Origin of the sequence: Acutalibacter sp. 1XD8-36, from assembly GCF_009917525.1 — a bacterium.
In the GTDB taxonomy this organism is placed as follows: domain Bacteria; phylum Bacillota; class Clostridia; order Oscillospirales; family Acutalibacteraceae; genus Acutalibacter.
Map to the genome: position 1 here is coordinate 224,474 of NZ_QZDU01000003.1, position 56,961 is coordinate 281,434.

The 56,961-nt window shown below is 57.9% G+C and carries 54 protein-coding genes (1 of these 54 running past the window's edge); 41 read left to right on the forward strand and 13 right to left on the reverse strand.

Annotated elements, in window-relative coordinates; all coding sequences use genetic code 11:
• Positions 1-714 precede the first annotated feature (714 nt).
• A complete protein-coding gene (locus D5270_RS07665; RefSeq protein ID WP_166543540.1) occupies positions 715-1,149 on the reverse strand; it encodes a hypothetical protein in 435 nt (144 codons plus the stop codon).
• Positions 1,150-1,337: 188 nt separating this feature from the next.
• Between D5270_RS07665 and D5270_RS07670 the strand changes: the two genes are divergently transcribed.
• The 10 genes from D5270_RS07670 to D5270_RS07715 all read left to right on the forward strand — a co-directional run bounded on the left by D5270_RS07670 (position 1,338) and on the right by D5270_RS07715 (position 9,867).
• Positions 1,338-2,321: a MerR family transcriptional regulator gene (locus D5270_RS07670; RefSeq protein WP_166543541.1), complete on the forward strand. Its 984-nt coding sequence runs from the start codon at positions 1,338-1,340 to the stop codon at positions 2,319-2,321.
• A gap of 239 nt (positions 2,322-2,560) precedes the next feature.
• Positions 2,561-2,710 carry a hypothetical protein gene (locus D5270_RS07675; RefSeq protein WP_166543542.1) on the forward strand — a complete coding sequence of 50 codons (150 nt, stop codon included), beginning with the start codon at positions 2,561-2,563 and terminating at the stop codon, positions 2,708-2,710.
• Positions 2,707-3,765, forward strand: coding sequence for a Gfo/Idh/MocA family protein (locus tag D5270_RS07680; protein WP_166543543.1), 1,059 nt, complete (start codon positions 2,707-2,709; stop codon positions 3,763-3,765). The genes D5270_RS07675 and D5270_RS07680 overlap by 4 nt, the downstream gene beginning before the upstream one ends.
• A gap of 8 nt (positions 3,766-3,773) precedes the next feature.
• The gene (locus D5270_RS07685; protein WP_166543544.1) at positions 3,774-4,310 is read left to right on the forward strand and encodes a DUF6144 family protein; all 537 of its coding nucleotides are present in this window, start codon (positions 3,774-3,776) and stop codon (positions 4,308-4,310) included.
• An 18-nt stretch (positions 4,311-4,328) separates the two neighbouring features.
• Entirely contained in the window at positions 4,329-5,168 is an 840-nt protein-coding gene (locus tag D5270_RS07690) for a sugar phosphate isomerase/epimerase family protein (RefSeq protein ID WP_166543545.1), read from the forward strand.
• 635 nt (positions 5,169-5,803) lie between these two features.
• On the forward strand, positions 5,804-6,703 hold the full coding sequence (locus D5270_RS07695) for a YitT family protein (protein ID WP_166543546.1): 900 nt from the start codon (positions 5,804-5,806) through the stop codon (positions 6,701-6,703).
• Positions 6,704-6,715: 12 nt separating this feature from the next.
• Complete coding sequence (locus D5270_RS07700; protein WP_166543547.1) at positions 6,716-7,300, forward strand: HD domain-containing protein; 585 nt, start codon at positions 6,716-6,718, stop codon at positions 7,298-7,300.
• A gap of 66 nt (positions 7,301-7,366) precedes the next feature.
• Entirely contained in the window at positions 7,367-8,374 is a 1,008-nt protein-coding gene (locus D5270_RS07705) for an ABC transporter ATP-binding protein (protein ID WP_166543548.1), read from the forward strand.
• A complete protein-coding gene (locus D5270_RS07710; protein ID WP_166543549.1) occupies positions 8,295-9,209 on the forward strand; it encodes a hypothetical protein in 915 nt (304 codons plus the stop codon). The genes D5270_RS07705 and D5270_RS07710 overlap by 80 nt, the downstream gene beginning before the upstream one ends.
• 406 nt (positions 9,210-9,615) lie before the next feature.
• On the forward strand, positions 9,616-9,867 hold the full coding sequence (locus D5270_RS07715) for a TIGR03905 family TSCPD domain-containing protein (RefSeq protein ID WP_166543550.1): 252 nt from the start codon (positions 9,616-9,618) through the stop codon (positions 9,865-9,867).
• A 100-nt stretch (positions 9,868-9,967) separates the two neighbouring features.
• Here the strand turns inward: D5270_RS07715 and D5270_RS07720 are convergent, their stop codons facing one another.
• Positions 9,968-10,120, reverse strand: a complete 153-nt coding sequence (locus D5270_RS07720) for a hypothetical protein (RefSeq protein WP_166543551.1) — start codon at positions 10,118-10,120, stop codon at positions 9,968-9,970.
• A 283-nt stretch (positions 10,121-10,403) separates the two neighbouring features.
• Here D5270_RS07720 and D5270_RS07725 point away from each other — a divergent pair, with 283 nt between their 5' ends.
• Genes D5270_RS07725 through D5270_RS07745 form a run of 5 tightly spaced genes read left to right on the forward strand, consistent with a single transcriptional unit; the run spans position 10,404 to position 15,595 of the window.
• Positions 10,404-10,856, forward strand: coding sequence for a CtsR family transcriptional regulator (locus tag D5270_RS07725; protein WP_166543552.1), 453 nt, complete (start codon positions 10,404-10,406; stop codon positions 10,854-10,856).
• Positions 10,857-10,897: 41 nt separating this feature from the next.
• Complete coding sequence (locus tag D5270_RS07730) at positions 10,898-11,545, forward strand: hypothetical protein (protein ID WP_166543553.1); 648 nt, start codon at positions 10,898-10,900, stop codon at positions 11,543-11,545.
• Positions 11,546-11,565: 20 nt separating this feature from the next.
• Positions 11,566-12,087, forward strand: coding sequence for a UvrB/UvrC motif-containing protein (locus D5270_RS07735; RefSeq protein WP_166543554.1), 522 nt, complete (start codon positions 11,566-11,568; stop codon positions 12,085-12,087).
• The gene (locus D5270_RS07740; protein WP_166543555.1) at positions 12,080-13,120 is read left to right on the forward strand and encodes a protein arginine kinase; all 1,041 of its coding nucleotides are present in this window, start codon (positions 12,080-12,082) and stop codon (positions 13,118-13,120) included. The genes D5270_RS07735 and D5270_RS07740 overlap by 8 nt, the downstream gene beginning before the upstream one ends.
• A gap of 45 nt (positions 13,121-13,165) precedes the next feature.
• On the forward strand, positions 13,166-15,595 hold the full coding sequence (locus D5270_RS07745; protein ID WP_166543556.1) for an ATP-dependent Clp protease ATP-binding subunit: 2,430 nt from the start codon (positions 13,166-13,168) through the stop codon (positions 15,593-15,595).
• A gap of 66 nt (positions 15,596-15,661) precedes the next feature.
• Here the strand turns inward: D5270_RS07745 and D5270_RS07750 are convergent, their stop codons facing one another.
• Positions 15,662-16,006: a GIY-YIG nuclease family protein gene (locus D5270_RS07750; protein WP_166543557.1), complete on the reverse strand. Its 345-nt coding sequence runs from the start codon at positions 16,004-16,006 to the stop codon at positions 15,662-15,664.
• A 629-nt stretch (positions 16,007-16,635) separates the two neighbouring features.
• Here D5270_RS07750 and D5270_RS07755 point away from each other — a divergent pair.
• Positions 16,636-17,565 carry a S1 RNA-binding domain-containing protein gene (locus D5270_RS07755; protein WP_166543558.1) on the forward strand — a complete coding sequence of 310 codons (930 nt, stop codon included), beginning with the start codon at positions 16,636-16,638 and terminating at the stop codon, positions 17,563-17,565.
• A 221-nt stretch (positions 17,566-17,786) separates the two neighbouring features.
• A complete protein-coding gene (locus D5270_RS07760; RefSeq protein ID WP_166543559.1) occupies positions 17,787-18,359 on the forward strand; it encodes an AAA family ATPase in 573 nt (190 codons plus the stop codon).
• A gap of 69 nt (positions 18,360-18,428) precedes the next feature.
• Here the strand turns inward: D5270_RS07760 and D5270_RS07765 are convergent, their stop codons facing one another.
• Positions 18,429-19,739, reverse strand: a complete 1,311-nt coding sequence (locus D5270_RS07765; RefSeq protein ID WP_166543560.1) for an extracellular solute-binding protein — start codon at positions 19,737-19,739, stop codon at positions 18,429-18,431.
• A gap of 164 nt (positions 19,740-19,903) precedes the next feature.
• Positions 19,904-20,173: a helix-turn-helix domain-containing protein gene (locus D5270_RS07770; RefSeq protein ID WP_166543561.1), complete on the reverse strand. Its 270-nt coding sequence runs from the start codon at positions 20,171-20,173 to the stop codon at positions 19,904-19,906.
• A 162-nt stretch (positions 20,174-20,335) separates the two neighbouring features.
• Between D5270_RS07770 and D5270_RS07775 the strand changes: the two genes are divergently transcribed.
• The 13 genes from D5270_RS07775 to D5270_RS07835 all read left to right on the forward strand — a co-directional run bounded on the left by D5270_RS07775 (position 20,336) and on the right by D5270_RS07835 (position 35,393).
• Entirely contained in the window at positions 20,336-20,587 is a 252-nt protein-coding gene (locus D5270_RS07775) for an Arc family DNA-binding protein (RefSeq protein ID WP_166543562.1), read from the forward strand.
• A gap of 82 nt (positions 20,588-20,669) precedes the next feature.
• Positions 20,670-24,074, forward strand: coding sequence for a hybrid sensor histidine kinase/response regulator (locus D5270_RS07780; protein ID WP_166543563.1), 3,405 nt, complete (start codon positions 20,670-20,672; stop codon positions 24,072-24,074).
• 125 nt (positions 24,075-24,199) lie between these two features.
• Positions 24,200-24,364, forward strand: a complete 165-nt coding sequence (locus tag D5270_RS07785; protein ID WP_166543564.1) for a hypothetical protein — start codon at positions 24,200-24,202, stop codon at positions 24,362-24,364.
• Between the two features lie 73 nt (positions 24,365-24,437).
• The gene (locus tag D5270_RS07790; protein WP_166543565.1) at positions 24,438-26,096 is read left to right on the forward strand and encodes a DUF6034 family protein; all 1,659 of its coding nucleotides are present in this window, start codon (positions 24,438-24,440) and stop codon (positions 26,094-26,096) included.
• A gap of 64 nt (positions 26,097-26,160) precedes the next feature.
• Positions 26,161-26,826, forward strand: coding sequence for a response regulator transcription factor (locus D5270_RS07795; RefSeq protein ID WP_166543566.1), 666 nt, complete (start codon positions 26,161-26,163; stop codon positions 26,824-26,826).
• Entirely contained in the window at positions 26,823-28,172 is a 1,350-nt protein-coding gene (locus D5270_RS07800; RefSeq protein WP_166543567.1) for a sensor histidine kinase, read from the forward strand. The genes D5270_RS07795 and D5270_RS07800 overlap by 4 nt, the downstream gene beginning before the upstream one ends.
• A gap of 106 nt (positions 28,173-28,278) precedes the next feature.
• Positions 28,279-28,896, forward strand: a complete 618-nt coding sequence (locus tag D5270_RS07805; protein WP_166543568.1) for a hypothetical protein — start codon at positions 28,279-28,281, stop codon at positions 28,894-28,896.
• Positions 28,889-29,782, forward strand: a complete 894-nt coding sequence (locus tag D5270_RS07810; protein WP_166543569.1) for a hypothetical protein — start codon at positions 28,889-28,891, stop codon at positions 29,780-29,782. The genes D5270_RS07805 and D5270_RS07810 overlap by 8 nt, the downstream gene beginning before the upstream one ends.
• 2 nt (positions 29,783-29,784) lie before the next feature.
• The gene (locus tag D5270_RS07815; protein ID WP_166543570.1) at positions 29,785-30,426 is read left to right on the forward strand and encodes an ABC transporter ATP-binding protein; all 642 of its coding nucleotides are present in this window, start codon (positions 29,785-29,787) and stop codon (positions 30,424-30,426) included.
• Complete coding sequence (locus D5270_RS07820; protein WP_166543571.1) at positions 30,423-31,901, forward strand: COG1361 S-layer family protein; 1,479 nt, start codon at positions 30,423-30,425, stop codon at positions 31,899-31,901. The genes D5270_RS07815 and D5270_RS07820 overlap by 4 nt, the downstream gene beginning before the upstream one ends.
• Positions 31,898-32,644: a hypothetical protein gene (locus D5270_RS07825; RefSeq protein ID WP_166543572.1), complete on the forward strand. Its 747-nt coding sequence runs from the start codon at positions 31,898-31,900 to the stop codon at positions 32,642-32,644. The genes D5270_RS07820 and D5270_RS07825 overlap by 4 nt, the downstream gene beginning before the upstream one ends.
• A 101-nt stretch (positions 32,645-32,745) precedes the next feature.
• On the forward strand, positions 32,746-34,488 hold the full coding sequence (locus D5270_RS07830) for an S-layer homology domain-containing protein (protein WP_166543573.1): 1,743 nt from the start codon (positions 32,746-32,748) through the stop codon (positions 34,486-34,488).
• 50 nt (positions 34,489-34,538) lie between these two features.
• Positions 34,539-35,393, forward strand: a complete 855-nt coding sequence (locus D5270_RS07835) for a sugar phosphate isomerase/epimerase family protein (protein WP_166543574.1) — start codon at positions 34,539-34,541, stop codon at positions 35,391-35,393.
• Between the two features lie 52 nt (positions 35,394-35,445).
• On the opposite strand, the gene D5270_RS07840 is transcribed toward D5270_RS07835, so the two are convergent.
• Entirely contained in the window at positions 35,446-35,721 is a 276-nt protein-coding gene (locus D5270_RS07840) for a hypothetical protein (RefSeq protein WP_166543575.1), read from the reverse strand.
• The gene (locus D5270_RS07845) at positions 35,721-35,987 is read right to left on the reverse strand and encodes a helix-turn-helix domain-containing protein (RefSeq protein WP_166543576.1); all 267 of its coding nucleotides are present in this window, start codon (positions 35,985-35,987) and stop codon (positions 35,721-35,723) included. Before D5270_RS07845 ends, D5270_RS07840 begins: the two co-directional genes overlap by 1 nt.
• A gap of 252 nt (positions 35,988-36,239) precedes the next feature.
• Between D5270_RS07845 and D5270_RS07850 the strand changes: the two genes are divergently transcribed.
• The 9 genes from D5270_RS07850 to D5270_RS07890 all read left to right on the forward strand — a co-directional run bounded on the left by D5270_RS07850 (position 36,240) and on the right by D5270_RS07890 (position 50,495).
• Positions 36,240-37,985, forward strand: coding sequence for a Na/Pi cotransporter family protein (locus tag D5270_RS07850; RefSeq protein ID WP_166543577.1), 1,746 nt, complete (start codon positions 36,240-36,242; stop codon positions 37,983-37,985).
• 26 nt (positions 37,986-38,011) lie between these two features.
• Positions 38,012-38,701: a winged helix-turn-helix domain-containing protein gene (locus D5270_RS07855; protein ID WP_166543578.1), complete on the forward strand. Its 690-nt coding sequence runs from the start codon at positions 38,012-38,014 to the stop codon at positions 38,699-38,701.
• Positions 38,698-40,041 (forward strand): sensor histidine kinase, encoded by a 1,344-nt coding sequence (locus D5270_RS07860; protein WP_166543579.1) that lies wholly within the window; start codon positions 38,698-38,700, stop codon positions 40,039-40,041. Before D5270_RS07855 ends, D5270_RS07860 begins: the two co-directional genes overlap by 4 nt.
• Positions 40,042-40,131: 90 nt before the next feature.
• A complete protein-coding gene (locus D5270_RS07865; protein ID WP_166543580.1) occupies positions 40,132-42,243 on the forward strand; it encodes a hypothetical protein in 2,112 nt (703 codons plus the stop codon).
• A gap of 268 nt (positions 42,244-42,511) precedes the next feature.
• Entirely contained in the window at positions 42,512-43,435 is a 924-nt protein-coding gene (locus D5270_RS07870) for an ABC transporter permease (RefSeq protein WP_243150257.1), read from the forward strand.
• Positions 43,436-43,454: 19 nt separating this feature from the next.
• Positions 43,455-44,396: a carbohydrate ABC transporter permease gene (locus D5270_RS07875; RefSeq protein WP_243150259.1), complete on the forward strand. Its 942-nt coding sequence runs from the start codon at positions 43,455-43,457 to the stop codon at positions 44,394-44,396.
• A gap of 97 nt (positions 44,397-44,493) precedes the next feature.
• Positions 44,494-46,233 carry an extracellular solute-binding protein gene (locus D5270_RS07880; RefSeq protein ID WP_166543582.1) on the forward strand — a complete coding sequence of 580 codons (1,740 nt, stop codon included), beginning with the start codon at positions 44,494-44,496 and terminating at the stop codon, positions 46,231-46,233.
• A 107-nt stretch (positions 46,234-46,340) separates the two neighbouring features.
• Positions 46,341-48,410, forward strand: a complete 2,070-nt coding sequence (locus tag D5270_RS07885; protein WP_166543583.1) for a helix-turn-helix domain-containing protein — start codon at positions 46,341-46,343, stop codon at positions 48,408-48,410.
• 135 nt (positions 48,411-48,545) lie between these two features.
• Positions 48,546-50,495, forward strand: coding sequence for a glutaminase domain-containing protein (locus D5270_RS07890; RefSeq protein ID WP_166543584.1), 1,950 nt, complete (start codon positions 48,546-48,548; stop codon positions 50,493-50,495).
• Here the strand turns inward: D5270_RS07890 and D5270_RS07895 are convergent.
• Positions 50,452-50,862 carry a BlaI/MecI/CopY family transcriptional regulator gene (locus D5270_RS07895; RefSeq protein WP_166543585.1) on the reverse strand — a complete coding sequence of 137 codons (411 nt, stop codon included), beginning with the start codon at positions 50,860-50,862 and terminating at the stop codon, positions 50,452-50,454. The genes D5270_RS07890 and D5270_RS07895 overlap by 44 nt on opposite strands.
• Before the next feature lie 224 nt (positions 50,863-51,086).
• Between D5270_RS07895 and D5270_RS07900 the strand changes: the two genes are divergently transcribed.
• Positions 51,087-52,133: a Gfo/Idh/MocA family protein gene (locus tag D5270_RS07900; protein WP_166543586.1), complete on the forward strand. Its 1,047-nt coding sequence runs from the start codon at positions 51,087-51,089 to the stop codon at positions 52,131-52,133.
• A gap of 67 nt (positions 52,134-52,200) precedes the next feature.
• On the opposite strand, the gene D5270_RS07905 is transcribed toward D5270_RS07900, so the two are convergent.
• The 5 genes from D5270_RS07905 to D5270_RS07925 form a co-directional block, all read right to left on the reverse strand.
• On the reverse strand, positions 52,201-53,133 hold the full coding sequence (locus tag D5270_RS07905; RefSeq protein ID WP_166543587.1) for an aminoglycoside phosphotransferase family protein: 933 nt from the start codon (positions 53,131-53,133) through the stop codon (positions 52,201-52,203).
• A 401-nt stretch (positions 53,134-53,534) separates the two neighbouring features.
• Positions 53,535-54,146, reverse strand: coding sequence for an MATE family efflux transporter (locus tag D5270_RS07910; protein WP_166543588.1), 612 nt, complete (start codon positions 54,144-54,146; stop codon positions 53,535-53,537).
• Entirely contained in the window at positions 54,062-54,910 is an 849-nt protein-coding gene (locus tag D5270_RS07915) for an MATE family efflux transporter (protein ID WP_166543589.1), read from the reverse strand. The genes D5270_RS07910 and D5270_RS07915 overlap by 85 nt, the downstream gene beginning before the upstream one ends.
• 66 nt (positions 54,911-54,976) lie before the next feature.
• Positions 54,977-55,141 carry a hypothetical protein gene (locus tag D5270_RS07920; protein ID WP_166543590.1) on the reverse strand — a complete coding sequence of 55 codons (165 nt, stop codon included), beginning with the start codon at positions 55,139-55,141 and terminating at the stop codon, positions 54,977-54,979.
• A gap of 170 nt (positions 55,142-55,311) precedes the next feature.
• On the reverse strand, positions 55,312-56,490 hold the full coding sequence (locus tag D5270_RS07925) for an MFS transporter (RefSeq protein ID WP_166543591.1): 1,179 nt from the start codon (positions 56,488-56,490) through the stop codon (positions 55,312-55,314).
• A gap of 311 nt (positions 56,491-56,801) precedes the next feature.
• Here D5270_RS07925 and D5270_RS07930 point away from each other — a divergent pair, with 311 nt between their 5' ends.
• A protein-coding gene (locus D5270_RS07930; RefSeq protein ID WP_166543592.1) for a DUF362 domain-containing protein crosses the window boundary here: on the forward strand, positions 56,802-56,961 show its 5' portion. The gene runs 836 nt beyond the window's last position; 160 of the gene's 996 nt are visible here — the first part of the coding sequence; it begins with the start codon at positions 56,802-56,804; its stop codon lies off the right edge, out of view.

Below are 56,961 nucleotides of genomic sequence, written 5' to 3' on the forward strand. Positions count from 1 at the left end.
TTTTGTCTGTGTTAGAATAACAGCAGACGTTGTCGCATAATAAGAGTTGGAGACCCAACTCGGGCGGTTAGCCCCCGGAAGGGGGTGGTCACATTTCCCTAAGTTTAACGAGGGGAGGTGACGCTTATGGGAAAAGAACGCTGGATAAAGCTCCTGCGTTTCGTGCTGGTGTTGGCGGCTGCAGCAATGCTGCTGGCCTACATAGCGCCCATAAAAGCGTGTTAGCCGCCCGGTGTGCACCCGAGCAGCTAACATAAGATAGTCAGTTGTTAGTATCTTGGGCCGACCGCCGTGCGGCAGCGTCCCTTTATGCTTACATTATACCCCGGGCCATGGCGCTTGTCAAGCCCGGTTTTGTTTGACAAAGAATTTTGTCTGTGTTAGAATAACAGCAGACGTTGTCGCATAATGGCGGTTTAGCAACTCCCCTGAAAGGGGGTGAGGTTGATGGGAAAGGTATGGAAGTACATAATAGCCATTTTATTCTGGCTTATAGTACTGATATACATAGCACCAAAAGCATGCTAGCCGCCCGGTCAGCCCCGGACGGCTAGTGTGATGAAATAAATAAGTCACACCAAAGTTCCAAAAGGGTTAAACCGCTAATGCGGCAGCGTCCCTTTATACTTATATTATATCCCGGGCCATGGCGCTTGTCAAGCCCGGATTCTGGGCAGACAGTACAAAAAGTACAGCCTGCTCATAGCCTGGAGCTCAGAGGTGCTCAGGCAGGCGTAAGCCTGCAAGCGCCTCGATGTCTTTTAGGTCATAAGTTTTAATAGGGCTGGCATTTATAGTCTTGGTCTTATTATTGTTCTTATTCTTTATATGTGTCGCGTTTGGAGCCGCATTTGTGGTCGCATATACTGTCGTTTTTTCAGACAGAAAATAGCTCGAGGGGTTGCCTTTGCCGCCCCTGTGGAAGCTGATAAACCCCGATTCCACCAGCCTGTCCCTGGCCCTGTAGGCCGCGTCCTTGCAGCAGCAGGTCAGCTGCATTAGCCGCGGCGTGTCCACCTGCACCGACCGGGGCCATCCGGCGCGGTTGAATACGCCCAGGAGCTTAAAGTACATCAGCTGGGAATTCGCCGGCAGGGCGTTGCTCTCAAGCCAGCGGTTGAAGTTGTTCAAACGGTCAATGTATGTCATGAACCTGCACCTCCTGTAAAATATTCCCTTCAACCTAAGGCCAAAAACAGTGCAAAGTTCGCCTTTTTCAGCGAACTTTTAAAAATTTCCCCAAACTTTCTCGGATTATTTACAGAATGTTCATATTTCCATCTTGACTTGTACACCGTGTCGCACCTTATACTTTCAAGCAGAGAGGAGTGAGCGCCATGAGCGGGCTTTTAACCGTAACCGATGTATCCAGGGAGCTGGGGCTCTCCACCAGGATGCTGCGCTACTATGAGGAGCAGGGGCTTGTCAGGAGCAGCCGGGCAGAGGGGTACGCCTACCGCATGTACGACGGGGAGGCCGTAAGGCGGCTGCGGCAGGTCATTGTGCTCCGGCGCCTGCGCATACCCCTTAGGGAGGTGAAGCTTATCCTGGACGACCCCGGTGCCCAGTGGGCCATATTCGTGTTCCAGCAGAAGCTCGCCGAGTTTGACGCGGAGCTTGCGAATATCGGGGCGGTGCGCGCGGTGACAGAGGAGCTGCTGAACACCCTGAAGAGCCGGTACTGGCTTCCCGCTGCCGACGTGCTGCTGGACGAGGATATAAGCGCGGTGCTCCCGACTCTGACAAACTCATATGAATTAGAAAAGGAGCGTGCAAAGAAGATGGAGAATCTAAACAGGGCCGAGGACAATATGAAGCTTACGGACGTGCGTATCGTCCACTTGCCGCCTGCCACAGTTGCCGCCGCCCGCTACTTCGGCCCAGACCCCGAGGACCATGCCGGGCGGATGATAGCGGACTTCGCCCGGGAAAAGAAGCTCTGGGAGACCGGCAGCAGCCTGAGGCTCTACGGCTTCAACTCCCCCAACCCTCCCCCCGAGGGCGGGGAATACGGCTACGAGTTCTGGGTGACGATACCTGACGATATGGACGTGCCGGAGCCCCTCACAAAGAAGCACTTTAGGGGGGGCACCTACGCCGCCCACGCCATCAAGATGGGGGATTTCCACGAGTGGGCCTGGCTCGCCCAGTGGGTGGACGAGAGCGAGGAGTACGATGTGAACGGCTCCGGGAGCCCTGCGGACATGTTCGGGAGCCTCGAGGAGCACCTGAACTACTACGACCACATCCAGGAGACCCCAGAGGGTGAGCCGGAGACTGCCCAGCTTGACCTGCTGATACCGGTGAGGAAAAAGGCTTGACACAGGGCCGGGAGACGGGTATAACATAGACAGAAGGTCAACTAAAATGAAAAAGCAGCCGTTCCTCAGAACCGGAGCGGTTGCTTTTTTTGTGTTATCGTTGTCTTTTATCAGTGCAATGGCAAGCTGAATAACTAAATCAGCACGAAATTATTCGTTTATCCCCTTGCATTTTTGGCGATAGTAGGTTATAATCACTCTTAATATGGGGAGACCCAAAACCTAAAGGAGGACGTGGAATGCCGACAGAGAAAGAACAGCTCATCATAACAAAGGCCGCGATATATGACCTGATGGAGATACTGGATTCAAATAAGGAAAAGGAAAGCTATACGACAGAGGAAATAAAAACAATTTTTAGGGCATATCTTAAGGAGGTTTCAAAATGAAAGTAGCAGTAATCGGCTGCGGCACCATCGCGAACACAGCCCATATCCCGTCCTATATGAACAATCCCGAGGCAGAGATTGTCTATTTCTGTGACATTATCCCGGAGCGTGCCGCCGGGGCCGTGGCTAAGTATGGCTGCGGCAAGGCGGTTGAGGACTACCATGTGGTTTTAAATGACCCGGAGGTACAGGCCGTTTCCGTGTGCACGCCCAACAATGTCCATGCGCAGATAGCCATTGACGCCCTGCGGGCTGGGAAGGACGTGCTCTGTGAGAAGCCTGCCGCCCGCACATATGCCGAGGCCCTGGAAATGCAGAAGGTCCAGCATGAGACCGGGCGGGTGCTGAATATCGGCGTTGTGAACCGCTTTAACGACAGCGTCAACCGCATAAAGGAGTACATCGACCAGGGGAAGCTGGGCAATGTGCACCATGTCTACGCCAGCTTCAGGGCACACCGCTCAATCCCGGGCCTTGGCGGGGCATTCACCACCAAGGCCATAGCAGGGGGCGGCGCCCTTATCGACTGGGGCGTGCACTACCTGGATATTGTGATGTACTGCTGCGGCGACCCCAAGGTAAAGACCGTCACCGGGGAGACCTTCTGCAAGCTGGGCCGCGACATGAAGAACTACGCCTATGTGAACATGTGGGCCGAGCAGAGCAGCGATAAGGAGAACGGCACATATGACGTGGACGACTCCGTTACCGGCATGATACGCACCGAGGGGCCGGTCATCACCCTCAACGGCGCCTGGGCCCAAAACATCGGCGAGAGCGAGACCTACATCGACTTCATGGGTGACAAGGGGGGAATCCGGCTCCATTACGGCTCGGACTTCACTGTGTACACCGTGGAAAACGGGGCGCCGGTGGAGTTCACCCCCAAGTTTAACATGCGCGACCACTTCCAGAACGAGATTGACGCTTTTATAGGCTGCATAAAGTCCGGGGAGAAGCTGCCGTCACATATTGACACGGTTATTATCACCGCTGAGATGATGCAGGCGATTTACGACTCTGCCGAGCAGCACCATGAGATTAGCCTGGGCTGAGATTAAAGATGGCAAAGAATGACAATACCCACGCCCTGAAATTCTTCCACAGCCTGTCAGAGCTGGACGGAGGCGCGGCGGAGGAATTTGCCCGGGAGCACCCCCTCTCGAAGTCCGCGGACTACAAAAAGAAATTCGCCTGGGCCAAGGCACAGTGTGAGTTTCTGGAGGAGCGCTTCTCCCCGGAGGAGATAGGGGAGGTCCGTGCCCGCTGCCACTGTGAGGCTGGCGCGGCTATGGCGAAGCGTATGCGGGGATATCTGGAGAAGTCGGAGGACTTGTCGGAGTTTGCCCGGATATTTAACGAGCGGGAGAAATATGTGACCCTGGAGGCGGCAGACGGCGGACTGCTGTTTGTGTACCCCGAGTGCTACTGCGCCTGCGTCAAGCGCACCCCGGAGCCAATCTCAAGGACCTGGTGCCTGTGCACCCTCGGGCACATCCGGGGGCTGATGTCCCAGGTGCTGGGCCGGGAGCCACAGGTGGAGCTGCTGGAAACTATCAAGTCCGGCGGCGAGAGATGTATAGTTAAAGTCTATATATAATAATTAAGGAGAGTAAATATGTATAAATTTCCTATAGGCGTACTGCTGGAGAGCTTTAAGCTCCCCATTATCGAGTCCCTGGACAAGGCCAAGGAGCTGGGCATGGACGGCGTGCAGATACGCGTCACCGACGGCGAGCTGACCCCTGAAAACCTCACCCCCGAGAAGCGCCGGGAGCTCTTAAAGGCCGTGAAGGACAGGGGGCTGACGGTCTCAGCCCTCTGCGGGGATATCGGGCGGTTTGACGACCCGGAGATAAACCCCGGCAGGATTGAGCGCTCAAAGCGGATACTGGACCTTGCCATGGATTTGGAGACTGATGTGGTGACTACCCACATAGGTGTTGTGCCTAAGCAGAGCTCACACCCCAGGTATGGTATAATGCAGGAGGCCTGCGGGGAGCTGGCCCGGTATGCGGACAGCCTTCGTGCCCACTTCGCCATCGAGACCGGCCCCGAGGAGGCCGTCACCCTGAAGGCCTTCCTGGACGGCCTGCACTCCACCGGCGTGGCTGTGAACCTGGACCCCGCCAACTTCGTTATGGTGACAGGGGACGACCCGGTGCAGGCGGTCTACACCCTTAAGGACTACATCGTGCACACCCACGCCAAGGACGGCAAGCGCCTGCGCTATGTTGAGCCGGAGATTGTCTACCGGGTGGCTGAGGCCGAAATGCTGGGCAGCAGCTCCTTCATCGAGCTGCCCCTGGGCGAGGGCGTGGTGGACTTCCCGGCCTACCTCAAGGCCCTGGAGGACATCGGCTTCAAAGGCTTCCTCACCATCGAGCGCGAGGTTGGGGACGACCCGGGGAAGGATATCGCCGCGGCGGTCGGGTTCCTGAAGGGGATTATTGGATAAGCTAAAGGAATAAAAAAGCGGCCCGACCCTTGACAAGCAGGGGGAGGGCCGCTATAATATCAATAGAGGGTGCCGCCGGCGGCTTCTGTGAAGCCCAGCGGTTTGGCTCCGATAGTTTATTGTTTTCTTATATTAAAGCAAGAAAACCGTCACTTGGCAGAGTGGCGGTTTTGCTTTTCGGACTCTTTCTTCTGTGCCGCAGTCTGATACAGCTCAATCTTTACTGTAAAACCGAACACTGCAAAAGAAATCGTAATAGGCATTTAGCTATCACCCCCTTTCTTGGCAAAAGCAGGGAAAGTGAAGCACCTCCTTTCGGAAGCGAAGCCGAAACCGCCTGCCGGTTGGCAGCACCCATCCCCTGGATGAAGCGGTATGTAGGGCAGAGGGGATTGTTGACATTATACTACCTGTACCGGGGTTTGTCAACACAATTCGGCGCGGTGCACACACGCAAGAAGCCGCCATTTTTTGTGCGGCGGCTTTTTTATACGCCGCCAAATACTTCCCGCTCCATCCTTGGGCGGGTGCCCTTTTTTGCGCAGAATCCCCCAAATTTCAAAAAATAAACCTTGTAATATCCCGGCGGATTTGGTAAAATCTATGAGTAATATAAATTTTTGGAGGGATTAGAGATGGACGGCGAGTCACCAAAGCAAGGGGCTGGGCCCAAGCTCCCCACAAGAGAAAACCTAAAGCAGTTCCTGATAGTCAACGGGGGAATATTCCTATTGTCCCTGGGGGTATACTTCTTCAAGTTCCCCAACAACTTCACCACCGGCGGGGTCAGCGGCCTTTCTATTATATTGGGGCGGCTGATACCAACCCCCTGGCTCTCCCCGGCGACTATGATGTGGATAATAAACATGGCCCTTTTGGTGGTGGGCTTCATATTCCTGGGCCGGGGCTTCGGCTTCTGGACGGCCTACAGCAGCCTGATGTTCTCCGCGGAGACCTGGCTGATGGAGAAGTTTTTCCCCATGGAGACCCCCTTTACCGACCAGCCCCTTCTGGAGCTCTGCTTTGCAATAATGCTTCCGGCGGTGGGCTCGGCGCTGCTTTTCAACAATAACGCCTCCAGCGGTGGCACGGATATAGTGGCGATGATACTTAAAAAGTACACAAGCCTTGACGATATCGGCAAGGCCCTCTTTGTAAGCGACGGACTTATCGCCGTCTCTGCCTGCTGGATTTTCGGCATGAAGACCGGGCTTTTCTCCCTGCTGGGCCTGTTTATGAAGGCCTTCGTGGTGGACTCGGTGATTGAGAGCATTAACCTGTGCAAGTTCTTCGCCATTGTCACCTCTAAGCCCAAGGAGATATGCGACTATATTATAGAGGACCTGAACCGCAGCTCCACGGTGATAGACGCCATGGGGGCCTACTCCCACGAGGGCCGCAAGGTGGTGCTTATCGCCTGCCGCCGGGGGGAGGCCGTGCACCTTCGCCAGCGCTGCAAGCAGGTGGACCCCCAGTGCTTCATGTTCATCACAAACACAAGCGAGATAATCGGCAAGGGCTTCCGCTCAGTATAAAAGGAGACAAATATGGACAGTATAAACCCTTCGGAATATAAAGATGAATTTATTAAAATATATAACGCCCAAATAAAGCGGGAGGGCGCCGAGAAGCTTTTAAAGTGGCTCTCGGGCACGGACTTTTTCACCGCCCCGGCGAGCACCCGCTTCCACCTGGCCTGTGAGGGCGGGCTTGTGTGCCACAGCGTGAACGTGTACAGGGCCCTGCGGGAGCGCTACTTTGAGGAGGGGGACAGCGAGGAGAGCTTTGCCCTGTGCGGCCTGCTCCACGACATCTGCAAGGCCCAGTTCTACAAGGTGTCCTACCGCAACGCAAAAAACCCCCGGACCGGGGAGTGGGAGCAGGTGCCCTACTACTCCGTGGAGGACGCCTTCCCCTATGGCCACGGGGAGAAATCCGTCTATCTGATTGAGCGCTTTCTAAGGCTGAAGCCCGCCGAGGCCGTGGCGGTGCGCTGGCATATGGGCGGCTTCGACGACTCCGCAAGGGGCGGGAGCTTCGCTGTGAGCGGGGCCTATGAGAAGTACCCCCTGGCGGTAAAGCTGCACCTTGCGGACATGGAGGCTACATACCTTCGGGAGAACCGGGGCTGATGGCCCATTTATATCACCTGATATATATTATTTAAGATATATTATTTAACGGAAGGGGGCAGGGCCATGGACGCTATCGGGGCCTATGACCTGACAAAAGTATACGGCCCGGGAGGGGGCAGGCCCGCCCTCCACGGTGTAAACCTGCTGGTGCCCGAGGGCCGCTCCATGGCCTGCGTGGGGCCGGAGTCCTCGGGGAAGACCACGCTTATCCGGCTCCTCTCCGGGCTCCTGCGGCCCAGCTCCGGGGAGTGCAGCGTGCTGGGGCTGTCCCCGGGCTATGAGGCCGCAAGGCTCCACAGCATGGTGGGCACGGTGCTGTACTCCTCAAAACTCTACGCCGATTTGAGCCTGTGGGACAACCTGCTGTTCTTTGCGGGCATACAGAAGCTGACAAAATCCGACGCTATAGAGCGGGCCTCCTTCCTGCTGCGCAGGCTGAACCTGTGGGAGGAGCGGGAGCACAGCCCCCGGCAGCTTTCCACCGGGATGTTCAAGCGGGCAAGCCTGGCCCGGGCCCTTATCCACCGCCCCAGGGTGCTGCTGCTGGACAGCCAGGGGGCCGGGATGGACTTGGAGACGGCGGGGCTTGTGAGGGAGCTTTTGGAGTATGCCGGGAGCCAGGAGGGGGTCACCCTGCTCATGTGCACACAGGATATGGGCTTCGTCCAGGACTTCTGCCAGAGCTTCGGGCTGCTCCACGAGGGCACGCTTATGGCAAGGGGGGACCTGGAGTCCCTGAGGCTGGCAGGCGGCGCAAAGCTTAGGGCCTCTTTAAGGCTGAAGGACGGTGACGAGGCCCCCGAGGGCTTCCGGCGGCAGCAGGACGGGCTGTGGCAGAAGTCACTGGAATCCGAGGAGGAGATGCCCAGGCTTATAATGCAGGTGGTCTCGGGAGGCGGCAGCTTATATGAGGCGCGGGTCATCAGGCCCACCCTATGGGAGATATACCAGGCCCACCTTGACAGCGGGCGCAGAAGGGAGGCGGAGATACATGGGGAGACAAGAGACGAAGCACAGCTCCTCCCGGCAGAGGAGCCAGGCACAGAGAGTGCCGTCCCAGAGGGAAGCTGAGCCGGGGCAGGGCACAAAGCTTCTGAGCTCCGCGGAGCTGCAGCTGGTGAAGAAGGACATGAAGTCCATCTGGACCAGGAGCAGCCGCCGGGCGCTCTTGGTGCTGCTGCCGGTAATGCTGGTGGTAGTGATACCGGCGGTGTATTTTGTACTGATACTGCTAATGCCAGAGGCTCCCGGGGCAAGGCCCCCTGAGGCTCTTACGGCGCTGCTGCCGGAGTATGTGTCTGGGCTGGGGTACAAGCAGGGGTGGCTGGTGATTTTCACGGATTTGCTCTGCCCTATGCTTTTCCTCTGCGTGCCCATACTCACCGGCGCGGCCTCAGCCAGCTACGCCTTTGTAATGGAGCGGGAGAGCGGCACCCTGGAGACGCTGCTGCTTACCTCCATGGGCCCGAAGTCTGTGTTCAACGCCAAAACTACCAGCTGCACGGTGCTGTCGGTGCTGATTTCAGGGGCGGGCTTCCTGGCCTTCGCCCTCACGGTCACCGTAGCGGACGTGTTCGCAGAGGTGCGCCTGTTCTTCACCCTGGACTGGCTCATCCTGCTGGTGCTGGAAATGCCCACCCTGTCCCTTTTCTCAGTGGTCTTCGTGGCGCTCACCGTCACAAGGGTACACAGCACCGTGGAGTCCCTCCAGACCATGGGCTACCTGATACTGCCTGTGGCGGCAATCTACCTTATGCAGCTTACCGGAATCTTCCGGCTGAACATCATAGCCCTCATCCTAATCTCAGCAGCTTTAGCGGTGCTGGACGTGGTATTCTTCAACGCGGCCTCCAGAGGGTTTACCCCCGAAAAGCTCCTGGAGCGGGACGGAGTGGGGGAGGAATAGATTTTTGGGGGTTGCAATTTCGTGGAGGCTGTGTTATAATATACCTGAAAACGTAACGTCCATAGCGCTTTCACCAAAGTCGAACCCCCGGAGATACGGCTCCGGGGGTTCATTCTATGGAGGGCCTTACTTGCCCTTTTTGCCCTGCCGCAGACGGCGGAACAGGCTAGGAAGGATGGAGCCTATGTAGTTGGCAGCCAGCCCACCGAGGACGGAGACAAAAAAGTCCCATAATACGTCCATAGCGCTTGTCACCTCCTTCTTGTTGCTCTGAAGGTTCGGGCAAGTGTATATATTATACCAACCATGTTGAATCCTGTCAATAAATACAGGGCATAATTGTATGCTTGACAGCCGGGGGAAAATCTGATACAGTATATATGTAAATAATTAAGGAGGTACCGCTATGGAATTTCACTATAACCCCACTGGGGTGTGCAGCAAGGGCATAGACATTGAGCTGGACGGGGATATCATCAAGTCCGTCAAGTTTACCGGCGGGTGCAACGGCAATACCCAGGGTGTTGCGGCACTGGCAAAGGGGATGACCGTGCAGGAGTATATCAGCCGCTGCAAGGATATTAAGTGCGGCCTGAAGAAGACCTCGTGCCCGGCCCAGCTTGCGCTGGCGCTGGAGGAGGCTGTGCTGGCAAAATAAGAACCCCCCTATAAAGTGAGAGGACGCCGTCCCAAAGGACGACGCCCTCTCTGTTTTTGACCCGGGCAGGGCCCGAGGTCAGGTTTGGGCAGAGCCCAGGTTAGCAGCAACCATTGTTGCAGCCGCCGCAGCCACAGTCACCGCCGTTGCAGCCACCGCAACCGCCGGACATGAAGTTGCTGCCGCAACCGCCGCCACAGCAGCAGAGCAGGAGAAGGATTATGATAATCCAAGAGCAACTGTTGTTACACATTTGTGCACGCCTCCTTTCGGACCCGGGCGCCGCCCGGTGTTTCAGACTCGGGTCTCGCCCGACGTCTTACACCACTATACTATTCCCGGGGGCAGAAAGGGTGACAGGGAGGAGAAGGTTTTTTTGAAAAAAGAGTATAGCGGAGCAAATAGGAGAATAGACGAGCTATAGGGAGCCTGACATATATTACACAGGCTAGTTTGACTTTAACTGACCTTGACATTGGGCGGGATAAGATGTAAACTAAGGTCAAAGAAAGTCAAAGGCAAACGGAGGCAATGGGATGAGGATAAGCGACAGCGTTGCAAACTATATATTAGAACTCCTGAACCAGGCAGGGGGGATTGCGGAGATACAGCGCAACGAGCTGGCGGGATTTCTGGGCTGTGTGCCCAGCCAGATAAACTACGTGCTCACCTCCCGGTTTACCCCGGAGCAGGGCTATCTGGTGGAGAGCCGCCGGGGAGGCGGCGGGTATATACGCATAACGCGGCTAAAGCTCAGCAAAGCGGACATGATAATGCACATAATAAACGGCGTGGGCGACTCCCTGGACGGGGCCTCGGCCCGGGTCATGCTGGAAAACATGGTGCAGAGCACGGTGCTGGACAGACAGTCGGCGGAGCTGATTGCCGCGGCCCTGTCGGAGAAGGCGCTGGCGGCGGTGCCCCGGGAGCTGAGGGACACGGTGCGGGCCATGATATGCAAGAACATGCTGCTGGTAACCAGGACATGAAAGGAAGGCTGGAGCTGGCTCGAACAGTTTTCGGAGTAATTTTGCTCATAACTTTACTGTCCGGCTGCCGGGGTGGAGTGCTGGTCTTCAATGGGACCCATGAGAGCCAGGACGCGGCAATGCTCTCAAAGCTCCGGGAGAGATACCCCAAAATGGGCTTTGAGTGCACCGGCAGGACCGGGGGAGGGGTACACTCAGTAGAGGCCTCCGACGGCACGGAGTTCCCGGCGTGGACTGCGGCAAAGTCAAAGGGCGAATTTCAGGTGCTGGAATATTACCTGGAGGAGTGGCTGGCGGCGAGGGGATATTATGACAAAATCGAGGGCCTCCTTGAGGAGCAGGGCTGCGGCTACGAGTACGGCAGCTACAACCACTATGAGCGGCATTTCCAGCTGGAGCTGGGGCCGCTGGACAGCGAGGAGCAGCTTGAAAAGGCGGCAAAGGCTGTCAGCCAAGTGAAGGCCGAGTTTGACAGCTTACGTCAGGAGTTTGAGGAGAGCACCGGCTGCCGGGACCTGCTGCTGTACTTCCACGGCAGCTACACCCTGGGCGGGGAGGAGCACCACGGGACCTTCCACCTCTCCATGAGGGAGGGGGACAGCTGGGGGAGAAACTACCCCTTTTACGACTACCGCTCCTATTTAGAGGAGTGCATAGAAAAGACAGGGGATATTCCAAATATAGACTAATTTTTTAGGAGGTATACTGTATGATGTGTCAGAGCTGCGGTCAGCGGACCGCCACCACCCATATTAAGACTGTCATAAACGGACAGCTGACGGAGGCCCACCTGTGCTCACAGTGCGCGAAGAAACAGGGCTACGGCAATATGCTGGGCGACTGGAGCGGCTTCGGGAGCCTCCTGGGAGGGCTGCTCACCGGAACGGAAACCGCCGCCCAGGAGAAGCGCTGCCCGGGCTGTGGGGCCAGCTTCAGACAGATAAAGGGGAGCGGCAAAATTGGCTGCGGGGAGTGCTACAACACCTTCCGCACCCAGCTCATACCGGTTATCGAGCGAATCCACGGCACTGTCCAGCACAAGGGGAAAATCCCCGGGGGCTCGGCCCTTATGGTGCAGGAGAAGAACGTGCAGCTTGCAAATACCGGGCAGAAAACTGTTTCTGAAGCCGACAGGAAGCGCCAGGAGCTGAAGGCCGCCATAGAAAGACAGGATTTCGAGCAGGCAGCCATACTGAGAGACCAGATAAAGGAGTTGGAGAGCCATGAGTGAAGCTAAGTGGTACGGCAGAGGGGGAGAGTCCGGGGAGGTGGTATCCAGCACCCGGGTGCGCCTTGCCAGGAACTTAAAGCGCCTGCCCTTCCCGGACAGGGCCGGCCATGAGGAGCGGGAGCAGGTGGTGGAGAGGGTGCGGGACGCCTTGGAAAACGGCAACAGCGTGCTCTCAAAGGACGTCAGGTTTTTGGATTTGGAGGAGCTCTCCCGGGAGGAGGCGGTGTCCCTGGTGGAGCGGCACCTGGTGAGCCCGGAGTTTATCTCGGGGCGCCAGGGCCGGGCCCTGCTGCTCAGCGCCGACGAGAGCATTTCCATTATGATAAACGAGGAGGACCATGTGCGGATACAGGTGCTCAGGGAGGGGCAGGCCCTCTCCGAGGCCATGGAGACCGCCGACAGGATAGACACCCTTTTAAGCGAGAGGCTGGAATATGCCTACGACAGGGACTTTGGATACCTGACCCAGTGCCCCACCAATCTGGGCACCGGCATGAGGGCCTCCCTGACCCTGCACCTGCCGGGGCTGACCGAGTCCGGGAGCATGGGGCGCATAGGGGAAAACCTGTCAAAGCTGGGAATGGTGCTGAGGGGGGCCTTCGGCGAGGGCACTAAGGCCGTGGGTGAGATGTACCAGCTCTCAAACCAGATAACCCTGGGGCTAAGCGAACGGCAGGCCATAGAGAACCTAGCCTCTATCGCCGGGCAGCTTATAGAGCAGGAGCGCCGCCTGAGAAAGGAAATGCTGGGCACGGTCCAGTGGCAGGACCAGCTTTCAAGGGCTGCGGGGATACTGGGCACGGCCCGGCTGATGTCCGGGGAGGAGGCCACCCGCCTGCTGTCCCTGGTGCGGCTGGGGCTCTCGGAGGGCAGGCTCTCCGGGGTGGAGCTGGGGACTGTAAACGGCCTGGCGGTGGAGGTACAGCCCGCAACCCTCATGGCTGCGGGGGGCAGGCAGCTCTCCCCCGAGGACAGGGACCGGCTGCGGGCGGATATACTGAGGGATACATTCAAAGATATAAAAATATTATAAATTATTATAGTTAATATTGTAATTATTAAATGGAGGAGTGATTTTATGTTCCAGTTCAAAGGCTTCACCGAGAAGGCCAACAGGGCCCTGAACCTGGCGGTGGAGGCCGCCGAGAGCCTGGGCCACGACTATATAGGCAGCGAGCACCTTATGCTAGGGCTCATACAGGAGGGCAGCGGCGTGGCCTATACGGTGCTCTCAAAGCTGGGGGTGACCGCCGAGGGCTACGAGAAGGAGCTGAAGGACCGTATCGGCTGGGGCGAACCCACCAGCCTTACCCCCGAGAACTTCACCCCGCGCACAAAGCAGATACTACAGGTAGCGGCTATGGCAGGCGCAAGGCTCAACAACATGTATGTGGGCACGGAGCATATACTCATAGCAATAATGCAGGACGAGAGCTGCTACGCCATGCGCTTTTTGAAAATACTGGGGGTGGAGCCGGACAGGGTGACCCGGGAGCTGATGGGGAGCGGCGCGGTCCTTGCCGGGGAGAGCGAGGCCGGGAAGCCCGGGGTGAAAAAGGGCTCGGCCCTGGAGCAGTTCGGGCGGGACCTGACGGAGATGGCCAGGGAGGGGAAGATTGACCCGGTCATAGGCCGCTCGGAGGAGATACAGCGGGTCATCCAGATACTGTCCCGGCGCACGAAGAACAACCCGGTGCTCATCGGCGAGCCCGGCGTGGGCAAGACCGCCGTAGCCGAGGGCCTGGCCCTGAGGATAAGCACAGGGGATGTGCCGGAGACCCTGAAAAAGCAGCGGCTCATATCCCTGGACCTTACAAGCATGATTGCCGGTACAAAGTATAGGGGGGACTTTGAGGAGCGCATTAAGTCCGCTATAGAGCAGGTGAAAAATGACGGCAGCATAATCCTGTTTATTGACGAGCTGCACACCATAATCGGCGCGGGCTCCGCAGAGGGCTCCACAGACGCGGCGAACATCCTCAAGCCAGCCCTGGCCCGTGGGGACTTCCAGGTGATTGGCGCGACCACCATAAACGAGTACCGAAAGCATATAGAGAAGGACGCGGCCCTGGAGCGCCGGTTCCAGCCGGTGACCGTGGGGGAGCCCTCAGAGGAGGAGGCCGTTGAGATACTAAAGGGGCTCAAAGATAGGTACGAGGCCCACCATAAGGTGAAGATAACGGACGGGGCTATAGAGGCGGCGGTGAAGCTCTCGGCAAGGTATATCTCCGACCGCTTCCTGCCCGACAAGGCCATAGACCTGGTGGACGAGGCGGCGTCCAGGGTACGCCTCAGGACCTTCACCGCCCCGGGAAATCTCCAGGAGCTTGAAGCAAGGATAAAGGAGCTGGAGGGTGACAAGGCTGCGGCTGTAAACAGCCAGGACTTTGAGCGGGCGGCCTCCCTTCGGGACCAGCAGAAGGAGCTTAGGGAGCAGCTTGAGCAGGCCAGGGACAAGTGGGCCGCTGAGAACGAGCGCAGCAATAGCGTGGTGGGAGAGGAGGCCATAGCGGATATTGTGTCCATGTGGACCGGCGTGCCGGTCTCCCAGCTCACCGAGGAGGAGAGCCAGAGGCTCCTGCGCCTGGAGGATACCCTCCACCGGCGGGTGGTGGGCCAGGAGGAGGCTGTCACGGCTATAGCCCGGGCCATACGTCGGGGCAGGGTGGGCCTGAAGGACAAAAACCGCCCAATCGGCTCCTTCATCTTCCTGGGGCCCACAGGTGTTGGCAAGACGGAGCTCTGCAAGGCCCTGGCAGAGGCCATGTTCGGGGACGAAAAGGCCATTGTCCGCTTCGACATGAGCGAGTATATGGAGAAGCACACGGTGTCAAGGCTGGTGGGCTCACCTCCCGGCTATGTAGGCTTTGACGAGGGGGGCCAGCTCACAGAGGCGGTGCGCCGCAGGCCATACTCGGTGGTGCTTTTCGACGAGATAGAGAAGGCCCATCCGGAGGTGTTCAACATCCTTTTACAGCTCCTGGAGGATGGGCGGGTCACCGACTCCCAGGGCAGGACCGTGGACTTCAAGAACACGGTGGTCATCATGACCTCAAACGTGGGGGCAAGGCTCATCACCGAGAGGCAGGGCTCCTTGGGCTTCGCCCGGGAGGAGAGCGCAGCCGGGGACTTTGAGAAGATAAAATCCACGGTGATGGGGGAGCTGAAAAACCTCTTCAAGCCGGAGTTCTTAAACCGCGTGGACGATATAATCGTCTTCCACAAGCTGACAAAAGAAGATACGGTAAAAATAGCCGGGAAGCTCCTTGGCACCCTCTCCGGCAAGCTCACGGAGCTTGGGGTGGAGGTGGAGTTCACCCCCGAGGCGGTGGAGCTCATAGCCGAAAAGGGGTACGACCCGGGCTATGGAGCGCGGCCTTTGAGAAGGGCTGTTCAAAGGGAGCTGGAGGACGTGATTTCCGAGAGGCTGCTTGAGGGGACCATGGCGGCAGGGAAGAAATACAGGTGCGGCGCCTCTGAGGGCAGGTTCAGGCTGGAGGAGTGCTGATAAGGCAAAAAACAGAGAGGCAGGCCGGGAGCGGCTGCCTCTCTATTTTCGTTCCTTGGGGGATGTTTACCTTCTCCCCGGACGCATCTGCCGGGCCTGCGGGTACTCCTCAAGGCAGAGCATATACAGCAGCTCCAGGTCCTCGCTATGGTCCTCGTCCCGCTCCTTATACTCCAGCTTCTTCAGCACGGACCACTGAAAGGACCCGGGGTCCTCAGTGAAGGCCTTCTGCATTTCCCTGTTGGGCCAGGAGCCAAGCTGCAGCTGGAACAGGCTGCCGTTATAATCGGCGGCGGCGTCCCTGGATATGGCTATCCACCTGTTTTCGCCCTGCTGCCAGCAGACAATGCCCATATCGGGCTTCCGCTCGTCATACTGGGAGCGCAGCTCCTTTTTCCTGTTTTTGTCCATTTTATGTGCTCCTTTTCTTTTTGATGGGGTTTGTTTTCAGCAAGTCCGCTGCCAGGCAGGGGCCAGCGTTGACAATCGGGCATATGGATGATATAATGTGCCCAAGGGCACTGTCATAATAACGGTGAACGGTCGGCGGACGTTGACCATAGCTATGCTCTGGTCAAGTCCCGGAGTTTTCCTCGGCTCTGAAAGAGCCGCCCCCGCGTTCGCGGGGTACCGGAAAACTCCTGCTTCTGCGGAAGGCCTGAAACTTCCGATTACATAGAGACCCGCGCTGAAAGTTTTGCTGCTACATAAGCGGGATTCCTCCGTGGATAGGAGGTGATACTTTTGAGCGATTTCGAGCTGCTGTATCTGATGCTTACTACTATTCAGATTTTAATAGAGCTGACGAAAAGTGATAAGAATGCAAAAAAGTAGCCGCTCCGGCCTAAGGTAGCGGCTGCTTTTTTATATAAGCGACTACTTAACTCGGGCCAGCCGTTCAAACTATGGCAGCGCCCGCTTTTCTTCTATCAATATTATACACTTCCCCGCCCTATTTGTCAACCCCGCATATCGCAGCCTCCCCGCGCATATTATCTCTTGGGAAAACCAGAGATTTGTATAGAAAGGGAAGTGTAGAAATGTTGGAGACCCAGTTTTACCCTGAAGGACACCGGCTGAACGCGCCGGAGAATCTGGCGGCGGCAGGCTCCCCTGCCGCCCTCAGCGAGGCCATGCGGGAGGGGCGGATACTGGAGGCCCGGGCCGTTATGTGCGACAGCGCCCACGACCTTATTGTGGACCTTGGCTGTATGAGGGGGATTATCCCAAGGGAGGAGGGGGCCCTGGGCATTAGGGAGGGGACTGTGCGGGATATCGCCATACTCTCCCGAGTGAACAGGCCTGTCTCATTTATCGTGCGTGACTTTATAAGGGACGGCGAAGGCCGGGTGACGGCCCTGCTGTCCCGGCGGGCGGCCCAGGAGCGCTGCCAGAGGGAGTACATAGAGAGGCTTGCCCCCGGGGACGTGATACCCGCCCGGGTCACCCACCTTGAGCCCTTCGGGGCCTTTGCGGACATCGGCTGCGGCATACCCGCCCTGCTGCCTATCGACAGCATTTCCGTCTCCCGGATAGGCCACCCCAAGGAGCGCTTCCTGCCGGGGATGGACATAAGGGTGGTGGTGAGGAGCCGGGAGAACGGCAGGATAAACCTGACCCATAAGGAGCTACTTGGCACCTGGGCCGAGAACGCCGGGCGCTTCCGGGCCGGGGAGACCGTGGGAGGGGTCATACGCAGTATAGAAAACTATGGCGTCTTCGTGGAGCTCTCCCCAAACCTGGCGGGCCTTGCGGAGACCCGGGAGAACATCTTCCCGGGCCAGCAGGCCAGCGTCTTCATAAAGAGCGTGCTGCCCCAGAGGATGAAGGTGAAGCTGATTATCATAGAGACCTTCGACAGCGAGCCCAGACGCCCCCAGCCCCCCGAATACTTCTTCAGCGGCGTGCACATGGAGGAATTTGTCTACTCCCCGCCTGAGAGCGAAAAGCTTATCCGCACGGTATTTTAAAAAGGCCGCGGCAGGCTTTTGCCTTGACAAAGAAGGCCGGGGCGTGTATAATGTATAATAAATATAGAAAAAGAAAAAAGCGGGCGCTGCCATAGTTTGAACGGCTGGCCTGGGTTATTGACTATCTTTAAAAATAGCCGTTCCCCTGACCCGGGAGCGGCTGCTTCTTTGTACTATTTTCTAAGGCTATAAGCAGAAGAACGATTAAAGGGAGCATACCAATGACAAAAAAAGCCATAGTTATATGCGGCTACCTGGCCTCGGGGAAGTCCACCTTCGCCCTGAGGCTTGCAAGGGAGTTGAACGTGCCGTACTTAATAAAGGACACCTTTAAGAGCGCCATCTGCCGGGACCTGCCCATTGAGGACAGGAGCGCCAGCAGCAGGTTTTCTGCGGCTACCTTTAACGCCATGCTCTATGTAGCGGAGAGGCTGATGGAGACCGGGGCGCCGGTTATCCTGGAGGGCAACTTTGTGCCCGCCGGGGTGAAGCCGGTGGACGAGGCGGGGGAGCTCAGGGGGCTTATGGAAAAATACGGCTATAGCTCCCTGACCTATAAATTTACCGGCGACACCGCCGTGCTCTACCGGCGCTTCATAGAGCGGGAGAACACCCCCGGGCGGGGGCGGGCAAACCGCATAGGCGGCGAGATATCCCAGGAGACCTTCGACAGCTGGTGCCGGGCGATGGACGGCTTCGGGCTGGGGGGAGAGACGGTTGAGGTGGACGCCACGGATTTCGCCAGTGTTGATTATGACAGGCTAATCAGGGCGGCTATGCCGCCCCGCACATAAATAAACAGCCTCCGGTTTCAGGAGGCTGTTATATATATAATATTATTATTTGATTTGTTTATATATAGTCTAGGACTCCTGCAGGCTCATAGCCAGCACCCGGCAGGTCTCGTCAATCAGCTGGTCGATGTCCCCCTCCTCAAAGCCGGTATGTATGTTCAGGCAGCGGCTCTCCAGCTCATACACCCCCACAGTTACAGTGTCGAAAAAGTTCACGGCGGTTATGGAGTCCTGTACAGCCCGGAGGCCGTCGAAATTTTCCTTTGAAAGGCTCCAGCTATCGGAGCCCCGGAGCTTTACAGGATACTCCTCGCTCATCAGCCGGGAGTCCATGGGGAACCCGCCGAAGGTGCCCCGGAAGGCGAGGTAGGAGTTGTAAAAGGTGCCGGACTGCTGGCTTTCCAGGCTCATAAGGTAGTCCAGCACCAGGAAGGCGTCGTCCTTATGCCTGCTGCCGGCGCTTATGACGGCATAGGAGCGCACCGAGGCGGTCACGCCGCCGTCCCGGGAGTAGAGGGGGATGTAGGTCAGCGTGGCCGATTCATCAATACCGGACCCGCGGCCAATAAACCCTGCGCCGGACAAAGGCTGGGAATAGGCCGGGGTATCCCCGAAGGCCTCCGCGTCTGACTCGTCCAAGAGCTCGAAATTCCTATGTATCCGCTCCTTAAGCTGGTCGGCGGTAAACAGCAGCTCCTCCTTGTCAAAGTCGGCAAGCCTGCCCAGGGTATTGTGCACTGTCATATCGCCGGTGCCGTCTGTCTTCTGGGGGGAGCCGCCCCAATAGGCTGTGCAGGCCTTGTCGATAATGTCCCCGCCTGCGGCAGTCTCCTCCCAGGTTTTGCTCCTGTCGGGGGTATGGCTCACGTCCTCCTTGAGAAAACAGCTCATATTGAACTGGTATGATAGGGGTATAATAAACTGACCCTTTTCAGTCCTTCCGGCGTTTAAAACAGACTGTATCTGCTGGTCCCACTCTGTTATCTCAGACTTCTCCATATACTTGTCCAGGTTCAGGAAAAGGCCGTTTCCGGCGGACTTCTCAGGGTACGGGAACAGCAGGCCCTCCTTTGAGGCGTAGCAGGTCATAATAAGGTCCGGCCCGCTGCCGCCCATTATCTCGGCCTTCAGCCGGGTGAGCGCCCCCATGCGCTCCTCACCTTCGGGGGGCACGAGCTCCAGCTCGTACTCCTCGGGCCCGCCCATAGAGGCGACGGCCTTCATCAGAGACTTGAAGGCGCTCTCAGCCTTGTTGGAGTCAATCTCGTCAAGCCCCAGGTCCAGGCAGACCCGCAATGGGCCGGAGGGCTTGGGCCCGCAGGCCGAAAGGGGCAGCAGGAGTGTCAGTGCGCATAAGATCAGGGCGGCGAGCTTTTTCATTGTCAATCATCCTTTCATAGCGGGCTTCAGTATAAACAATTCACTATAATAATACTATACCACTATAAAACTCAGAAAGCAACAATTTTTTACAAATATTATAAACTATTTAAATATTGTGTGAATATGTATCGTGAATGTATATAGTATATATGCGGCAGCCCCTAATTCAGGGGCTTGCTTTTCTGTACCCGCCTGCCGGAATCCTCAGGGTCGGCGTAGAGCTCGGGGTAGAAGAAGTCCGCGGGCGGTATGCCGAAAAACTCCGCCAGCACCCTGAGGGAGTGCAGGTCGGGGGAGGTCTTGCCGGACTCGTAGTAGGAGTAGGCGGAGCGGGTCACCCCAAGGAGCTTTGACACGCTCTCCTGGGTGGCGTTTTTTGCCAGCCGCAGCGTGCGCAGCATGGCCCCAAGGTCTTTGTTAAAGGCTGTCATATCACTTTCTATCCCCATTCATTTTAATGTAAACACGGCTCACTTAGTATTATAAATTGGTCTCCACCTAATGTCAATATGCTAATAAAATAACTTCTGGTTGGTATACTACTCCATACAGTCTGGTAAAGAAAAATACAGTAAAAGCTGAAGGAGGTTGTTATGCCGTCTGGAAAGCACAGATACCCACAGTACACCCTGCGCACCTCGGAGGGGCTGATGGACAAGCTTAAGTACATCGCGGAGTATAACGGGCGCTCTGCAAACAGGGAGCTGGAGCAGCTTATCCGGGCCCATGTCAGCCGCTTCGAGCATAAGCACGGCCCTATTGAGCTCACCACGGAGGACTACCAGTTTATACGCAAGCGCACAGGGCGGGCCGGTGGAAAAACCGGCTCCTCCCCGGAAAGCTAAAAGCGCAATACATCCCTTGCAAGCTCCCAGCTTATGTGTTATAATAATCAGAATATAACTCTTAAAGAGGGGGAGAGGGATTATGCAGCAGAGGAACAGGCCCATATGGCAGCCGGTATCCTACGCCTTTCTTTTCCTGGCGGTAGTGTCGGTGCTGTTTTTTATCTATACGGCCCAGAACCAGGGGAGGATACAGGAGCAGAACAGGGTCTACGCCGAGGACTGCGCCAGGCAGACGGCTGAGCGCATAGGCAGCGAGTTCGACAATGCCCTGCAGCGCATTGAAAACTGCGCGTACCTGGTGGGCACCAAGGGGGAGGCCCCGAAGATAGACCAGGAGATGCTCATGGAGATGGAGCGCAATACCACCTTCGACGCCGTGCGCTTCACCGATGTGACAGGCAAAAACTACACCGCCGACGGCAAGACCAGCGACAGCTCCGACAGGGAGTATTTCAAAAGGGGCATGAGCGGCGAGAGCGGGATAGAGGTGGTGTCCACCTGCAGGATAACCGGCAAGCCAATGATGGTCTTCTTCTCCCCTGTGAAGGCAGGGGAGGAGGTGTACGGCGTATTTCTGGGGCTGTACTTTGCCGAGGACTATATGCGCGACATGCTCTCGACCACCTACTTCGGGGAGCAGGCCCAGGTGTACCTGTGCCATATGGACGGCAGCATAATAGCCAGCTCCGGCGGCGGGACCCATACAGGGAACCTTCTTGACAATATGTCGGGGGCGGGGGTCATAGACAGGGGTGTGGCGAGGACCATAAAGACCACGGCCTTTGAGGAGGGCGGCAGCGTGTCCGTCTTCTGCAATGAGGAGAGCGATATCGACAACCTCTGCGCGGTGAGCCTGCCGGGGTACGACTACGTGCTTGTGCAGGCCTTCCCCAGGGACATAACAGAGAATATGCTAAGGCGGGCGAACAGCGCGGGTATCTGGCTAGAGGTCTGCCTGATAATCCTGTTTGTACTGTATGTGGCCTTCCTTATAATAAGGGCCGGACGGCAGCGCAGGCAGCTTGAGAAGGAGAATAAGACCTTCAGCGACGTGCTCCGGGGCATAAACATACTTTTCTCCTCCGTATACCTTATAGTGGACCTGGAGCAGGACAGCTACTCATATATGGCGGGGGAAGGCCCCCTGAACTCCGCTTTGCCCATGGAGGGGAAATACACCGACAACGTGATACCCGCCCACGCCGCCGACCTGATAGGGGATGAGGGCAAGGCGGCATACCGGCAGTTTGCAAAGCCCGAGAACCTTATGGAGGGCCTGAAGGACGCCGACTCCCTGGTGCACGAGTGCCATGTGCGCCGCAAGGGGAAGGAGGAGTGGGAGCACCTGATAGTGGTGTGCCTGGAGCGCCGGGAGAGCGTGCCGGTGAGGGCGCTCTATGTGCGCCAGAACGTGACGGAGCTAAAGCTCCGGGAGCTCAGGGAGCAGCGGGAGCGCTCCATACTGAACCGCAAGGCCAGGCAGTACAGGCTGGCGATAATGTCCAACGCCGTGAGCGCCTTTGAGTGCAACCTGACAAACGATATGATGGAGCAGGACGTGCTGAGGCTAAGGGACGGCAAGGCAACCTCCGCGCTGGAGGCCGTGGGGCTCAAAGCCCCCTGCAAAGCCTCGGAGTGCTTTAAGCGCTGGGTGCAGGAGGTGCTGCCGGAGTCCCGGGAGGCCTATGGTAAGTGTGCCGATGTGAATTACCTGAAGGCCCAGTTCGAGCGGGGGAACATGGAGACGGACGTGGACTTCTGGGAGTCCTGGGAGGGAGAGGCCCACTGTATAAGGCAGTCCTTTTTACTGACCCGGGACGAGGACACCGGGGACCTTATTGCCATGGTGGTCTCAAAGGATATCACAGAGCAGGAGCAGAAGCAGCGGGAGCAGACCCAGGCCCTGCAGGACGCCCTCATGCAGGCCCAGCACGCAAACCAGGCAAAGACCACCTTCCTCTCAAATATGAGCCACGATATCCGCACGCCCATGAACGCCATAATTGGCTTTGCAACCATAGCCGCAAGCCATATGGAGCGCACGGACCAGGTGCGGGACTGCCTGCAGAAGATACTCTCCTCCAGCAACCACCTGCTGGGGCTGATAAACGACATACTGGACATGAGCCGCATAGAGAGCGGCAAGCTTCAGATTCACAACCAGGAGTGCAATATACCCGAGCTCATGCACAACCTGGTGAATATAATCCAGCCCCAGGTGAAGTCGAAGCAGCTTGAGATGTTTATAGACACCTTCGAGGTGGTAAACGAGGACGTTATAGCGGACCCCTTAAAGCTGAACCAGATATTCATAAACCTTATGGGCAACGCCGTAAAATACACCCCCGCCGGCGGGACGGTAAGCTTCAGGATTATCCAGCGGCCCGCGTTTAAGCACGGCTGGGGGGAGTATGTGTTTATTGTAAAGGACAACGGAATCGGCATGTCAAAGGAGTTTGTGGAGCATATCTTCGAGCCATTTGAGCGGGAGTCCACCGCCACCCGCAGCGGCATACAGGGCGCGGGCCTTGGCATGGCGATTACAAAGAGCATAGTTGACATGATGAGCGGCGAGATAACCGTTGAGAGCGAGGTGGGCAAGGGCAGCACCTTCTCGGTGAGGATACCCTTAAAGCTCCAGGACGTGGAGAGGAACGCCCAGGAGATTAAGGAGCTCCAGGGCCTGCGCTCCATGGTGGTGGACGACGACTTCAACGTCTGCGACAGCGTGAGCAAAATGCTCAAGAGCATAGGCCTGCGCTCTGAGTGGACCACCTCGGGCCGGGAGGCGGCGTACAGGGCCAAGTCCGCCTATGAGGAGGGGGACCCCTACCATACCTATATAATAGACTGGCAGATGCCCGAGACCAGCGGCATAGAGACCGCCAGGAAGATAAGGAGCGTGGTGGGCAACGACGCCCCCATAATCATCCTCACGGCCTACGACTGGGCGGATATTGAGGACGAGGCCAAGGCCGCTGGGATTACCGCCTTCTGCGCAAAGCCCCTGTTTATGTCGGATTTAAGGTCGGCGCTGCTGGCTGCAAACAATATCGGCGGCACGGACCAGGCAGACGGCGTTATCTGGACCGAGGCCGACTTTGAGGGCAGGAGGCTCCTGCTGGTGGAGGACAACGAGCTCAACCGGGAGATAGCCACGGTCATCCTGGAGGAGGCAGGGTTCGTGATAGAGTCCGCCCCCGACGGCACGGACGCTGTGTCCATGATGGAGAAGGCCGAGGAGGGCTATTATGACGGTGTGCTCATGGACGTGCAGATGCCGGTCATGAACGGCTACGAGGCTACCAAGGCCATACGCGCCCTTGACCGCCGGGACGTAAAGAACCTGCCTATTATAGCCATGACCGCCAACGCCATGGAGGACGACAAGGAGGCGGCGCTGAAAAGCGGCATGAACGCCCACATAGCAAAGCCCATAGACATAGGCCTGCTGATGGATGTGCTCCAGCAGTTCCTGATGTGAGCGGATATACCCTAAAGACAGGCTGCACCGGCCTGTCTTTAGTATGTTATTTGAGTTATTTAAGAGCTTAATATTTATTTAAAATAGTAAAAATTAAAGTAATAAGAGCGGTAAGGGGAAAAACGATGGATACAGAATTTCAGTACCGGGAGGCCATAAGCCCCGGGGAGATGAACAGCCTGCGGACCTCCGTGGGCTTTAGGCAGATAGACCCGAGGCAGCTCGAGGCGGGGCTCCGGGACAGTGCGGGTATGGGGGCGCATGATTTGCCGGATTTTACATTTCGATGATGTTTTCCTGAATACTTGATTACCTCCCGGCTGGTATGATATGATAAACCTAAGAGACAGGAGGACAAGTACCATGGGAAAAATGACGGTGAAAAAGCTGGCGGCTCTTCTCTGCGCTGCCGTGCTCACAGCTTCACTTGCGGCCTGCCAGGAGGACCCCGAGGGCTCCATAGTGGCAAATAAGGACATGGATAAGCTCATAGAGGAGGGCGCGGCCTCGGACGGCAGCAGGGTGGACGCCGGGGAGCTCATTAAGGATGCCGGGAAGACTGAGGCCTATAAGACCACCATCGAGAGCCAGAACCTGGAGGTGAAGGCAGAGGTCGACGCCCAGGTGGAGCTGCCGGAAGCTGAGAAGCTGTCAATCTACAGGGTGAGGCAGAAGCCATTTACCCAGGAGTTTCTGGATAAGGCGAGGGCCGAGCTCTGCGGGGACGTGGAGCTGTACGACGGCGAGGCTACAAGGGTCCGCACGAAAAAGGACATTGAATGGGAGATACAGAGCTGGCGGCAGGCGGTGGCGGAGCATGAGGCCCATAGTGAGGAGATGAAGAACGACCCCAACATTCCAGAGGGCGAGGGCTTTACCGCTGAGGAGATAGAAGAGCAGAATAAGGCGTACCGCGAGGAAGCCCAGAGAGAAATTGACAGGCTCCAGGAGGAATACGAGGCGGCCCCCGCGGAGATAAACTATGCCGGCTATCCCACAGACGGCAAGCTTCGCTCCGTAATGGAGCTCAGCGGCAGCAAGCCCGACAGCGAATACTACACCTGGATGAAAGACCTCAGCATAGACGGGGACCAGTGCTTCTACGGCATATCCGACGGCAGCGACGGATTTTACCGCACGCTCTACGTCCAGAATAACGCCGACTACAGCAACCAGCTCATATACCGGAAGGATATGGAGGAGCACGCCTATTTCGGCATAATAGTGGAGGACACCATATTTGACACCCACACACTGAACCCAAGGCTTCCGGGGACAGGCACCTCCTATGAGGAGTTCTTTAGGGCCCACGGCGTGCCCGGGAACGTGCTGCCGGAAGGCACCATCTTTGACAGTGAGGACATTGCCTTCACCCCACTGGGCAGCACCACAGTGGATATGCCCGAGGAGGAGGCAGAGTCCCTCGCTCAGGGGCTGCTTGACAAGCTTGACCTTACCGGCTTCGCCTTGGAGCAGGGCGGGCTCTATACGGAGATGGACGGGCTTAACTACCGGGTAAACTACATCTTCAGTTACCGCCGGGAAGAGGACGGCGTAATGCTCACCCAGTCCAGCGGCGGAAAGTTACAGTACGGCAACTCCAGTCCGGACGGCGGCTTTAATAAGCAGTTATGGCCCGGGGAGTGCATAGAGGTGCGCGTTGACGACAGCGGCATAACGGGCTTCAGGTACAACGCCCCCCTTGAGATAACCGAGACAGTGGTAGAGGGCACCTCCCTCAAGACCTTTGACGAGGTGAAGGGCATATTCGAGCAGATGTTGCCGATAGTGCTGGCTGAAAGCGACTATGAGTGCAAGGCGAAGGTCGACCGCGTGCGCCTGAGCTACTCCCGGATAAGCGAGAAGGACAGCTTCGACACAGGCCTTATTGTGCCGGTGTGGAGCTTTGAGGGGAGAGCCACGGCCTACAGCGAGGGGTACCCGGTCTATGAGCAAAGCGGCACGCTGCTGGCGGTAAACGCCATTGACGGCTCCGTGATAGATGCCGACTTAGGATACTGATACAGGATAGAGGCAGGGCCTGCTCGCGCGGGCTCTACTGCCGTTTAAGGGAGGGCTTAATAATATGCACAAGCGCATTTTGGTGCTGGAGGACGAGGAGGCTATCGCAAGCATGATAGCCATGAATTTAAAGGTGGCAGGGATGGAGCCGGTGGTGTTTTCAGACGGCCTGAAGCTACAGCAGGCCCTAAGCGGGGACCACGCCTTCGACCTTGCCATTTTAGACGTGATGGTTCCGGGGCTGGACGGATTCGGGGTTTTCGGGCTTTTGAAGCCGTATAAAATACCGGTGATATTCCTGACCGCCAGGGACGACCTGGAGTCCAAGCTAAGAGGGCTCACCGGCGGCGCTGAAGACTATATGGTGAAGCCATTCCAGGTGATGGAGCTGCTGGTGCGGGTGGAAAAGGTGCTTATGAGGACGTCCAAGGGGGACGTGCTGCGGGTGCTGGATTTGGAAATAGACCTGGAGGGCCATAGGGTGCGCAAAAACGGCGTGGAGGTTGCCCTAAAGCCTATGGAGTTTGACCTTTTGGTGGTGCTGGCAAAGCACAGGAACATAGCCGTCTCCAGGGAGGACCTGATAGGCCTGGTCTGGGGCAGCGGCTACCTGGGGGAGAGCCGCACGGTGGACGTGCATATAGGCCAGCTCAGAAAGAAGCTGGGGCTGCAGAAGGCTATAAAGACCGTGCCGAAGCTGGGCTATAGGCTGGAGGACGAGGGCCTATGAAGCTGCGGGTGAAGCTGTCGCTGCTGGCGGGAGCGGTGCTGCTGCTGGCTACCCTGCTGTGCAACGGCCTGAGCTTTTCCATCAGCCGCCGGACGATACTCCAGGAGGCCGCGCGCGGCGCCTATGCCCAAAGCGAGGCGGCCTTCCAGGGCTTCGAGAGCTACTGCGGCAGGTTTCAGGGTGAATTGAGCCCATCGGCCGGGGTGTACTGGCTGAAATCCCAAAACCAGGAGTACAGCATACTTCTGAGAAACGGCGAGGCGGTATATAACCCCACCGTGCTGGAGCCCTCGGAGCTCAGGACAACTCCAAAAGGGGGCCGCGAACCCCAGGAGGCCGGGCTCTATCACGGCAGGCGGCTGCTGGCGTACAGCTTCGAGGCAGTGTCCCCATATACCTTTATACATATCGTAGACGTGACGGACACCTACCTGAGCCTGTACCGCCTGGCGGCACAGGAGGCTGCGCTCTCAGCGGCGGTGCTGGTAGGGGGCGCTCTGGCGGTGTTTCTGATTCTGCGCAGGGCCCTGCGCCCCCTGCAGGCCCTCTCGGATGGGGCCAACTCCATTGCGGCGGGGGCCTACGGGCAGCGGGTGCCGGAGTCGGGCAGGGACGAGCTTGCGGGCCTGGGGCGGGACTTTAACCGCATGGCTGGGGCGGTGGAGGAGCATATAAGGCGGGTGGAGGAGAGCGAGGAGCAGAAGACCATGTTCATGGCAAGCCTCACCCACGAGCTGAAGACCCCCCTCACTGCCATTTCAGGCTATGGGCAGACCCTGCGCTACGCAAAGCTCAGCGACGAGGACAGGGATACCGCCCTAATGTACATCTGCCGGGAGAGCGGCAGGCTTGACAGGCTCTCAAAGAAAATGCTGCGCCTGCTGGAACTGGACCGGGACGTTCCCATTACCTTCGAGCCTGTCCCAATCGCCAGCCTTGCCGCCGGCGCCCGGGAGACATGCATTCCGGGGGCTGCAAAGCGGGGGGTGTCTATAGTGCTGGGGCCTCTGGAGGGGGATATCCCCTGCGACAGGGACTTAATGACAGAGGTGATAGTAAACCTGGTGGACAACGGCATAAAGGCCTGCAAAGAAGGCGGCAGGGTGGTCATAAGCTCCGAGGGGGGCCGCGTCACAGTGGAGGACAGCGGCTGCGGCATACCACAAGAGGAAATAGCCCGCCTGACAGAGGCCTTCTACATGGTGGACAAATCCAGAAGCAGGCAGAGCGGCGGGGCAGGGCTGGGCCTTGCCCTGGCAGCGGTGATTCTGAGGAGGCATGGCATGAGGCTCCATATAGAGAGCCGGGTGGGCGAGGGCACTCGGGCGGTCCTGGAGAAGTGCTGAGTGTTTACATTTTGATGATGTTTTCCTGAATACTTGATGAACTGAAAGGTGCTAAACTTTAGTCAAAGCCTAAAGCTCCGGCATCTTTTTGTTTTGTGGTGATATAATGAACAGCTTTGAGACGGACCTGAGGCGGGCGGTGCTGTCCGTAAGGTTCCTGGCAGCGGTGGTCCTACAGCTTGGGATACTCCTCTATGAGGGGGAGGCCTCCCAGCTATATAAAATAAGCGTCCCCCTGGCGTGCACCCTGCCATACGCCGGGGGCTGGCTGGACGAGTACAAGTCGGGCTATGCGAGGCTCGCCCTGGTACGGGGCAGCATGAGGGGGTACATCCTGGGAAAGTTCCTGGCCTGTACCATAGCCGGGGGTGGGGCCGAGGCGCTGGCGGCGTGGGCATACGGCGCCCTGAGGGCGGCGGATATGCCCTATGCCAGGACCTTCCTTACAGCGGCCCTATGGGCGGCAGCGGCGGCGGTGCTGGCGGCGCTGTCAGACAGCAAGTATATAGCCTACGGCGGGGCCTTTGTAATATGCTATTTCCTGGTGATAGCCTGCGAGCGCTACTGGCCCTGGCTCTACTGCCTGCACCCCCACGAGTGGCTGGAGCTAAGCCATGCCTGGCCCTTCGAGGGCGCGGGGGTGCAGGCGCTGCTCTCGGGGCTGATACTGGACCTTGGGCTGCTGTACTATATTATTTTAAAGGGGAGGCTTGAGCGTGGATAAGCTCCGGCAGATACTCATAACCGCAATGGTAAATTTCAGCCGCTGGCCTAAGAGCCCGCAGATTTGGCTGGGCTTCAGCCTGGGCTTTATCGCCTGCTTCCTGCTGTCGGGGAAGGTGGTGGACTTCGCGGGGGAGCAGGAGACATTGTTACAGATGTTCGAGCCATTCATCTGGACCTTCGGGGACTCAAACTCCATACTGCTCATATCCCTCTGCCTGCTGCTGCTCTTCGGGGACCTGCCAAACCTCAATAACGAGGCGCCCCTATTTCTTGTGCGCACCAGCCGCCTGTGCTGGATGGCGGGGCAGGTGCTGTACCTGGCCATTGCCACCACAGTTTTCACCGGATTCATACTCCTCTCCACCTGCCTGCTCTGCGGGGCCCGGGCCTTCTCGGGGAATATGTGGAGTGAGACGGCGGCTATCTTGGGCTACTCGGGGATAGGGAGGAGCATAGCGGTCCCGGCCTTTGTAAAGGTGCTGGAGCTCACCTTCCCATACCCGTGCACCCTGCATATCTTCGCCCTAATGCTGGGCTACTCCCTGGTGCTTTCGGCCCTGATATTTTTCTTTAACCTTCTGAGGGGCCGGATGGGTATGCTGGCCGGGGCGGCCTTCAGCGGCTTCGGCTTCTTCCTGACGCCCGAGGTGATAAGCGGCTGGCTGCACCTTGACAGCCTGGAGAAGAGCACGGCAAACATCATCTTCGGCTGGCTCTCCCCCCTGAACCATGCCACCTACTATATGCACAGCTTCGGCTACGACAACCTCCCCCGCCTTTGGGATTCCTATGGCTTTTTCATTGCAGGCAGCCTGTTTATCTACCTGCTGGCCTTCTGGCGGGTGAGAAATTATTCCTTTAATTTTACCGGAACGGAGCGCTGACAATGGAGCATAAGGGCATAATCGTTGAAAACCTGTATAAATCCTTCGGAAAGGAGGCTGTATTGTCGGGAGTGAGCCTGTCGGTGCCGCCGGGGGAGATAGTTGGGGTAGTGGGAAACAACGGCAGCGGAAAGACGGTGCTGATGAAATGTATCTGCGGCTTCCTGCGCCCGGACAGCGGCAGCGTCACCGTAAACGGCGCTAGGGTGGGCAGGGACCGGGATTTCCCTGACAGCCTTGGGATTATCATAGAGACCCCGGGCTTTATCCCGGGCATGAGCGGCTACCGCAACCTGAGGACCCTTGCGGCCCTGAAGGGGCTTATCGGCAAAAAGGAGATTCTGGCTGTGCTGGACAGGGTGGGGCTGAAAAAGAGCGCGCATAAGGCCGTGGCAAAATATTCCCTGGGCATGCGCCAGCGCCTTGGGATTGCCCAGGCCATTATGGAGGATCCGGCGGTGCTCATACTTGACGAGCCCTTCAACGGCCTTGACAAGGCCGCGGTAGAGGACATGCGCGGGCTGCTCACAGGCCTGCGGGACAGGGGGAAGGCAATAATGCTTGCAAGCCACAATGCCCAGGACATCCGGGAGCTATGCAGCCGGGTGCACGAGATGGATGTGCAGAAGGAGGGTACCGTATGAGATATATAGCCGCCTTAATTGCGGTCCTGGCCCTGCTCTTAGTATCGGGCCTTAATGCGCTTGCCCTGGAGGGGCAGGAGCCATTGGAGCCCCCGGCGGCTGACGGGAGCCCCCAGCCCTCCAATGAGCCGGAGCCCTCCCCGGCAGTCACCCCGGAGCCTGAGGCCGCCAAGCTGTTTATAGACAACCGCAACCTCTATGAGAACATGTCAAGGACCTACTCCCAGGGCTATATACCAACAGTGCGGGACGGCACGGCTACTATAGTCCTTCCCCTCTTATGCCGCGGGGAGTTGCGGGGGGACAGCATAAGGGCAAAGGCCGTTTTCGACCCCGGCGGGCCCTTTGTGACCAAGAACTACGAGCAGACCGTGGAGCTTAGGGAGCATAAAGTAAACGGCGGCAAACAGAAGGTGCGGGGGTACTGTATATCCCTGCCAATGCAGCTTGAAAGGGGCCGCATGAACGGCAGCTACCCTGTGACAATCGCCGTAACCGGCACAGAGCCCACAGGCCGGGAGGTGGAGGAGGAGTTCACAGTATATGTAACCGTCACCGACGGCAGGGACCCAAACGCCACCCCAAAGCCCGAGCCTGCCCCCACCCCGGAGCCGGCGCCGCCGGTGGTGCTGGGCCCGAAGGTACTGGTGCAGTCCTCTCAGGCGGTCTCCCTGGAGGCGGAGGCCCAGCCGGGGGTGGTGAATGCAGGGGACCGTATCCGCGTAACAATAACCCTTGTAAACACCAGCCAGTCCCAGGCCATTGAGAACTTGGCGGTCACGGCGGCGTCCCCCGGGGAGGGCTTTTCCGTGCTCAGCCCTTCGGACAGCGCCTATATCGGCACAATGCCCGCCGGGGGTACGGCGGACATAATATACGACTACCAGGTTTCACCGGAGACCCCCGCCGGTCAGTACACTATCCCCCTGGCCTACGACTTCGCCTATAACAAGGGGGAGACCGGCTCTGGGGCGGGCAGCGCCCGGGTGAATATATCCCAGCCCCTGAAGCTGGAGTTTTCCCTGGGGAGCCTGCCCGCGGAGGCGGTGGTGTCCGACACTGTCGAGGTGAATGTCCAGGCCATAAACCTCAGCCACGCCAAGGCCTATAATGTAAGGGCCACTTTTGAGGGGGACGGCCTGCTCCCCTCAGGGACGGCCTTCATCGGCAGCCTGGAGGGCGGTGCTTCAGGGGAAAAGCCCCTGCAGGTCACCATCACAGGCCTCACAAACGGGGAGGCCCCCTACGGCCCCACGGAGTGCAAAGTAACCTATATCTATGAGGACGGAAGCGGGCAGGAGCTCACCGAGACCGGCGGCTTCACCATAAACATAAAATCCCCCTTTTCAGAGGAGGGCCCCAAGGAGGAGGACGCCCCCGGGCAGTTCTGGATAGTGCTGGCCGGGGCGGGAGCGGCTCTGCTGGGGCTTACAGCCCTGCTCCTTATACGTGGGATTAGAGGGCGCAGGGCGTGAGGGCCATAGGGAAGCTGCTCCGGCTGAGGAGGCGAAGTGACAAGGTAAAGCTGGCCCTGGGACTGTTCCTGCTGGGGGCGGTGCTGGGCTGGGATGTGGCCTTCGGAGCCGCCGGCATTTTAATGGAGTCCGGGGAGCCTGTAGAGTACGTGCTTGCCTGGGGCGGGAACGGGACGTCCCTTGAGGGGAAGCTGCGGGCCGTCAGCCAGCACGAGGGGGTTATATGCGCCAGCCGTCAGCGGGAATATAGCCTTGTAATGGGGGAGAGGCAGCTTACAGTGATACAGGTGTCGCCGGAGTATCTGAGCGCCTGCTTTGGGCTCAGGGCTTCCGGGGCGGGGAGAGAGTTCTTTCTGGGCAGCAGGTCGTACGCCTCCTTCTGCGGGGCGGGGGAGGAGTCTCCGGCGCGGCTGAAATGCCTTATGGGCGAGGAGGGGGTGAGCGGGACCTTCACCCTCTGCGGCAACCTGCCGGTGACGGCGGCAATGGCGAAGGGCTCCTCGGCGGAGCTGGGGGACTCACAAACCCTGCGGGTAATGCTGGAGAGCGGCGGCATAGAGGGCCGGAACGGGGACTGGCTTATGGAGCTGGGGTTCTCCATAGAAAATCAAGAGCTGTTGACAGAGGCCGCCCACCGGCTGGAGCTCCTGCAGGCAAGGCTTAGCTACGGGGGGCTTGCCTGCCTGCTGGCCCTGGCCCTGGGGGTGCAGCTATTCGCCGCCGGGCGCAGAGAGTCGGGGTAAAACCGGTATTGCTTTCCACTGGAAAAATATGCTATAATCTAAATATATTTAATATTATGAGGCTGACTATAGAGCCAAGCTTCACCAGAGGAGAGTAAACCATGAAACGAATCATATCGCTATTCCTTGCGGCGCTCATGCTCATATGCGTGCCCGCCATGGCCCCCGCAGCTAAAGGGGCCGGGAAGAAGCTGATAGCCATAACCTATGACGACGGCCCGGGGCCGTACACCGGCAGCCTGCTGGACGGCCTGAAGGCCCGGGGGGTGAAGGCCACCTTCTTTATGCTGGGAAACCGTGTGGGGGGATATGGCTCCACCCTGGCCCGGATGTACCGGGAGGGCCACCAGCTTGCAAACCACAGCTACGACCACAGCGACCTCTCAAGGCTTACGGAAAGCGGCGTCCGCTCACAGGTGCAGGCCACAAACCGGCTCCTGGACAGGACCTGCGGGGCGGGGACGGACTATATGGTGCGGGCCCCCTACGGCAGCGTGAACTCCGCCGTGTCCCGGGGGGCGGGGGCCCCGCTGGTGTTCTGGTCGGTGGACCCACAGGACTGGCTCTACCGCAACGCCGCAGCTGTAAAGAACAATATTATACGCAGCGCCCATGACGGCGCCATAATCCTTGTCCACGACATACACTCCACCTCAATACCCGGCTCCCTTGCCGCTATAGACTACCTGAAGGGCCAGGGCTACGAGTTCGTCACCGTCCGTGAGCTGTTCCGGCGCAGGGGGAAGGCCATGAGCAGCGGCGTGCAGTACAGCAGCTGCCCCTCTACCGGCAGCGACGCGGGCCCGGTGCAGGCCCCTGTCATCACCGGTGAGACTGAAAACGGAAGGCTCCGGGTGACGATAAAGGCCCAGCCGGGAGCGGCTATATACTACACCACCGGCACAGAGGACCTGAACCAGGGCAGCGCCCGGTACAACGGCCCGTTTTTAACCGACTACCCCTGCAAAGTGCGGGCTGTGGCAGCATTTAATATGAACGGAAGCAAAAGCGGGGAGGCCGGGGAGGCCTTCACCATGCCAAGGGCTGAGAGTCCCCGGCTCAGCGTCAGCGATGGAGTGCTCGCCATAGAATGTGATACCCCGGGGGCAGAGGTCTACTATAGGCTGGGCACTGATGAAACAGGCTGGCAGCTTTACACGGGCCCCATGTCCATAGAGCCCGGAACAGAGATAGCCGCCTACTCCTCCTGCGGAGGGTATCTTGACAGCGGGCAGGCCAAGGCCTCCTTTTCGGAAAGGGGCATATTCTTCCTGGACGTGTCCCCGGGCCAGTGGTACTATGAGGCTATGGACCGGGCCGCCTATGCCGGCTATATAGTGGGCGGCGGGGACGGCATGTTCACCCCGGGCAGGAACATCACAAGGGCCGAGCTTGTGACGCTGCTCTATAGGTATTCTGGGGAGGAGGCCGGGGACACAGAGATACCGGCGGCCCCCTTCGGGGACGTGCCCCCGGACAAATACTACGCCGCCCCCATAGCCTGGGCCTATGAAAGGGGGCTTATAAGCGGCTGCGGGGACGGGCTGTTCCACCCCGGGCAGGGGATTTCCCGCCAGGAGACCGCGGTCATATTCTATAACTTCCTAAAATACAGGCAGCTCGCCCCGCAAAGCCCCGGCACAGGGGTACAGGGCTATGATGACCGGGACAGGATAGCCTCCTGGGCAAGGGAGGCCGTGGACTGCATGTCCGTTACCGGGCTCCTTATGGGCAACGGCAAAAATGAGTTCCAGCCCGCCGGGAACACCACCCGGGCCCAGGCCGCGGCGGTGCTCATAAGGCTTGAGGACTACATAGGGGCCATTGACAACCAGGTGATTTAATAGTATAGTAATAGTATAGTAAACGCACTAATTTCCGGGAGGGAAACACCATGCTGAAAACCCTTGACCCATCCATGCTGGGGCTGGGCCATCCCATAGAGGAGCTTGCCCTCGCCGCCGCAAAATACGGCTTCCAGGCCATAAGCGCCCCGGCTTCGGTGCTGGAGGACAGGGCCGCCGGGCGGGAGGCCTCGGCAGTCCTTTTAGACAACGGCCTCTCCTGGGGCCTAATGCCCATGCCAGCCGACTTCTACCATTGGGAGCTGGGGGACAGCGCATTTAAGGGGGCCCTTGAGACTCTGCGCCGCTGGGCGGACGCCGCCAGGGTGCTGGGGATTACCCACGCGTATAACCATGTCTGGCCCTGCAGCAGCCGGGGGTTTGACGAGAATTTCGCCTGGACCGTTGAGAGAATCAGGGCGGTAAACGGCATACTTAAAGAAAATGGCGTGGCCTACGGACTGGAGTTCCTGGGTCCCCACGGGCTCCGGGAGCTTGCAGGGCGCCAGTTCATCCACTCCCTTTCAGGGGCGCTGGCCCTGGCGGACGCCGCCGGGGGAGGGGTGGGCATAGCCTTCGACACCTTCCACTGGTACTGCTCCCAGAACGGCGCTATGGACGACGTGGCCCTTATGGAGCAGCATATAGACCGGCTGGTGGCCCTGCACATAAACGACGGCGTGCCGGGGCGGGACTTCAGCGCCCAGCAGGACATGGAACGCCGGCTGCCCGGCGAGACCGGGGTGATAGACGCGGGGACCGTACTGGAGAGGTTTAAAAGGCGCGGCAGCAGCGCGCTGTACATGGCTGAGCCCTTCGAGCCCTGGCGCACAAGGCTGCGGGCAATGACAGCGGAGGAGGCCGTCTCTGCTGTTTCACGGGCCATAGACCGGCTGACAGCCTGATATACCCAGAAACAAAGCAAGGCCCAGCCCGGGCCTTGCTTTGTTTCTGAAATCAGCCGGGTATGCCAAAGGTGCGCAGGGAGGGGCGCTCCAGCACCAAATCCCCAAGGCAGTCCTTGGAGAATACATTTTCCTCAAAGAAGAAAAAGCACCGCGGAGCCCTACCGGACAGGTCCGGCACAAGGTATACCAGCCGGTTTACCACCCTGGAGTCATCCTCATGTATGTCGCTGTTTGAAAGGGGGAAGTCAAACATGCGCCAGGGCGGGAGGGGCTCGCTGCCGCCCAGCCAGGTCAGGTAGGCCCTGTAAAGCTCAAGCTCAGACATTATCCTGCCTCCTTCGGCTCTAATTCATTTATGAAATCCCCAAAGCCCCTGATGACGCGGACAGCCTCGCTGGGTGGAAGCTGGTAGAGCAGGAAGGCAAAGGATACAGCGGAGGGCCCGGCCTCACCCCGCTCAAGGCCGGAATAGGAGCGCGGGGTCATGCGCATTGCAGAGGCCATCTGCTCCTGGGTGAAGCCAAGCTCCCGGCGGGCGGTGAGCAGCACGTTCCTCAGATAGAGCTTTAGTTCTGACTGGTATTTTCTCATTGGAAAAACCTCCTTCCAAAATATATAGGCCAATTTTACCAATAAAGGAAAGGGTCTTCCAGGAGGCGCGCCTCAGAAATTACAGGTTTCGCCAAAATTCTACAGCTTTCGCGGGACTCCCCCTTACAAAAACTTTACATGCCCCGGGTAACAGATTTTACCTCCCTCTGTTATCCTTATTATAGCTGGCAAACGCATTTACTATAGCTGTAAGGGAAGCATATTAAAAGCAGAAGAAGGGGGAGTACAAAAATGGACATATTTCAGGTCTTATCAATGCTGGGGGGGCTTAGCCTCTTTCTGTTCGGCATGAGCGTAATGGGCCAGGCCCTGGAGCGCCGGGCAGGGGAGGGGCTAAGGGACATTTTAGGGCGGCTCACTACCGGCAAGCTTGCGGGGCTGCTCACGGGGCTGGGGGTCACGGCGGTGATACAGAGCTCCTCGGCGGCCACGGTGATGGTGGTGGGCTTTGTAAACTCCGGGCTCATGACCCTGCGCCAGGCCATACACGTTATCATGGGGGCGAATATCGGCACCACGGTCACCGCCTGGGTGCTGAGCCTTGCGGGGATAGAGAGCGGCAATATCTTTGTAAGGCTGCTGAAGCCCTCCTCGTTTACGCCTGTGCTTGCGGTGATAGGGGTAATATTCTACATGTTCTGCAAGTCCTCAAAAAAGCGGGACACCGGGGCGGTGCTCCTGGGCTTTGCCACCCTTATGACCGGCATGGAGACTATGTCCGGGGCGGTGTCCGGCCTTGGGGAGGTCCCGGCCTTTAGGGAGCTGTTTCTTCTGTTTCAAAACCCACTTTTGGGTATGCTGGCAGGAGCCCTGCTCACAGCCGTGATACAGTCCAGCTCCGCCTCGGTGGGCATTTTACAGGCCCTTGCAGCCACGGGCCAGGTGACCTACGGCGCGGCGGTGCCGATTATAATGGGCCAGAATATCGGCACCTGCGTCACGGCCCTGCTCTCCGCTGTGGGGGCCGGGAAGAATGCCAGGCGCGCCGCCCTTGTGCACCTGTCGTTCAATGTTATCGGGGCCGTGAGCTGGCTGTCGGTGTTCTGGATTATTAAGCTCCTCATGCCCCCGGCTGTACTGGGGGAGCCCGCCTCCCTTCTGGGGATAGCCGTCTGCCACTCGGTCTTCAACCTCCTCTGTACACTCCTGCTGCTGCCCATGACAGGCTGGCTTGAGAGGCTTGTGTGCCGCCTGATTCGGGACGGCGAGGAGGCAAAGCCCCAGCCGGAGCTTGACGAGAGGCTTTTCGCCACCCCCTCCATAGCCCTTGAGAGCTGCCGGAATCTTGCCGGAGAGCTGGCCCGGAACGCTGCCGGGGCCCTGCGGGAGGGTCTGGCCTCAATGTACGGCTGCACCCCGGCTTTGGAAAAATCCGTGCTGGAGCGGGAAGCCCTCACCGACCGCTATGAGGACATGCTCGGCACCTACCTTGTGCGCCTGAGCGCCCGCAGGGTCAGCGCCGGGGACAGCGCCCAGGCCGCCAAGCTCCTCAAGGCCATAGGGGATTTTGAGCGCATAGCCGACCATGGTGTAAACCTTTTGGAGTCCGCTATGGAGCTTCGGGACAAGGGGCTCTCCCTGTCCCCTGCCGCCCGGAATGAGTACGACGTGATAGCGTCGGCTGTGGAGGAGATTTTAGGGGACGCGCTTAAAGCCTTCTTAGAGGACGACCTGGAGGCCGCGGGCAGGGTGGAGCCCCTGGAGCAGGTGATAGACGGCCTGAAGGAGCAGCTGCGCACAAACCATATCCTGCGCCTGCAGGGGGGCGAGTGCTCCATCGAGGGGGGCTTTGTCTGGTCGGATATTCTCACGAATATAGAGCGGGTCTCGGACCACTGCTCAAATATCGCCGGCTGTGTAATAGATATCGCCCAGAACAATATGAACATCCACGCTTCCCTGAGGGACGCCCGCAATGAGGGCGGGAGCTTTAAGAGCCAGTTTATAGGGTATAAGGAGAAATATTCACTACAGTAATTGAAATATGACAAGGAGGGCGCAAAGTGATATACTGCGTTGAGGACGACAACAGCATACGGGACTTAATGCTCTATACCCTCTCGGCCTCAGGCTTTGAGGCCCGGGGCTTTCCGGACAGCCGCCGGTTCTGGCAGGCTTTGGAGGAAGAGAGGCCAAAGCTTATACTCCTTGACATCATGCTCCCCGGGGAGGACGGCATTGAGATACTGAAAAAGCTCCGGGGGAGGGAGGAGACCGGAGATATCCCTGTAATCATGGCAACGGCAAAGGGCGCCGAGTACGACAGGGTGATAGGCCTGGACCTTGGGGCCGACGACTACCTCTCAAAGCCCTTCGGCATGATGGAGCTGGTGGCCCGGGTGCGGGCGGTGCTAAGGCGCTCAAAGCCCCGGGAGGAGCCCGCCGGAGATATTGGGGGCGTACTCCGGGCCGGTGGGCTGGAGCTTGATAAAAATGCCTGCGTTGCCCGGGCCGGGGGCAGGCGGGTGGAGCTCACCAGGAAGGAGTACCGGCTGCTGGAGACCTTCATGGAGAACCCGGGCCGGGCCTTCACCAGGGACAGGCTGCTGGAAATCGTATGGGGCCTGGACTACGCAGGGGAGACCAGGACCGTGGACGTGCATATCGGCACCCTGCGCACGAAGCTTGGCCCCTGGGGGGAGAGTATCAGGACGGTGCGGGGAGTGGGCTACCGGATGGAGGTGGACATATGACAAAGCGTATTTTTCGCTCGATACTTCTTGTGGCCCTGGCGGTCCTGTCAGCCAGCGGCCTGCTGATAATGGGCGTGCTCTACGGATACTTTTCAGACGTGCAGCAGGCCCAGCTGGGTATGCAGCTGGAGCTGGCGGCAAGGGGGGCAGAGGCTCAGGGCCGGGACTTCTTCGAGGGCTTCCAGCCTGGGGACTACCGAATCACCTGGGTTGGCCCAAAGGGTGAGGTGCTTTTTGACAGCCATAGCCCCGGCGGGGAAAACCATATGGAGCGGGAGGAAATCAGGGAGGCCATGGAGTCCGGCAGAGGGGAGAGCCGCCGGTACTCGGACACCCTTCTGGAGCGGGCGCTATATACCGCCCGGCGGCTGGATGACGGCAGCGTGCTGCGCCTGTCAATGTCCCAGCGCTCGGTGTTCACCCTGCTTCTTGGCATGGCCCAGCCAATCTGTATAGTCTTTATTATAGCCACGGGCCTCTCCATATTCTTCGCCGTGCGGCTTTCAAGGCATATTGTGCGCCCACTGGCCCGGCTGGACCTGGACCATCCCCTGGAGGGCAAGGGGTACAGGGAGATAGCCCCCCTGCTCAGCCGTATCCACAGCCAGCAGGAGGAGCTCAAGAGAAAGCGGCGGGAGCTTGAAAGGGCCGGGCAGGCCCGGCGGGAGTTTACTGCCAATGTCTCCCACGAGCTGAAGACCCCACTGCAGTCCATCTCCGGCTACGCGGAGCTTTTGGAGAATGGCATGGTGAAGCCGGAGGATATCCCCGCCTTTGGAGGGAGGATATACCGGGAGTCCCAGCGGATGGTGCGGCTGGTGGAGGATATCATAAGCCTCTCCCACCTGGACGAGGGCGCGAAGGGCATGGACTGGACCGAGACCGACCTGTACGAGCTGGCGCTCCAGGCGGCGGGGGGCCTTGGAAATAGGGGGGATGTGCATATAGAGGTGAAGGGTGAGAGGGCCCCCATCCTTGGCATACCCCAGCTCCTCTACAGCATTGTATATAACCTCTCCGACAACGCCGTAAAGTACAACCTCCCCGGGGGCCGCGTTGACATAATAGTGAGGCCGGAAAAGGACGGCGTGAGGCTCACAGTCAAAGATACCGGCATAGGCATTCCCAAAAGCGAGCAGGAGCGCATTTTCGAGCGCTTCTACAGGGTGGACAAGAGCCGCTCAAAGGAGGTGGGCGGCACAGGGCTGGGGCTGTCCATTGTAAAGCACGCAGTGATGGTCCACCAGGGGGAGATATCCCTCTGGAGCGCTCCGGGGGAGGGGACCGTGGTGGAGGTCTTCTTTCCGGCACCATTTCCTCATAACCTCCTCAATTCCTGAAAATATATTTACAAACAGGCGGGCGTTCAGTATAATCTGCACAAACTAACTCCTGCCCGCCTGGGTATGGGGAATAAGGAGGAACAGAGCATGACCTTTGAAGAGACCCTGGAATTTATGCGGCACCATCCGTGGAACTTCTACTATACCGCCCCGAAGGGTACCAAGGACTGGGCGGCCTATAGGGAGCGCCGGGAGAGGCTGGACGAAATCGGCTCCATGATAAACACCGTGCCCATCCCAAGCGGCTGGGTGGGCATAGACAGGTATGACTATGAGGCCACTGACAGATATATTGAGGCCCTTCTTGAGGGCTACCCCGACCGCTGGCTGGTGCCCCGCATAGGGATGGACCCGCCGCTTGACTGGCTCAGGGCAAACCCAGAGGAGGTCTGCGTGTACTGGAATGGCCCCACGGACCCGGAGGAGATTGCCGCCATGGTGGGCACCTCATACCACGACAGGTCCGGCTGGGACGGCGACAAAAAGCCCTACCCGGACCAGAGGATATCAAACCAGTCCTTTTCATCAAAGCTATGGGTGCGGGACGCATGCACGGCCCTTGGGAAGCTTATCAGCCATATAGAGGCCTCACCCTACGGCGGGCAGGTGCTGGGATATATGTTTGGCTTTGGCAACTGTGGGGAAAATATGTGGTGGGGGGACTGGCGCAACCAAGGGGACCCCCGCAAGGGAGACTTCGGCATAAGCCATAAAAAGCATTTCTATAACTGGGCCGTGAAAAAGTACGGTTCCCTGGAGGCCCTGCGCAGGGCCTGGGATATGCCCGGGCTGACCCTGGAAAACCTGACGGTGCCCACGCCGCCGGAGCGCTGGAGCGAAAACGGCAAGGACCTGCGGGGGGTGCTGCTGGCCTCCGACCAGCGGCAGGTGGACTGCAACGAGTTCCACTCCGAGGCCTGCTTTGACGCCATTGAGGCCCTGGGGAAGACCGTGAAGGAGACCTGCGGCAAGCCTGCTGGCGGGTTCTACGGCTACTTCCAGGACGAGACAGTGGGTTATGCGGGGCATTTGGCTACAGACAGGGCTATGACTACGCCATATGTGGACTTCTATTCCTCACCCAAGGCATACCACTACTGCCTGGCAGGGGACCCCGGGGCGTCCCAGGCGCCGGGGCAGTCCTTTGCAAGGAAGAAGCTGTGGATAGAGGAGAACGACAGCCGCTCCCACCACGCCCTGGGATGTGACGGCGACCGGGCCCCAAAGACCCCCAGCGACACGGTGACAGTGTTCTGGCGGGAGATATACCGGGCCCTCACCTTCCAACAGGGCTTTTGGTGGATGGACATAAACGGCCTGAATGACGACTGGTACGGCGACGGCGAAATGGTGGAGATGTTCAGGAGCCAGGCGGACTTTTACAAGAAATGGTCGCCCATACCCCGCAAAAGCATTGCCCAGGTGCTCTTTGTGGAGGACGAGGCCAGCTGCGGGCACACCACCTATATCTCCGGCCCACAGCGGAACCTGCGCCTGCGCCTGGAGCGGGAGCTGAGGCTCTGCGGCGCGCCGGTGGACCATCTGCGCATAGGCGACCTGTTTGAGATAGACCTGAGCCAGTATAAATTCATAGTCTTCTGCCACGCCTTTGTAATGTCCCCGGAGAAGTGGGAGGGGATAAGGGAGCGCATACGCCCGGACGCCCATGTTTTGTGGAACTACGCCGCGGCAATGCTCTCCCCGGATTTTGACCCGGAGAACCAGAAGCGTGTCACGGGCTTTTACACCGGGGAATGCCCCGGAAGAATGCAGCCCGAGGAGCTTTACAGGCATATCTACTGGCACTGCACACATAACTGCCCCCAGGATTATCCCCTGGTAGAGATACTGCCCGAGGCGGGCCAGGAGGTGCTTCAGGTGTCGCCGGACAACAGGATACTTACGGCCAGGGTGCGCAGGGATAAGGGCGCGAACATTTTTGCAGCGGAGTTTACCCTGAGGGAAAAGCAGCTGCGGGGCATGCTGAGAGACGCGGGGGTGGACTTCCACGCCCCGGAGAACTGCTCGGTACTGGCGGACGACAAGCTTATAGGCTTCTTCCCCCGGTGGGACGTGTCCTTCCCCTACCTGTTCAGCGGGAGCTGGCGCAACGTGATTACGGGGGAGCATGTGTCAGGCGCTGTAAACCTGAGGATAAAGGGAAAGGAATTTGAGATTTTTGAAAAGCTCGGGTCCTAGTATGGGGATAAAACAGACATAAAAGGAGCCCGCCTGGGGCAAAAGTCCAGGCGGGCTCCTTTTATATGTGGGCCCGATGGAAATTTATTTTTGGACAGGTTTAATTTTTTTAGAGAAATTTGACTGGTGAAAAACAGGAGTTTTTGGCAAAATACATGGAATTGAGGCGGATTTGAGGCTTTTGTGTCTGGATTTTGTGCAGTTATATGGGTTAAACTTGTGGTGAAGAAAAAACTTCGTAATCCACTGGAGAAAGGATATGCGCAATATGAAAAAAAGACGGAAAAAGCTTTTGCACCGGGACCTGAAGGACAACGTGGAGTATTACCTGCTCATGGCCCTCCCGCTGGCGTTCATTTTCATTTTCAGCTATCTGCCCATGTTCGGCCTGGTCATCGGCTTCCAGAACTACAGCGTCGGCAGGCCCTTCTTTGGGGAGGGGGTCGAGTGGGTGGGGCTAAGGCATTTCGAGAAGTTTGTGAGCTCCTACTACTTCCCCAGAATCCTGAAAAATACCATCGTCTTAAACCTGATGGGCCTGTTTATGGGCTTCTGGGTGCCTATTGTCTTCGCTCTGGTGGTAAACGAGATACGAAATGGCAAGTTTCGAAAGTTTACCCAGACCGTGAGCTATATGCCGAACTTCATCTCCACAGTGGTAGTGGCGGGGATGTTCCTCTCCTTCATTGCCAGCGACGGAATAATCACCCAGTTCCTGGAGCTTCTGGGGATACAGGCAAAGTCCCTGAACGCGAATAAGGAGTTCTTCCCATGGTTCTATACCCTGCTCGGGGTGTGGAAAAACTTCGGCTGGAGCAGCATACTCTACCTCTCCACCCTCTCCTCCATCGACCCGTCACTGTATGAGTCGGCGAGCGTTGACGGTGCGACCAGGCTGAAGAAGATATGGTTTATCACCCTGCCGAGCCTTCTGCCGCTGATTATGATACAGCTTATCTTCGCTATAGGCGGTATGCTCAGCTCAAACACGGACATGATACTGCTGCTCTATAACCCCTCGGTCTACTCCACCGCAGACGTGATAGGCACCTATGTGTACCGCGAGTCACTTATGGGCGGGGCCTACAGCCCGGGCACGGCGGCTGGCCTGCTTATGAGCATTTTAAGCTTTATCCTGGTGTTTGGGGCAAACTGGGTCTCAAGGAAGAAGACAGATTTTTCCATCTGGTGAGGAAAGGGGAGGTATTAAGATGAAACTAAACTCAATGGCAGCAGAGGGGAACAGGCCCGGGAAAAGCAGGCTAAACCGCTGGACCGGCTTCGATACGGCGGTAACAGCCATATCAGTGGTAGTGTGCTTTATCACCATATACCCCATGTGGTATGTTATCTCCATGTCCCTTAGCGACCCCATAGCGGCGGCAAGCGGGGCGGTGGCCTTCTGGCCCGTGGGCTTCTCGGTGGAGAGCTATAGGATAGTGGCGCTGGACAGGGAGTTCTGGCAGGCCTTCCTGAACTCCGTTATCTATGTGATAGCAGGCTGTGTACTTATGCTGTTCAACACCATAGCCGTGGCCTACCCGCTGACGCGCAAAAACCTTTGGGGCCGCAGATGGCTTACATATTACCTCCTGGTCCCCATGTATTTCGGCGGCGGCATGATACCGTCCTTTATCGTGGTGACAAAGCTGGGGCTGTACAACTCCCCCTGGTCCCTGATACTGCCGGGCTGCTACAGCATATGGAACATCATCCTGTGCAGAACCTTCCTTGCCTCCCTGCCGCCGGACCTCTCGGAAGCGGCCTTTATAGACGGGGCCACAAACCTGCAGGCCCTGGTAAAAATATACCTGCCCCTGTCAAAGCCGATTATCGCCGTTATCCTGATATATACCATTGTGGGCGTGTGGAACTCATGGTTCGGGGCGTCTATCTACACCACAGACAGGGATATACAGCCGGTGCAGCTGTTCCTGCGCAACGTGCTGGTCTCCATGCAGTCGGGTATGAGGGCGGACACACAGACAGGCATGACCAAGGAGGTGATGGAGGCCATGGCTGAGCAGGCGATGACGGCCCGCCAGCTGCGCTACGCAATGATTGTGATAGTCACCATGCCTATCCTCATGGTATACCCCATGTTCCAGAAATACTTCACAAAGGGCGTTATGCTGGGCTCCATCAAAGGCTAGGCCCAAGGCCAGGTGGAAGAGGGGATACGGCGTAAGCCAACCCTTTTGCATATATCAAAATTCATCTACCAAAATATTTGTTTAGGAGGAAAACCAAATGAAAAGAACTACAGCCCTATTGCTGACACTGGTGCTGCTGCTCACAACAGCGGCCTGCAGTTCCGGTCCGTCCGCTCCCGAAAGCTCGTCCGGCGGGGAGTCCGCAAGCTCGAAGACAGAGGAGAGCTCCGCCGTCCAGGGCGGGGAACCGTCCGGAGAGACGGTGACCCTGAAGATACTGTGCAAGAACGACTATTCGTCTGAGATAAAGACAGCCGACTGGGAGCAGTACGACGTCTCCAAGACCTTTATGGGGATACTTGAGGAGCTAGGGATACAGCTTGAGCTGGAGTGCATTGCCAACGACAACTTCCCCAATGTCCTGAACACCCGCATGGCGGCCGGGGTGGACATGCCTGATATTGTCGCCGTGGCCTTCGACCCCGGCATTACCGGCAGCGACGTGGTGGACTGGGGCAAAAACGGGCTCATTATCCCGGCAAGTCAGCTTATGGAGGAGTATGACGAGGACGGCAGCATAGCCGCCTTCTGGGACAAATACGCCCCCGGTACCCGCGGGGCCCAGACCGCGCCCGACGGCAATCTCTACTGGTTTGCCTACCTTTACAACTCCGGGGTCTTTGACAGCGATACCAGGGAGCCCCTGCCCAGCGTGAGCTTCCGCCTGCCCTCCATAAGGGAGGACTGGGTAGAAGCGGCGGGGGAAAAGATAAAGCTGGCCTATACCCCCGACGAGCTCTATGAGCTGCTGGTAAAGATACAGGAGGCCGACCCCAACGGCACCGGCGCCAAGGACGAGATTGTGAATGTGAAGATAGACACCTTTTACGACAACTTCGCCAGAGGCTTCGGTCTGAACACCAGCACCCTGGCCTATATAGACAGCGACGGCAAGGTGCAGTCAAATTTCTACGACGACAGGCTTATCCAGTACCTGGAGTTTATGAAGAAGCTCTATGATAACGGCATGTACGACACCGCGGCATTCTCGGGGGACTCCTTCTCCTCGGAGCTGATTACCTCCAATAAGGCGGCTATTACTTACAACTACGCCACCTGGGGGGACTATGAAAAGCAGATGGCGGTTGAGGGCGCCCAGTACACCCCCTTTGTCCTCAGCCCGGACGGGGACCTTCAGAAGGCCTGGTACGCCCAGGGGGACACCCCCGGCATTACATTCAACCAGTATTTTGTCACCTCTGCGTGCGAGCACCCTGAGGCGGCTGCAAAGCTCTTTGACTTTGTGTATACAGAGGATTACGCGAAGCTCTGCGCGGGGGTCGAGGGCGTCACCTTTGAGATGGACGAAAAGGGCGTGCTCAGCTATATCGACCTTGGCACCCCTCCCACAGAAGAGGGCGAGCTTTGGGACTGGCGCCACAAGACAATGGGGCTGAGCGGGGCCTCCGTGGGCCTGTACGCCCTGCCACAGATGGCGACTATCCCTGTGTATACCCAGCAGGTGAATCCCAACAGCGACGGGTATATACAGAAAAAGCAGGCCGCTGTCAAGGAGTTCAACGCAAGCTTTGACACCTGCGACTTCCAGGCAAACCATAACCTGGCCCTCGCCACAGACGAGGAGAGCGACAGGCTGTCTGAAATCAGCGAGCCCCTGAACACCTACGCGGCGGAGATGATTTCCGACATCATCCTGGGCCAGCGGGACATCTCCACCCTTCAGGAGGGGATAGCCGAGCTGGAGAGCCTGGGCCTTAAGGACTATATGCAAATCGTGCAGGACCGCTACGACCGGGCCCAGGGCGCGGCAGATTAAGGGCCGGGACCCGGCAGTAAAAGACAAATAGATTAAAGTGGGACTATTGGGGCCCGTGCCGGGAATAAGCGCGGGCCCTTGCCCACTGGGCTTGGGAGGGCGGCTCAATGGGGATTCAACTAAAAAATCGGACTTTCCTGAAAATGTTCGCCATCTTCTTCCTCTGCCTGCTCTTGGTGGCATATCTGCTTTTCGCCTACTTTTTCACCAGGGAGCAGGAGGCTGTGAGGGCAAAGAACCAGGGGGAGATAGAGAGCTCAATCGAGCACGCGGTGGATTATCTGGAAGAGCTGGTGCAGAGGGAGGGCAGGCTGTCGGCCCAGCTGCGCGCGTATCCGTGGGTGGTGCAGATGGCCTCGGGCTCTGAGGTGTTTGCCGGGCGGTTTACACCCCGGCGGCTCCAGGAGATAAGCCAGGATTTTCTGTTTAACACCCTTTTGAACACAGAGGTGCTGTACCGCGCGGTATACTTTACAAAGAATAACAGGGTAATGCACGGCGGCGGGATGAACGGCGGGGAGTATTTCTTTAAGTCCCAGGGCGTGCCGGAGGAGCAGCTTGAGGGCTTTATGCAGATGATTACAGGGACTGTAAAGGCCAGGCGGGTGCTTTACGGCTCCGGCAGCGGCGTATGCTTTAGGGGAAACGTGCTCCTTATAAACCCTATCCAGAACTCAACCCGCCCGGGCGCATACCTGTGCACAATGCTCAACACCTCTGTGGTGGCCGAGCAGATAAAGCTCATGCTCCCCGCGGGGCTCACCGGCTTTAGGGTATACGACGGTGAAAACCAGGCCCTAGTCCTGGAGGACAGACCCGGGGACGGCGGGGACAGGGTGCTGGGGGGCTACTCCATCCCGGAGCTTGGATGGGAGCTGGAGTTCTATATGGACGCCAAGGCCCACCCGGTTCTGAACGACGCCTACTTCTGGGCGCTGCTGCTCATGCTCATAATGGCGGTGCTGGTGTCCCCTGTGGCCTTTTTCCTGGCGGCGTACCTTTACCAGCAGCTGGAGAGACTCTTTTCAAAGCTCCCCGGGGAGCGGGCCTCCAAGGACATATACTTTGACATAGGGAACAATATCTCCAGGATGGTCCAGGCCCTTGAGGTCTCAAAGAGGGACACGGAGCTGCGCCGGATTCTGGCGGGCACCCTTCAGCCCGACGGGGCCAGAAGCGGGCTGCTGCCAAATTACCAGCGCCAGTGGGTGCAGGTGGTGCTGCTGGACAGCGGCTCCGGTGACAGCCCCGGCTCCATAGAGGGCCTGCTCAGGGAGATGAAGGGGCTGCACTGTGAGTTCGTGCCGGACTATGGCGGTATGCTGGTGCTGATAGTTTCCTCGGCCCAGGAGCGGGAGATATCGGCCTTCTGCAGCCGGTTTGCCGAGAAGTTCGGCCCCGGGCCGGGGGAGATATTCCCGGGGCCGGTCTGCCAGGGCTGCGGGGGCATACCGGCCTCATACCAGGAGGCCCTGAAAAAGAAGCAGTACCGGGGATTTTCCGGCATACCTGTATATTACCTGCCCATTGAGGCCGAGCACCACCTTATCCTGGCCCTGCGGGGAGGCAAGGCCAGGGAGGCGGCAAATATCCTGGACCAGCTTCTGGAGGAGAACGCTCAGCAGCTAAAATGCGGGAAACTTAGGGAGTCGGACCTGTTCCAGCTGAGCATGGTGCTTATAAACGACCTTGTGCGCATTGTGCTGGAGAAAAACCTCAGCCGCGAGCTGCTGGCCTCCCTGGAGACCATGGAGTACAGCTCTGTCTATGATGTGTTCGGCAAGCTCAGCGCCGTGGCAGCAGAGGTCTGCGCCATGCTCTCGGCCAGGGAGGAGGGCGTAAGCGCCGCCGCCAGGGAAATCGTCGAGTATATCGACTCCAACTATGTGGACAGCAGCCTGTCAATAAACGTCCTGCAGGATGTGTTCCATATGAGCGCCAACACCATCAATAAGCATATCCGGGACGCCGTGGGCACGACCTTTCTGCCATACCTTACCTATGTGCGCATGGAAAAGGCCAAGGAGCTGCTTTCCGTGGGGGATGTGAAGATATCCGAGGTGTATAAGCAGGTGGGGTATGACCTGGAGTTCTCATTCCGCCGGGCGTTTATACGGTACAGCGGCTATAAGCCCCAAAACCACATCGCCCCGGAGGAAAACTTCCCCCGGGGATAGAAAGGCCCTGAACAAAAATTCAGGCAGATATTAAGGTATAATTTCCAGGCATGGCTTGCGCCGGGCCCGGCAATAGGCTATAATGGGCTGAGCGGCAGGACGCGCCCACAAAAAATTCACACTGGAGGAATCCATATGCAAAACTTTGACCGCCTTCCCGCCATACCACTTATCGTGGAGGACCCATATTTTTCCGTCTGGCTCCCTGGGGACCTTCCCAACGACTGCACAGCGGTCCATTGGACAGGGGCTGAAAAGCCCGTCAGCGGCTTTATTACAGTGGACGGTGAGCGCTACCGCTTCCTTGGCAACGGCGGCGAGGCCAGGGCCCTTGTACAAGGGGTGACCGTCACCCCCACAAAGACCGAGTTTACCTATCTTGCAGGGGGCGTTAGCCTGAAAGCGGCCTTCCGCAGCTGCGCTCTGCCCGACGACCTGGATGTGCTCTCCACCCCAATCACCATGGCGGACTTTGAGATTGCCTCGGAGGACGGCGCGGCCCACAAAACGCAGCTGAGCCTTTCGGTCTCCCGGCGTATCTGCTTTGACGGCGCCACGGAGCCAGAGATATTCTCCCACAGCTATAGGGCGGGGGAGATGGGCGTGGCCTACCTGGGCAGGTCCCGCCAGTGCATATTGGGCCATTCCGCGGACCATATCACTATTGACTGGGGGTATTTCTATATGGCCTCCTCCTGCCCGGTATCGAGCTCTGCCCACGGAGCGGACTTCAGCTGGGAGACAGAGGCCGGCAATGAGCCTAAGAGGGCCTTTGCCCTGCTGGGGTACGACGATATAGCCTCGGTGAACTATTTCGGCACGCCCTGCAGGGCCTGGTACGCAAGGGGCGGCAAGACCTTCCGGCAGGCGCTGGAGGAGTTTTTCACCGGGCATGACCGGCTGGTGGAGCGCTGTGAGGCCCTGGACGCCCGGGTGCTGGAGAGGGCGGGGGAGATAGGCGGCAGGGACTACCAGGAGATAGCCTGCGCCGCCTGGAGGCACAGCTTTGCCGCCCATAAGCTGATTGCCACCCCGGAGGGGGAGCTGGCCCTGCTCTCAAAGGAGAACGACTCCAACGGCTGTATCGGCACGGTGGACGTGAGCTATCCTTCCGCGCCCCTGTTCCTGGAGTTCTGTCCCGAGCTTGTGAACGCCCTGTGCCGCCCTGTGCTGGAGTTCGCGTCCATGCCTGTATGGGAGTTTGACTTTGCCCCCCATGACGTGGGCCGCTACCCCTACGCCACAGGACAGGCCTACGCCCTGGACATGGACATCCCCCAGGGCGCGGCAATCCCGCCGGTATATCAGTACCCGGCGGGAACAGAGATTTATCTTGACAAGTACCAGATGCCTGTGGAGGAGTGCGGAAACATGCTGATTATGCTGGAGGCAGCCCTGCACTACGGCGCCTCGGACGGCCTTCTGCGCAAATATTCCCCGATACTGGAGAAGTGGGCCGGATACCTGCTGAAGTACGGCGAGGACCCGGGCAGCCAGCTCTGCACCGACGACTTCGCCGGGCATTTGGCCCGCAACGTAAACCTGGCTGCAAAGGCCATTGTGGGCATAGCCTGCTTTGGGCGGCTGCAAAAGCGGCTTGGAAGGGAACAGGCAGGCGCGGAGTACCGGCAGAAGGCCCGGGAGCTGGCTGAAAGCTGGCAGCGCCGCGCCGCCGGGGAGAAGGGCACATACCTGACCTTCGACAAAAAGGGCTGGAGCATGAAGTATAACCTGGCGTGGGACCGGGTGCTGGGGCTGGACCTGCTCCCCGAGGACTTCTACCGCAGGGAGACTGAGAGCTATCTTGAGCACATCAACACCTACGGCCTGCCCCTGGACTCCCGGGCAGACTATACCAAGTCCGACTGGATATGCTGGTGCGCGGCCATGGCCCCCGAGGAGTCCGTGCGCCGTGCGCTGCTGGCGCCTGTGGCAAAGTATGTCAGGGAGACCGCTACCCGGGTGCCCTTCTCCGACTGGTACGACACCAGGACCGGGCGCTACGTGGCATTCATTGCCCGCAGCGTGCAGGGCGGGGTCTTCATGCCCTTCCTCTCCCGACCTCACCCCGGCACTCCCAAATAGCCCCCTCAAGCTCCCGGATGAGCCCGTCCAGCTCCTTGCCCCTGCCGCCCTCAGCCATGGCGGAGGCCTCGGCCCGGAACAGCTCGCCTAAGGAGACCCCGTTATGCCTGGCAAGCCCGGCGTAGTATTCGGCCTTGGTCATGCCCGGCAGGAACTGCTGGGCAAAGTTCGTGCGGCTGTGTATAAGCCCGCTCATGGCGATGGCCCCCTTCTTTTTAAGGGAGCGCACGATATCCCTGGTGTAATTTTTCGTCCAGGCCCTTTCGTCCAGTAAATCCAGCATTTCGCTCACAGTGAGGGGCCGGTCCTGCTCCCAGAGGAACAGCATAAGTTTTTCCTCGGTTTTCGTCAACGGTACAAACGCCATGCTACCACCTTTGCTGATTATAATAGTTTTAAATAGCACATATTTAATCCGTGAAACTGTGTATATGCTAAACTTTAATTTAGTATATCTGATTGGTTTTCAGTTGTCAAGAGCTTTTAAGCATTACTAAAGAAGAAGGCGCTCATGAAAGCCATTGAAAAAGCCCGGATTTTGTGTTATAATATTACACAGCAAAAATGTAATGACCCAGGGAGGAAAAAAGCATGAAGCCTGTAGTCCGCGTGGCTGTGATAGGGGGCGGCGCCATCGCCCAGCGCCGGCACCTGCCGGAATATGACGCAAACCCCTGCGCCCAGATAGCCGGGGTGTTCGACACTGATGAAAAGCGTGCCAGGGAGCTCTGCGAGCAGTACGGAGGGCGTGCCTACGGCAGCCTTGAGGAGGTATTTGAGGATGGGAGCGTGGACGCGGTGAGCGTATGTTCGCCTAACGTCACCCATGCCGACGCTTCTATAAGGGCGCTGAGGGCCGGGAAGCATGTGCTCTGCGAGAAGCCCATGGCGCTGAGCCTGGAGGAGTCCAGGCGTATGCTGGAGGCGGAGAGGCAGTCCGGCAAAAACCTGATGCTGGGCCACAACCAAAGGCTGATACGGGCCCACTTAAAGGCCCACGAGCTGCTGCACCAGGGGGCCATAGGCAGGCTGCTGTTTTTCCAGTGCAACTTCAAGCACTCCGGCCCTGAGAACTGGAGTATTGACGCGGGAAATAACACCTGGTTTTTCAAAAAGGACCAGGCGAATTTCGGCGTGATGGGTGACTTGGGGGCCCATAAGATAGACCTGATACGCTTCCTCACAGACTCTGAGATAAAGAACGTGTTCACCACCATGACGACCCTTGACAAGCGGGATGAGACCGGGGAGCTAATAGCCCTGGAGGACAACGCCGTATGCCTCTTTAACATGGAAAACGGCCTGCCGGGCATAATGCACTTCAGCTGGACAAATTACGGCGCGGAGGACAACGGCAGCACCATATACGGCAGCAAGGGCGTGATGAAGATATTCGGTGACTACGCCGACGATATCGTCCTTGAAATGCGGGACGGCACCCAGGTAAAGTATACCGTGGGGAGCATCAGCACCAACCAGCACCAGCTGAAGAGCGGCGTAATAGACGAGTTCATCGCCTCCATAGTGGAGGGCCGCAGGCCGATAGTCACAGGCATAGACGGGCTCAACACCCTGGCTGTGATTGAGACCGCCATGAAGTCCGCCCGGGCGGGGACGTGGATGGATATTGAGTATTGAGGAGGAAGAGGGCCTGGTATTTCCCCATGAACCCGCCTAAAATTAAGCTCCCTACTTTTTTAAGCCTTTAAGCCATGCCAGAGCGCGCCCACTCACCGGCGAGCTCCAGCATGGCTTTTCCGTATTCCCCCTGGCCCACCTGTATCAGCACAAGCCCTGTGGACACCGTCTGCAAATACCCCCAGTCCCAAATGTCCCGCAGAGGGACGGCTGTGAGCTCGTGTAGTAAGCCGCACCTTTTTTGGGCCAGCTTCACAGGGTCCGGGCGGTATTCGTCCATCCATTCCCGAATCAGTACGCCCAAATCATAGGCCTTCTCATAGTAGAGGCCGTCCGGGTCGATAAGGCGGAAGCCGCCGCCGGGGGCGGCAAGGGTGTTGTTGGAATGGACGTCGCCGTGGACAAGCACATGGGGCGATTTTTCAAGGGCCTCCTCCCTGGACTCCAGGCAGAGGAGGCCGCGGCTTATGACCTCCTTCGGACAGGGGCGGTGAAGCCTCTCCCAGCTGCCTGTAAGATGGCCCCTGAACCACTCCACGCTCTCCCTGCCCTCTGACAGGAGCCCGGGGTTCTCAACAGGGATTTCCCAGGTGTCCTGCAATGTGCGGCATATGGCCCTTATCTGTTCATCTACAGGCAGGCCCATACTGCCCAGGACAGGCCCCAGGCGCTCCAAAAGGCAGGCCTGGTTTTCCAAGTCATAGGCAAACAGCTTTACATAGCCCCGCCCGTCCGCTATTTCCAGGGTGCGCACCTCCCTGAGAAAGCCCGCGAGCTCCGGGTCTTCCGGCACATCCACCTTGAGGACATACTTCCCGCCGTCCCGCCCGTCCGCAAAGGCGACCAGGCCGTGGGTCCTCCCGGAGAGGGGCGCCCCGGCTGTAATCCCCCACTTAGCTTCCAGAACGCGCACCATATCCTCCAGGTGCTCCAGCCAGCAGCGCCCGGCCTCCCCCAGGGACTGAACGCGGCCTATCACCTCTTTCGGCAGTTTAATCATGTTGGGCCTCCTTATGTAATAATGATTTGCGGCAGTGGTGCCTTAGGAGTAGGCGTAAAAAAAAGACGGCTTCCACGCAAAAAGTACGCTGGAAACCGTCTTGAAAATTTGGTTGCGGGGGCAGGATTTGAACCTGCGACCTTCGGGTTATGAGCTGTGGTGAGCCGCTTTTTCCAGCGGTTTCTAAGCATTTCTCACCCTTTTTGCTCGATTATCCGATCAAAACCTGAAGGTCTGCCCCTGTCCGCTCCACCGAGTTTTTCCGGTTCTGGGTCAGAAAGTGGGTCAGGCACACCAAACGCAAAAGGCAAGAGCAAGTAGGAACCTCAAAAATTGCGCCGCTAAACAAAGAAAAAGAGATGAGAAAATATTGCTGTGGTGAGCATATCAAGATGAAACAGTCATACTTGTTTCGGCACCTTCTTCTTAACAAATCTCATGAACACAACACTGTTCGCGCAGGTGGTGAGAAAATCCGACACCGGCTCCGCCAACACAACGGACATCACGCCCCACTTGGGGAGCGCCGCCGGGAGAATGTACAGTAATGGTATCAGCAAAATCATTTTGCGAAAGAACGCGAAGAAAAAACTCTTGATTCCCTCGTCCAAGGCGTTATAGCTCTGCTGGAAGATGGTGTTGGCCCCCAGCACGCAATTGCCCGCGATGTACACCGGGAGCATCTTTGCAGCGGTGTCCAGCAGGGCCAGGTCAGAGGTGAACAGGGCGATATAAGGCCGTGGGACTGTCATCATGAACAGTGAGCCTATAAGGGAAAAGCCTGTGCCCACTATAAGCGAGAGGCGCAGTGTTCTGCGTACCCGGTCATATCTCCCCGCGCCGTAATTGTAGCTGAGGATGGGCTGGGCGCCCTTTGAGATACCGCTGATGGGCAGGTAGATGAAGTCCAGGAGGGAGAAAAGAATCGTCATGCTCTCCACTGCCAAGTCCCCGCCGAATCGCAGGAGCTGGTTGTTGAAGCAGGCGAGCATGGCGCTCTCGGATACCTCCATAAAAAGGGGGAGAGACCCAGTTTCATGATTTGCCCCACCGTTTTTGCTTTAGGCACAAGGTATTCATGCCGTATGCGCAAGACGGACTTTTTCCCAAGCAGGAACGCCATGACCCACACCCCGGACACACCCTGGGAAATCACCGTGGCCCATGCCGCGCCCGCCACGCCCAGCGGAGTGAATCGGATAAGCACGATATCCAGCACGATGTTCAGCCCTGAGGCCACGAACAGGAAGTACAGCGGCGATCTGCTGTCACCCAGCGCCCGAAGGGTATTGGCAAAGAAGTTGTACAGCATGGAGACGACCATGCCTCCGAAAATTACGGTCAGATAGTCCCTGGCATAGCCGAGAATATCGCCGGGGGTCTGCATGACCGCTAAAAGCCAATCGGTGCCCAGCAGGCTCAGGGCGGTGAGCAGGACCACCACAGCTAAACTAATGATAAGGTTATGTACATAGTGCCGCTTGACCGCCTGATGGTCACCGGCCCCAAAGCTCTGGGAGATGGAGATGGCAAGCCCGGCGGTAAGGCCCTGGGCAAAGCCTAAGATCAGGAATGTGATGCTCCCGGTGCTGCTGACCCCGGCGAAAGCCTCCACACCCAGAGTACGGCTGATGACCAGTGCGTCCGCCATGCTATAAAACTGCTGAAACAGGCTGCCAATCAAGATTGGCACGGAAAAAGTGATAATTTTTCGATAAGGCTTACCCTCTGTTAGTAACTGCTGCCGGGCTTTTTGCGCGGCTCTGGTCTCGTTCATATGTATACCCTCCTCATAGCAAACGACGCCGCCCAAAATGCGGTGCCGTTCTGCCTGCTTATCTGCTCAATTCATGACCCAGAACATAGCCTGATCTTTCACGTCGGTGACCTGGAACACGTCAGCCTTCTGCTGCATAAAGCGCTCGTAGTTGGCGCTCTGACGGTGGGAGAGGAGGTCGTGGTAGGCGGTCTTGACGGTGCTGGTGAGTTTCTTAGCGGTAGTTTTCATGGTAGGTATCTCCTTTATAATGTTATATTTTTTGTGGGAGGCTTTTGTTGGCTTCTTGCTTTCTATGTCTGTATTATAGCAGGATTTTGCAGGGAAGTCAGCGGCAAATATTAAGGTATTGGGTGGTGAATTTTAATGTGTGACACCAGAATATGCAGAAACTTAAGTCATTATAGACGGCCATTTTCCCCGGCAAAATAACTCTTTTGACTGGCCGGAATGCGTATCACAAAGCTAAACGCCAGCAGCGTTGCCGCTGCCCAGAAGAACACGTTGAACATCTTCTGTAGATTCACATTTTCCGCCAACTGCCCGGCAAGATTCGTCAGCACCACCCCGCCCAGCGACTTTACTGTTGCTATCACGCTTAGGGCTGTAGTGGCATACTTGCCGCCGGTGAGGGTCATCACCACCTTGAGCGTCACCATGATGAACAGCATAGTGGTGACAGATTTTGTAAGTATCAGCACAGCGCAGATTAAGACAGTGCTGCCGGAAAAGCTATAGGCTGCGGTCTGCGCCACCAGCAACAGGGCGTTCAGCGCCAGGAGCTGCTTGCCGTTCAGCTTATCCATGAACCGGTCGGAGAGGAAGATGACGGGTATCTCCATCAGCGTTCCGAGAAACAGCACCGTGCCCGCTAAAGACGTGCCCAGCTTTTCCTGCAAAAGCAGCGGTACATAGGTGCCGCTGGCCCCGGTCAGGCCGGAAAAGAAAAAGCAGAACACCGCGAACAGCACCAGCGGCAGGGTAAGCGCGGCCTTTTCCTTTGACTGCTTTTCGGGCGATTTCACCACCGGGGCGGCGTCTTTCAGTCCGGTCAGGTGGAAGCTCAAGCAGGTAATAAGTGACGTTACGGCAAACAGCACAAAGAGTAGAACCGATGCGCCCAACTCCAAAATCATGCCCGCTGCCTGGGTGCCCACCGCATACCCTACGGCTCCCCAGAGCCGCAGCACACCATAACGATACGGGCTGGAGGAGGCAAGCTGCTCGCATACTGGGTTGACGCTGTTGAGGAACGCCATGGACAGGCCGTTGAGTGCGAACAGCGCCGTCGTGTTCTGAGTAAAGCCGAACACCACCCCGGTGGCGGCAGAGAGCACCAGTAGAATGACGCTCAGCCTTTTGCGCCAGCCGGTGCGGTCGTACAGCACGCCGATAAACGGCTGGGCGATCATGGTGAACAGCCCGGAGGCTGAGACAATCAGGGAGATCTCGCCGGTGGTCTTGCCGCTGCCGGACAGGTACACGCTGAGCATGGAGCCGAAGACGGCCATAGCGAAAAAGTAGAAGAAATAGATGGACGAATAACTTAGGTAGCCTTTTACGGATTTTTTCTCGGTCATGGGAATTGCCTCCTCAAATGTAACTGAGATGATTTTAACAATTCCTGCGAGGGTCCGCAACGGTTAAAGTTAAGATTGATTGTGGCAAATGTTAAGCCGTTCCGTAGCTTGGCTAAATATTTGCCACACAAAAAATGAGAAAATACCAGTGCATTTCTTATTGCCATGTGCTATAATATACGCGAGGCGTACATTACGAGTTTTTGCCCTTCGCGCGAAGCGCTCGTTTTTGCTTCGCAAAAATGCGGCCAAAACTCAATGCGGATTTATGCTATAATAAACTCACAAAATCCTTTGGAGAGGTGAAAATCATGTCAGAGATAATAACCGCTGGCACCGGCGGGCAGAATTACATCCCATACAGCGAGCGCACTGGCCCAGAGTCCGTAGTCTACTTTACCCGTGACCTGTCCCCTGAGGGGCTGAAAAAGGTCTACGAGCGGGTGAACAAGCACATCACCGGCAAGGTGG

Excerpts from the sequence above, each read along its gene's own strand:
- D5270_RS07665 (WP_166543540.1), bottom strand. The coding sequence starts at position 1,149 with ATGACATACATTGACCGTTTGAACAACTTCAACCGCTGGCTTGAGAGC.
- D5270_RS07670 (WP_166543541.1), top strand. The coding sequence starts at position 1,338 with ATGAGCGGGCTTTTAACCGTAACCGATGTATCCAGGGAGCTGGGGCTC.
- D5270_RS07675 (WP_166543542.1), top strand. The coding sequence starts at position 2,561 with ATGCCGACAGAGAAAGAACAGCTCATCATAACAAAGGCCGCGATATAT.
- D5270_RS07680 (WP_166543543.1), top strand. The coding sequence starts at position 2,707 with ATGAAAGTAGCAGTAATCGGCTGCGGCACCATCGCGAACACAGCCCAT.
- D5270_RS07685 (WP_166543544.1), top strand. The coding sequence starts at position 3,774 with ATGGCAAAGAATGACAATACCCACGCCCTGAAATTCTTCCACAGCCTG.
- D5270_RS07690 (WP_166543545.1), top strand. The coding sequence starts at position 4,329 with ATGTATAAATTTCCTATAGGCGTACTGCTGGAGAGCTTTAAGCTCCCC.
- D5270_RS07695 (WP_166543546.1), top strand. The coding sequence starts at position 5,804 with ATGGACGGCGAGTCACCAAAGCAAGGGGCTGGGCCCAAGCTCCCCACA.
- D5270_RS07700 (WP_166543547.1), top strand. The coding sequence starts at position 6,716 with ATGGACAGTATAAACCCTTCGGAATATAAAGATGAATTTATTAAAATA.
- D5270_RS07705 (WP_166543548.1), top strand. The coding sequence starts at position 7,367 with ATGGACGCTATCGGGGCCTATGACCTGACAAAAGTATACGGCCCGGGA.
- D5270_RS07710 (WP_166543549.1), top strand. The coding sequence starts at position 8,295 with ATGGGGAGACAAGAGACGAAGCACAGCTCCTCCCGGCAGAGGAGCCAG.
- D5270_RS07715 (WP_166543550.1), top strand. The coding sequence starts at position 9,616 with ATGGAATTTCACTATAACCCCACTGGGGTGTGCAGCAAGGGCATAGAC.
- D5270_RS07720 (WP_166543551.1), bottom strand. The coding sequence starts at position 10,120 with ATGTGTAACAACAGTTGCTCTTGGATTATCATAATCCTTCTCCTGCTC.
- D5270_RS07725 (WP_166543552.1), top strand. The coding sequence starts at position 10,404 with ATGAGGATAAGCGACAGCGTTGCAAACTATATATTAGAACTCCTGAAC.
- D5270_RS07735 (WP_166543554.1), top strand. The coding sequence starts at position 11,566 with ATGATGTGTCAGAGCTGCGGTCAGCGGACCGCCACCACCCATATTAAG.
- D5270_RS07740 (WP_166543555.1), top strand. The coding sequence starts at position 12,080 with ATGAGTGAAGCTAAGTGGTACGGCAGAGGGGGAGAGTCCGGGGAGGTG.
- D5270_RS07745 (WP_166543556.1), top strand. The coding sequence starts at position 13,166 with ATGTTCCAGTTCAAAGGCTTCACCGAGAAGGCCAACAGGGCCCTGAAC.
- D5270_RS07750 (WP_166543557.1), bottom strand. The coding sequence starts at position 16,006 with ATGGACAAAAACAGGAAAAAGGAGCTGCGCTCCCAGTATGACGAGCGG.
- D5270_RS07755 (WP_166543558.1), top strand. The coding sequence starts at position 16,636 with ATGTTGGAGACCCAGTTTTACCCTGAAGGACACCGGCTGAACGCGCCG.
- D5270_RS07760 (WP_166543559.1), top strand. The coding sequence starts at position 17,787 with ATGACAAAAAAAGCCATAGTTATATGCGGCTACCTGGCCTCGGGGAAG.
- D5270_RS07765 (WP_166543560.1), bottom strand. The coding sequence starts at position 19,739 with ATGAAAAAGCTCGCCGCCCTGATCTTATGCGCACTGACACTCCTGCTG.
- D5270_RS07770 (WP_166543561.1), bottom strand. The coding sequence starts at position 20,173 with ATGACAGCCTTTAACAAAGACCTTGGGGCCATGCTGCGCACGCTGCGG.
- D5270_RS07775 (WP_166543562.1), top strand. The coding sequence starts at position 20,336 with ATGCCGTCTGGAAAGCACAGATACCCACAGTACACCCTGCGCACCTCG.
- D5270_RS07780 (WP_166543563.1), top strand. The coding sequence starts at position 20,670 with ATGCAGCAGAGGAACAGGCCCATATGGCAGCCGGTATCCTACGCCTTT.
- D5270_RS07785 (WP_166543564.1), top strand. The coding sequence starts at position 24,200 with ATGGATACAGAATTTCAGTACCGGGAGGCCATAAGCCCCGGGGAGATG.
- D5270_RS07790 (WP_166543565.1), top strand. The coding sequence starts at position 24,438 with ATGGGAAAAATGACGGTGAAAAAGCTGGCGGCTCTTCTCTGCGCTGCC.
- D5270_RS07795 (WP_166543566.1), top strand. The coding sequence starts at position 26,161 with ATGCACAAGCGCATTTTGGTGCTGGAGGACGAGGAGGCTATCGCAAGC.
- D5270_RS07800 (WP_166543567.1), top strand. The coding sequence starts at position 26,823 with ATGAAGCTGCGGGTGAAGCTGTCGCTGCTGGCGGGAGCGGTGCTGCTG.
- D5270_RS07805 (WP_166543568.1), top strand. The coding sequence starts at position 28,279 with ATGAACAGCTTTGAGACGGACCTGAGGCGGGCGGTGCTGTCCGTAAGG.
- D5270_RS07815 (WP_166543570.1), top strand. The coding sequence starts at position 29,785 with ATGGAGCATAAGGGCATAATCGTTGAAAACCTGTATAAATCCTTCGGA.
- D5270_RS07820 (WP_166543571.1), top strand. The coding sequence starts at position 30,423 with ATGAGATATATAGCCGCCTTAATTGCGGTCCTGGCCCTGCTCTTAGTA.
- D5270_RS07830 (WP_166543573.1), top strand. The coding sequence starts at position 32,746 with ATGAAACGAATCATATCGCTATTCCTTGCGGCGCTCATGCTCATATGC.
- D5270_RS07835 (WP_166543574.1), top strand. The coding sequence starts at position 34,539 with ATGCTGAAAACCCTTGACCCATCCATGCTGGGGCTGGGCCATCCCATA.
- D5270_RS07840 (WP_166543575.1), bottom strand. The coding sequence starts at position 35,721 with ATGTCTGAGCTTGAGCTTTACAGGGCCTACCTGACCTGGCTGGGCGGC.
- D5270_RS07845 (WP_166543576.1), bottom strand. The coding sequence starts at position 35,987 with ATGAGAAAATACCAGTCAGAACTAAAGCTCTATCTGAGGAACGTGCTG.
- D5270_RS07850 (WP_166543577.1), top strand. The coding sequence starts at position 36,240 with ATGGACATATTTCAGGTCTTATCAATGCTGGGGGGGCTTAGCCTCTTT.
- D5270_RS07860 (WP_166543579.1), top strand. The coding sequence starts at position 38,698 with ATGACAAAGCGTATTTTTCGCTCGATACTTCTTGTGGCCCTGGCGGTC.
- D5270_RS07865 (WP_166543580.1), top strand. The coding sequence starts at position 40,132 with ATGACCTTTGAAGAGACCCTGGAATTTATGCGGCACCATCCGTGGAAC.
- D5270_RS07870 (WP_243150257.1), top strand. The coding sequence starts at position 42,512 with ATGAAAAAAAGACGGAAAAAGCTTTTGCACCGGGACCTGAAGGACAAC.
- D5270_RS07875 (WP_243150259.1), top strand. The coding sequence starts at position 43,455 with ATGAAACTAAACTCAATGGCAGCAGAGGGGAACAGGCCCGGGAAAAGC.
- D5270_RS07880 (WP_166543582.1), top strand. The coding sequence starts at position 44,494 with ATGAAAAGAACTACAGCCCTATTGCTGACACTGGTGCTGCTGCTCACA.
- D5270_RS07885 (WP_166543583.1), top strand. The coding sequence starts at position 46,341 with ATGGGGATTCAACTAAAAAATCGGACTTTCCTGAAAATGTTCGCCATC.
- D5270_RS07890 (WP_166543584.1), top strand. The coding sequence starts at position 48,546 with ATGCAAAACTTTGACCGCCTTCCCGCCATACCACTTATCGTGGAGGAC.
- D5270_RS07895 (WP_166543585.1), bottom strand. The coding sequence starts at position 50,862 with ATGGCGTTTGTACCGTTGACGAAAACCGAGGAAAAACTTATGCTGTTC.
- D5270_RS07900 (WP_166543586.1), top strand. The coding sequence starts at position 51,087 with ATGAAGCCTGTAGTCCGCGTGGCTGTGATAGGGGGCGGCGCCATCGCC.
- D5270_RS07905 (WP_166543587.1), bottom strand. The coding sequence starts at position 53,133 with ATGATTAAACTGCCGAAAGAGGTGATAGGCCGCGTTCAGTCCCTGGGG.
- D5270_RS07910 (WP_166543588.1), bottom strand. The coding sequence starts at position 54,146 with ATGGAGGTATCCGAGAGCGCCATGCTCGCCTGCTTCAACAACCAGCTC.
- D5270_RS07915 (WP_166543589.1), bottom strand. The coding sequence starts at position 54,910 with ATGAACGAGACCAGAGCCGCGCAAAAAGCCCGGCAGCAGTTACTAACA.
- D5270_RS07920 (WP_166543590.1), bottom strand. The coding sequence starts at position 55,141 with ATGAAAACTACCGCTAAGAAACTCACCAGCACCGTCAAGACCGCCTAC.
- D5270_RS07925 (WP_166543591.1), bottom strand. The coding sequence starts at position 56,490 with ATGACCGAGAAAAAATCCGTAAAAGGCTACCTAAGTTATTCGTCCATC.